Below are 47,752 nucleotides of genomic sequence, written 5' to 3'. Positions count from 1 at the left end.
AGAGGAATTGCCACAAGATACGATAAGCTAAAACGTAACTATCAAAGCGCTGTTGCTTTAGCTTGTATATTTATATGGTTGCCTCTTTAGCTCAATTTATCGGCTGTAAATGTCAACACACCCTAATGATTTTTGTTCGTGATAGAAAAAAAGCAGGCCACGGCCTGCTTTTTTAAAATGGATAATTCATTCATACTATTAACGACGTTGGTTATAAATCTGCTGCGCTGCAGGTAGATTTTTACGCATCGCTTCAATACGTTGTGAGTTTGATGGATGCGTTGATAAGAATGATGAACCTCCCGCACCTTCAAGCTTATTCATTTTTTCCCAAAGCGTAATCGCCGCTTGTGGGTTATAACCTGCACGTGCCATTAACATTAAGCCACCTTGGTCTGCACGGCTTTCCAAAGAACGTGAATAAGGCAGACCTATACCAATTTGACTACCCAACTGCGCGGCCGCAGTACCCAATTGACCGACATTATTACCTGCCGCACTTAAACCAATATTCAATGCAAGATCAGTTAAGGCTTGCGCTCCCAATTTACTTTTTGCATGCTCTTCAAGAGCATGGACCATTTCATGTCCCATAACTGCTGCAATTTCTGCATCGGTTAAATTCAGTTTATTGACGATACCTGTATAAAATACAACTTTACCGCCTGGAGCGACAAAGGCATTGACTTGGTCTGATTTCATGACTGCCAATTGCCATTGGAACGCTTGACCCGTTTGGTTCATTTGGTCTGCAAATGGGCGAAGTTTGAGGAATACTGAATTAATTCGTTTATACGTACTTGATGAAGTATCTAACTGATTTTTAGAACGCGCATCCGCCACCATTTTGTTATAACTTTGTGTTGCTTGCGCGTTCAATGTAGCAGTATCCGCTCCTGCCATATCTGCCACTGTCGCACAGCCCGAAATCGTCATTACACCGGCCATACACAGGCTCGTTAGAATTATTTTTTTCATTAAGGATACTCCAGACCATTAAAATATAAGTGAATTTATGGATATTATATTCTTATGGTTTGGAGCTTAAAACGAAGTTATAGCGACTTATAATAGTATTTATGTAATTTTTTTAAGCTGAAAATTGAAGAACCAACCAATAGACTAAACAAACCACATTCAAGCCTAAATAAACTTGCATTAATGGCTTGATTTTTTCTTCTAACTGTACATTTTTTCGCTTAAAAAATAGGACAGCATTTTGTATCAAAACTATAGGTACAAGAATACAGGCAATAATCACCGACAATCCAATCAGGGCTTGATAAATCAATTGTGGATCTTGAGTTTGAGCACGAATGATCATCATGGCAATAGTGGGTGCTCCCCCCATCGCAAATAATAAAGAATAAAAAATGGTCGTCGAAATATTCTTTTGCATCCTGCACTTCTCTTCCTAATTCAAATTGCATTTTAGCAACTCACCACAAAGTGTATAGCGTACTAAAATGCAACTTTAGTCTTGAAAACAGCCGATATTAACGACGTACACTCGATGGTGTCGCATTTTTATAATATTGCTGTGCTTCTGGCATCATTTTTTGCATAGCAGCAATACGGTCATTATTGCTTGGGTGTGTAGACATAAATTTGCTCAGTGCGTCGTTGCCACTGTTATCATTCGCATTCATTTTTTTCCACAATGAAATCGCCGCTTCTGGATTGTATCCAGCCTTTGCCATCATCACTAGGCCACCTTTGTCTGCGCGGCTTTCCAAATTACGTGAATACGGCAAGCCCACACCGAACTGACTCCCCAAGTCAAGCAAGGTTGCACCATAGCCACCTGCTGCATTACCTACGTATTGTGAACCGATACTCACCGCAAGATTGGTTAGTGCTGAAGCGCCAATTTTATTTTTTGCATGTTCCTCTAAGGCATGCACCATTTCGTGGCCCATGATTGCCGCGACTTCATCATCCGTGAGTTTGAGTGTTTCGACGATTCCTGTATAGAAAACAACTTTGCCACCGGGTGCGACATAGGCGTTAATTTCTTTAGACTTGATCACGGCAACTTTCCAATCAAAAACCTGACCCGTTTGATTCATCTGATCTGCAAATGGTTTCATTTTCCAGAAAACACGGTTTACTTTTTGATAAGTCGCAGACTTGGTATCGAGCACTTGTTTGGTCTGTGCGTCTTTCAGCATTGCGTTATAAGACTGTGTTGCCTGTAAGTTCAAAGATGCAGAATCAGCACCGGCCAAATCGGCAATTGTTGTACAACCTGATAAAGAAGCTGCTACGGCAAAGCATGCCAAAGATTTTTTATAATTCATCATGATCTCTAGTTATTTATAAAGAGTGTCAAATATATACAAAAAATTGACTGACTCAATATTTTTATGCTTATTTTTTTCAAAATCTTTATTTTTCCATTATTTAAATTTAATCAACTTTTTTGAAGTTGTATTCTTCGTTATATAAAAAAGCCCCGCTTTCGCGAGGCTTTTACATCTTAATTCAACAACATTATGCGTCGAATGGATGACGTAATACGATTGTTTCATCTCGGTCTGGACCAGTTGAAATGATGTCGATTGGACATTCAATCAATTGCTCTAAACGTTTCACGTAGTTAATTGCATTTTGTGGCAATTGATCTAGTGATTTCGCACCGAAAGTAGACTCAGACCAACCTGGCATAGTTTCGTAGATCGGTTTTAAAGTTTCAAATGCAAGCGCATCAGAAGAACCTACACAACCTGAATCAGCTGCTTCGTAACCTACACAGATTTTCACTTCTTCTAAACCATCAAGAACATCAAGTTTAGTTAAGCAAATACCTGAAAGTGAGTTCACTTCTACAGAACGGCGTAGAATTTCAGCATCAAACCAACCACAACGACGTTGACGGCCAGTAGACGCACCAAACTCAGAACCTACAGTACCCAAATGTTTACCGATTGCATCACCAACATCGTTCGCAGCATCATAAACAAGTTCAGTTGGGAACGGACCAGCACCTACACGAGTTGTGTACGCTTTAGTAATACCCAATACATAGTCAAGGTGTAATGGACCAAGACCTGAACCTGAGCTTACACCACCAGCAGTTGTATTTGAAGAAGTAACATACGGATATGTACCGTGGTCAACGTCAAGAAGTGAACCTTGCGCGCCTTCAAACATGATTTTCTTACCTGCTTTACGGTAAGCATGAAGTTCGCCAGTAACGTCCATCACCATAGGTTCGATGACTTTACGCCATTCGTCACATAGAGCGATTACATCTTCAACTTTAACGGCTTCAACACCGAAGAATTGAGTCAATTGGAAGTTATGGTATTCAAGAAGCTCTTCAAGTTGAGCTTTAAGATGAGCACCACCACGAACCAAGTCAGCAACACGGATTGCACGACGAGCCACTTTGTCTTCGTATGCAGGACCGATACCACGACCTGTTGTACCAATTTTCGCATTGCCACGTTTTTTCTCACGTGCTTGGTCAAGGGCGATATGGTGTGGAAGGATCAATGGACAGTTTGGAGAAATACGTAGACGTTCACGTACAGGCACGCCTTCTTTTTCTAAAACTTCCATTTCATGGATTAAAGCTTCAGGTGATAAAACAACACCATTACCAATTAAGCACAATACGTTGTCACGTAAAATACCAGATGGAATGAGGTGTAATACAGTTTTCTTACCACCAACCACAAGTGTATGACCTGCGTTGTGTCCGCCTTGATAGCGAACTACCGCAGCCGCTTGATCTGTGAGCAGGTCGACGATCTTACCTTTACCTTCGTCGCCCCATTGGGTACCAAGTACCACAACATTCTTGCCCATAATAGCCTCATTGCATCATGCTGTTAAAATTGGAAAAAACGTGCGTGCCCGCAGGCACATCCGCGATTAAATTTGTTTGATTGTCCACTCGCCATTTGCATTCACCAACTGGTGCGTTGCATACGGAGCCGAGCTTAAATCATCATTACCTAACAATTGAACCACACTGAACCCTTCGGTACGTGCTGCTTCAATTGCCTTTAATAAATCTGCTTCGATGCCTTTTGGAGCAACCAAAACTTGATTTTTCTGAACTTGACCAGCAGTTAATGCATATAAGTCACAAGAGAAACCTGTTGCTGGACGCGCACGGCCGAAGTGTTCACCAATACCGTCATAACGGCCACCTTGAGCCAATGGCGCAGCACGGTTTGGTGCATATACGGCATACATTAAACCAGTGTGATAGTGATATGAACGAAGTTCAACCACATCTATACCAATGTGTAAGTCTGGCCAACGGGCTTGGATTGCCGCTTGAGTCAATTTCACTGCATCAAAAGCCAGTTTAAATGCTTCATTTGCCAATACATCAGCCGTTAAATTGGCTTGCAATGCATCTAAGTCACTTGCAAAACGACCTAATGTATAGAAGTCAGCACCATTTGGAATGCTTTGTGTGAATTCAGCAAGTTCAGGTAGCGCTTTACGTTGATACAAGTCAGATAACTGACGTTCAACCGCTTTACTCAAGCCAGCTTGTTTCACCATGCTGCGGAATAAACCGACATGCCCTAAATCAAGATGGATACCATCTGCATGACCTGCTTTAGCAAGCAAGTTGATCATGACATCAATCAGTTCAACGTCAGCATCAATGCTGTCTGAACCAAATAATTCTGCACCTAACTGTAAAGGTGCACGTGTGGTATTAAAACCCTGTGGCTTAGTATGTAGTACTGTACCAGCGTAGCAATAACGAGCTACACCTTCGACAGGATGTACATGCGCATCAATACGAGCCACTTGTGGTGTCATATCGGCACGCACACCAAGCAAACGACCTGAAAGTTGATCGATCACTTTAAAAGTGGCTAAGTCTAAATCTTGATTCGATTCTGAAAGAGAAGATAGAGATTCGATGTATTCAATGAATGGCGTGTACACTAACTGATAACCTCGAGATGCGAGGAAATCTAATGCTTCACGACGCAAAGATTCAATCACTTGCGCCTGTTCTGGCAGTACATCAGCTACACCATCAGGTAATAACCATGTCTCTGAAATGGGCATGTTGTAAACCTAAATTCTTGTCAGCGCGGAACAAATCCGCATAAAAAAATCGGGAGCACACCCGATTTCTCCTAGTTTAGCACGATAGTTTTACGCTTGCACACGACTTTTTCATAAAAGATGCTTCAGCATTCATTACTTCATCAACAGCTTTAATTTTTACAACTAAATCCATGTTTATGCTTATATTTTAAAATTCTGTGAACGTTATTTTTTTAACCATTTGATAAAAAAATAATAAGCATCCTACTTTCTATAGATGAAGTTTTAAACAAAGTTATAAATATGATCAGGCTCAATAACTTAATTTAAGACTCGAACATCAATCCAAAGGAAGTGCTGTAGTTTGTTTAACGGCCTGTAACGGTATCTCTGTTTTTACATTTTGCACACTGGCGATCTGCGTTAAATGATGAATCTGAAACTTCCGATAGGCTTCTAAATCTGCCACGACGATACGTAAGAAAAAGTCACAATCCCCTGCCATGAGTTGACATTCAACCACCTCAGGCATCGTTTGAATGGCTGCAACGAAATCATTCACGGTTTTTGCATCTTGACCTTTTAGCCAAATCCGAGCAAACACAGTTAAACTTAAATTCAATTTTGACTGGTTCAGTAAGGCGACATATTTCTCAATATAGCCTTCATCTTCTAGTTGCTTGACCCGTCTCAAACACGGTGAAGGAGATAAACCAACAAGTTGGGCCAATTCATTATTTTGTAGTTTTCCATTTTGCTGTAATGCTTGCAAAATGCGTTTATCTATCTGATCCATCAATAAAGGCACTAAATTTCACAATAATCTTTATTTTAGCAATTTCATTGCACAATAAAAGCAATCTTTCACAAAATAGCTGCCAAATGCTGCTCAGATATCCATAAAATATTGCTTTCGATCTCGCTTCATGGAAAACGTCATGTTGATGTTTAGACAAAGTACACTCAATCATACCCATTCAGAGCATTCTATTGAGTTTAAACGAGGTCTAAAAACATCTATTCCAATGCTGCTGGGCATTATTCCTTTTGCATTAGTTCTGGGTGCTCAGGCAACACATAAAGGCTTTTCTAGTTTAGAAGTTCCGCTTTTGACTGGTCTTAACTTTGCAGGTGGTTCTGAATTTGCCATTTTGGAAGTTTGGACCAATCCCCCTAATATTCTCATGCTGATGTTTATTACGTTTTTAGTGAATAGTCGGCACCTATTAATGGGGGCGAGCCTTGTCCCGTATTTACGACATCTACCGAATCGCACGGTTTATACCGCTTTATTTTTTATGTGCGATGAAAGTTGGGCCGTAGGTTTGGCCGATGCGCAAAAAAAATCTAATGCTTTGGGAATTCAGCGCGCCTTTAGTTTAATGTTCTATGCAGGCTTATGCTGTGCTCTATATTTGATGTGGGTCGGCTTTACCACTTTAGGAGCAATGATCGGACCGATACTTGGCGATATTAGTCGACTTGGTTTTGATATGGCCTTCCCTGCTGTATTTCTTGTTTTACTACGTGGCATGTGGAAAGGCTTTAAAGCGGCGCGTCCATGGCTGGTCAGTTTGATTGCCGCATCTCTGGCTTATTTGTATCTCCCTGCGGGCTGGTATGTTCCGATTGGCGCAGTTACGGGTATTGCTTCTGCATTTTTCCTAATTGGAGATGATGTTGATCCACTCTAGCACCCTGATCGCGATTCTATTTATTGCCTTAACCACTTACCTGACCCGTATCTTGGGTTATGTGTTACTGAAAAACCGTAGCCTCACCAACAAACAACGTCAAATTATGGAAGTTGTTCCCGGCTGTGTGTTGATCTCAGTGATCGCGCCTTATTTTGTTAAAGATAATCCTGCTGATTTGATCGTGATGGCCATTACCCTATTTGCAGCATCACGTTTTTCATTATTGCCTACCGTTGTGATTAGCATGCTTTCAGCAGCCGTGTTAAGACAAATTTTGATTTAGTCCCATACGATCATATGTTGAAAAACGCGTGAACTAAGATTTGAACCCAATGACAATAAATATTGAGAATCATCTTATTGGATAAAAAAATACCCATACCTTGAGATTACATGCTTCATGCAGATATCGGGCTATGGGCAGTCTTCTTTATCTTTCGATTAGCTTTGATCGGTTTTGACCACTTTTGCCAAAAGGTTCACCAACTCTGCATTTTGCAATTCAACTTGCTGTAATTTGTGAGTGGTTTGATCTAATACTTCTTGCTGGATATGCATTTTCTTTGCAAGGTCTTGCATAATTTCCAAGGTCTTTTTCAGGTTGGCTTCTAGATGCACCACTTTTTCTTCAAGTGGCAAGGTTTCATGCGCGGTAGATTGCGATACGTCACGATTAAACTGTAGCCAAATTAAAAATATAACCGCCAGCGCCAATAATAAAATAAATCCCCAAAGTAACATCAACATCATGCTCAATACTCTTTATATATTTCTTTGACTTTCATCTTAAACAATAAATCGGCTGTGCTTGAATATTTTTTAAAGTTTTTCAATATTTTCGAGATACATCAACGACATTACGCATGATTTTTCATCTAATTTTAAAAAATAAAAAAACACCTACAAGCTAGTGGATGTTTTCTATATTGGATAAGTTTGAATTTTTATAGAGAATGAAAACTTTCACATAAATCGAGTAAGCGGTTCGCATAGCCCCATTCATTGTCATACCATGCGAAAACTTTTGCTTGTTTTCCTACCACCATGGTTTGATTCAAATCGACAATCAATGAATAAGGTGAATGATTAAAATCACTTGAGACCAAAGGTTCATCGGTTACTGACATAATTTCATGATAATCAAAACGTGCAGCTTTGCTTAACACTGTATTTAACTCATGCTTGGTGATAACTGATTGAGACACAAAACTTAAATCGATTGCAGCAACATTGATAGTCGGCACACGAATCGAATAGCCATCAATTCGATCTTCCATTTTCGGCATGACCCGTTTCAACGCACCCAGAGCTGAAGACGTCGTTGGAATAATATTTTGACCCGAAGCTCGTGCACGACGTAAGTCACGATGTGCATGATCCAATACAGACTGATCCGCAGTCACAGCATGAATTTCTGTCATCAGTGCGGTGTCTATACCAAAGGCATCATCAATGATTTTGACTAAGGGCACCAAAGCCTGCGTGGTACAAGACACACTCGAAATAATTTGATCCGTCGCTTTGACTTCATGATGATTAACACCATAGACAATCGCAGCATCAACACTGTCAAACGGCGCCGCACCAATTATCACACGTTTGGCACCTGCACCAATATGCTGTGTGGCTGCCTCTCTTGATCGAAATAAACCTGTGCATTCGAGTACCACATCGACATTCAGTCGTTGCCACGGCAAAAGACTCGGCTGTGGCTCATTCAACACTTGCACTTTGAGATGTACTTGGGCACAAGAGATGTCTAGAAAAATAGCGCCATCTTGTTCAAGAATTTCGACTTGGCCTGCAAAACGACCATGCGTGGTGTCGTATTTAAACAAATGCACCATGGTTTCCACATCAGCGACATCATTTATGGCAACAATTTCATAATGAAATTCTTTTGGATTTTCAAACCATGCGCGTAATACATTGCGTCCGATTCGACCAAATCCATTAATTGCCACTCTCTGCATGACCAATCCTTCGTTTTGAAACAAAAATAAAGCATCTATATGTTAATGGATTTCAACATGAAAACGTTATCATTTATTCGTTTAATGCTTATTGGGCTATATTTTTATAAAGCGTTAGCGCCTGTTTAGATCTAAATATTAGCTTCACTGAAAATGTACAGCACCAAGATCAAGTCCAAACACTATGATTAAATTGGATATAAACATTCAATTTTCCCAATGAACTGAAAAATATAAATGCAAAGCACCTTCACGTAGAGCATTTATCAACGTGCTGAATTTGAACATTGAAAACTTTCCAAGACATATAAATAAAACGCCGAAAACAGTGCTCACTAGATTAATCAATAAATACTTTCAGCGTTCCAAAGGTTTAAAAATCTAAAAATATAGGTGCTAAATTTAAAACATATAAAAAGTCATAGAGATAGCCGAAAATCATTGGTCACTACACCTTTTTCCGTTATAATTTAGCGTTTTTAAATTTTATGTCAGCATCTCAAGCCAGCTTTAAAATTTTGTAAGACTTGCTTGATATGCTATTACCAAATCGAAATTAGGAGAGACTTGGTTGTGAGTACTCGTTTTATGACATCAGCTGAAATTCGCGAAGCTTTTTTAAGCTACTTTGAATCGCAAGGGCATACACGTGTCGCGTCGAGTTCTCTGGTACCTGCCAACGACCCAACACTATTGTTCACAAATGCTGGTATGAACCAGTTTAAAGACTGCTTCCTTGGTCTTGAAAAACGTGACTACGTTCGTGCAACTTCTTCACAAAAATGTGTCCGTGCCGGCGGTAAACACAACGACTTAGACAACGTTGGTTATACAGCACGTCACCACACGTTCTTTGAAATGTTGGGTAACTTCTCATTTGGTGACTACTTCAAACGTGATGCCATCACATTTGCTTGGGATTTCTTAACCAACGAAAAATGGTTAGGTCTGCCAAAAGATAAACTTTATGCCACTGTTTACCATACAGATGACGAAGCATTTGATATCTGGAACAAAGAAATTGGTCTAGACGCTTCACGCATTATCCGTATTGGTGACAACAAAGGCGAAAAATACGCTTCAGATAACTTCTGGGCAATGGGCGATACAGGTCCTTGCGGTCCATGTTCTGAAATCTTCTTTGACCATGGTGACCACATTTGGGGCGGCTTACCGGGCACTCCTGAAGAAGATGGCGATCGTTTCATCGAAATTTGGAACAACGTATTCATGCAGTTCAACCGTACTGCTGATGGTGTTCTGCATGCCCTTCCTGCACCTTCTGTAGATACAGGTATGGGCCTTGAGCGTATTTCTGCAGTTTTACAGCATGTAAACTCAAACTACGAAATTGACCTATTCCAAAACCTACTTAAAGCTGCTGCTGAAATCATTGGTTTAGATACCACTGAACTTGAAGCAAAAGCACAAGCAGAAAACAAACCAGTTGAATACCCTGCTTCACTTAAAGTTGTGGCTGACCATGCACGTTCTTGCTGCTTCTTGATTGCAGACGGTGTTAACCCGTCTAACGAAGGCCGTGGCTATGTACTTCGCCGTATTATCCGTCGTGCAGTACGTCATGGTAACAAATTGGGTGCAACAGGTTCATTCTTCCATAAAATGTTGCAGCCGCTGATCGACGTGATGGGCGCTGCTTATCCTGAGCTTGCTGCACAGCAAGCACGTATCGAAGCACAGCTTTTGAAAGAAGAAGAACAATTCGCAAAAACTTTAGAGCAAGGTTTGAAATTGCTTGAAGGCGAATTGGCTCAACTTAAAGGTTCAGTGATTCCAGGCGAAACTGTATTTAAACTTTACGATACTTACGGCTTCCCGACTGACTTAACAGCAGACATTGCACGTGAACGTGATTTAACGATTGATGAAGCTGGTTTCGAAGTCGAAATGGCAGCTCAACGTCAACGTGCGCGTGATGCTGGTAAATTTGCTGTCGACTACAACTCAATTGTCAAAGTTGAAGGCGAGACTCAATTTGACGGCTATGACGCAACTCAAGGCCAAGGTCAAATTGTTGCAATCTACAAAGACGGCGAACAAGTTGATGAAGTTTTTGAAGGTGACGAAGCACTAATCGTTCTAAACCAAACTCCGTTCTATGCAGAAAGTGGCGGTCAAGTTGGCGATACAGGTATCTTCAAAAACGAAACTGGTATTTTTGAAGTTCAAGACACCAAAAAATCAGGCGGCGCATTTGTACACCAAGGCATCGTGACCATGGGTAACTTAAAAGCGGCTCAAGCGGTTGAAGCGATTGTTAAAGCAGATATCCGTGCAGCAACATCGCGCAACCACTCTGCGACTCACCTGTTGCATGCAGCGCTGCGCCAAGTTTTGGGTACGCACGTACAGCAAAAAGGCTCATTGGTTGCCAGCGAACTTTTACGTTTTGACTTTGCCAATGATCAGCCTGTTTCATTTGAACAGCTTCAAGAAATTGAACGCATTGTCAATGCCGAAGTGATTGCCAACACTGCTGTTTCAACTGAACTTTTAGACATCGATGCTGCTAAAGAAAAAGGCGCGATGATGTTGTTCGGTGAGAAATACGGTGACGAAGTACGTGTACTTTCAATGGGTACAACCAAAGATGAGAAAAACTTCTCTATCGAACTTTGTGGTGGTATTCACGTAAAACGCACAGGCGACATCGGCCTATTCAAGATCACTTCTGAAGGCGGTGTTGCTGCAGGCGTACGCCGTATTGAAGCCGTTACAGGCACTAAAGCTGTTGAAGCTGCGCAAAAAGCTGATCGTGACATTCATGCAATTAATGACTTGCTGAAAGCGCAAAAAGATCAAACTTTAGAAAAAGTTGAAGCTTTATCTCACACTGCGTCTAGCCTGCAAAAACAAATTGAACAATTGAACCAAAAATTAGCAAGCTTCCAAGCAGCTGAGTTATTAAGTCAAGTTCAAGAGATTGCTGGCCGCAAAACATTAATCACTACCGTTCAAGGTGTAGATGCGAAATCACTTCGCAACTTGCACGATGGTGTGCAATCTAAGTTAGACAATGCTGTGATCGTGATCGCAGCGGTTGATGCCGACAAAGTGAGCCTGATTGCTTCGGTTGCTAAAGAATACACTGCTGCTGTAAAAGCAGGTGACATCATCAAACACCTTGGTCAAGAGCTTGGTGGTAAAGGTGGTGGTAAACCTGATATGGCTCAAGGTGGTGCGCCTTATAGCGACAAACTTGAAGCAGTAATGACTGACCTCGTTGCATGGTTAACTGCAAAATAAGACCAAAAGTCCTATAGCTCAAAGTGACTCACCTCCTTTGAGCAAATCAACAGGTTTAAGCAGTGTGTTTTTTAATGCTGGATCCTGCTTAAACACTGTTGATGCGCGAAAGCGCAAACTCAATCATCATGTTGAAACCAATATTCAACCTCTGGCTAAATGATGAAAATGGAGTCTAAAAGGCTGGGTTCATGTGAATCCCCTGCAGACACAAAGTATCTATTTGAACTCCTCCTACCTTGGAGTTCATGAGCTACGTGGTATATTAAAATCGCGCTCAAGTGCGGTCTTAAAATATGTGTAAGTGCTTTAAGTCTTTAGACTTATTTACTTGGTAAGGATAGTTATGGCATTAATCGTTCAAAAATATGGCGGTACCTCAATGGGTACTCCAGAGCGCATTTTAAATGTTGCTCGTCGTGTAAAGCGTTGGCATGATCACGGTCACAAAGTTGTGGTTGTTGTATCTGCAATGAGTGGCGAAACCAATCGTCTACTTGCTTTAGCGAAAGCCATTACCGAAACACCTGATCCACGCGAATTAGACCAAATGGTGTCTACGGGTGAACAGGTAACGATTTCTATGTTAGCAATGGCACTTAACTCTATTGGTGTTGAAGCTAAATCACTTACAGGTCGTCAAGTTGGTATTAAAACCGACAGCGCATTTACCAAGGCGCGTATTGAAGCGATTGATACAGATGTATTGACTTCAAACCTTGACGCTGGACGTGTCATTGTTGTGGCAGGTTTCCAAGGCTTTGATGCTGAAGGTAACACAACGACTCTAGGTCGTGGTGGTTCTGACACTTCAGGTGTTGCATTGGCTGCTGCACTTAAAGCTGACGAATGTCAGATTTACACAGACGTTGATGGTGTTTACACCACTGACCCTCGTGTCGCTCCAAAAGCGAAAAAAGTTGATCGTATTTCTTTTGAAGAAATGCTTGAAATGGCATCACTTGGTTCTAAAGTCCTTCAAATTCGCTCTGTAGAATTTGCCGGTAAATACCAAGTGCCTTTACGCGTATTATCAAGTTTTGATAATGACGATGATGGCGCATTCGACGAAAACTTTAAACAAAACGTCGGGACACTAATCACCACTGAAGCGGAAGACAACATGGAACAACCAATCATCTCAGGTATCGCGTTCAACCGTGATGAAGCTAAATTAACTATTCTTGGTGTACCGGATAAACCGGGTATTGCTTCAAACATCCTTTCACCAATTGGTGATGCCAATGTTGAAGTGGATATGATTATCCAAAACGTTGAAGAAGACGGCACAACTGATTTCACATTTACAGTTAACCGCGGTGAATTACCAAAAGCGAAAGCCATTCTTGAAGCGACTGCACAAGAAATTGGTGCACGTGAAGTTGCAACTCGCGCAGACATCGTTAAAGTATCGATTGTTGGTGTTGGTATGCGCTCACACGCAGGTGTTGCAAGCAAAATGTTTACTGCTCTTGCAAAAGAAGGCATTAACATTTTGATGATCTCGACTTCTGAAATCAAAATTTCAGTGATTATCGATGAGAAATACTTAGAGCTTGCTGTACGTGCTCTACACACTGCATTCGGCCTAGACCGTGAAACAGGTGAATCAAGCGCACGCGCTTAATTAACCTTGCTGTGTGTCAAAATTTGTCATTGTTAGACAGATTTTGAAAAACATCGTAAAAATTCAGAGCCACTATAGTTTTTTTTATAGTGGCTCTGTTATATTAAACCTGAGGATTTTAAAATTTACTCAGTTTGCGACTGTCACAAAGATTGTTTCAGATGCACTGCTAAATTTTTTTGCTTTTACAAGTTATGAATTTTACATAACAGATCATTTGCAGGTTTTGCATTTTGCAAGGAGAGAAACATGCTGATTCTGACTCGTCGTGTCGGAGAAACATTAATGATTGGAGACCAAGTTAGCGTGACTGTACTTGGTGTTAAAGGTAATCAGGTTCGTATTGGCGTGAATGCTCCAAAAGAAGTATCTGTTCATCGTGAAGAAATTTACCAACGAATTCAACATGAACGCGCAATGCACGAACATCTCCAAAACATTGATCAAGAATATCAGCCATCTTTTGAAGAAACTGATTATTCACAAAACAACTATAATCGCTAAGATTTAAGTTGTTAAATGATAAAGCGGCTCATTAGGCCGCTTTAAATTTATCTAGAACATGCGTTTACTATATAAGTTCAACTGAGCTTAATTACTGCCCTTCTAGAACTTTACGTACGGGGCCAAAACTGCGGCGATGTTCATCAATCACCCCATACTGTGCAATCGCTTCGAAGTGCGCTTTGGTTGGATAGCCCTTGTGTTTCGCAAAACCATACTGTGGATATTTTGCATCCAGTTCAACCATTTCGTGGTCTCGAGTCACTTTTGCCAAAATACTCGCAGCCGAAATCTCTGGATGAATCGCATCACCGCCCACGATTGCATCACAGCTCATTGCTAAACCGGTTGGGACTTTATTACCATCGACCAACACGTGTTCTGGCTGTACATTGAGTTTTTCCACTGCACGACGCATTGCAAGTAATGATGCTTGCAAAATATTGATCTCATCAATTTCTTGTGCAGAACTTTCAGCAATCGCCCAAGCCAAGGCTTTTTCTTGAATCTCAATAAATAACTTTTCACGTTTTTTTTCAGTGAGTTTTTTAGAATCGTTTAAACCTTCAATCGGGTTATTTGGATCTAAAATGACAGCTGCCGCAACAACCGAACCCACCAATGGACCGCGACCCGCTTCATCTGCACCAGCAATTTTCATATATCTCTCACTCAAAATAAAATACGACCCTTAATTTGGATTTACTGATACTCAGCAAAACCATTGTCAGGGTCGTATAAAATGTTCTAAATCTTAGTTTTTAAATGTTTCAATCACGCAAGCATTTAAAGTATTTGTCACGATTTTAGCCGCAAGATTTGCTTGTGAAGTTTTATCCATTGCTGCTACAACCAAATCCGTTGCAGTCACGCTAGTTGTCGCTTTCTCGCCTACACATGAACACACTTCAGTTTGTAGTTCAGATTTTTGAGTTTCTGTTAATAATTTTGAACCTGTTTTCCAGTAGCTGTTGTTATTAAGCTCAGTCACGCATTTCGCTTGAACACCCACTTTAACCGCCATCATTGCCAAGCTGTTTGCTGAAGTTGTACCTGTAGAACTTGTACCTGTTGTACCAGTCGCAGCACATGCAGAAAGAACAAGCGCTAATGGCGCTAGAACAGCAACTAATTTTTTCACGAATATTTCCTTTGTTCTGTTAATTAACGCGCATATTGTGCCCCAAATCACACACCATCCGATATGACTATTTAAAATAAATTCGGTAATTGTGTAGTTAATCATCAAAGCCTGTGTTGCATATTCACAACACAGTGTCCCGATTTTAAACGACGCATATTTTTGTGGTCTGTATTAGAATCTGCATAAGATTGAACGCTTAAATAATCAACATGAGCAATAACACACAATACTACACTCGAACAGCTCAGGTCTTACATTGGCTGATGGCGATCATATTCATCGTGGCATGGTTAATTGGCTTTTATAGTGGCAATTTTCTGAGTTATGACGTCGATGGCAGCTTTAAAGGACAAGTCATTACCCTCCATAAAAATATTGCGACTACGATTATTTTTTGGTGGTGATACGAATCTTTTGGCGCTATACCCACCCCACACCTGAATTACCTGACAGTATGTCATCCGGCATGAAAACCTTGGCACATTTGGGTCATTTAGCACTGTATTTTGTACTACTGGCTTTACCGATTACAGGTTGCTTATTTAGCTGGAATGCAGGTCACCCTGCTCCCGTATTGTATTTGTTTGAAATACCACGCTTGGTACAAGATAATCCTGAATTATTAGCCATCGTGAAACCATTACATATTTGGATTTCTTGGGCAGCAGGATTGCTCTTAGTGGGTCATATTTTGGCAGCATTGAAACATCATTTTATTGATAAAGACCATGTGCTCAAAAGCATGACACGACAACCAAAACCCTAATAAAGACAAAAAAAAGTCACATCATGTGGCTTTTTTTAAGCATTATCTTTTAATTCAGCACTTGCTGAGCACAGCCGCGCATACTATTCAAAACCGCTTTAGAAATCAGTTTATTCTTTTCAGTTTCATTCACTGCAGCAGTCATCAGATCTTTCGCACCGATATCATCCATAGCATGCTCACTCACGCACTGACAAATCGCAGCTTGATTGTCTTTTTTCTGTTGAGCACTCATAAACAACGCAGCACCTTTCCAAATTTTAGAAGTATTTAATTCTTGCGAGCATTGATATTCAATCACAGGCTTTAGCATACGCTGACTTAAACTTGATTTATCTGCACTAGCAGCGGATGAAATCAATACTGCGGCTAAAAATGTAATCGATGAGGCAAATATAGAGCGATTTGAATGAGATAAAAGCATGATTTAAACATAAAAAAGGCAGTGAATATTCACTGCCTGAGATTATACGCTGATTATTAATTCAACGCTTCAATCTTTTTAATCCAAGCTTGTTTTTCAGCATCTGAAATAAATGATGCTTCAAAAGAGTTGATTGCCAGTTGCTTTAACTCTGCATTGCTTAAATCAAGTGCTTTGGTGATCGCAATGAAGTTATCATTCATATAACCACCAAAGTACGATGGATCATCTGAATTGACGGTCACATGCACACCTTGTTGCAATAGACGGCGAATATTATGCTCAGCCATATTATTGACCACACAGAGCTTTAAATTGCTTAGCGGGCAAACGGTTAATGGCATTTTTTCTGCAATTAAACGTTGCATCAAAGCAGGATCTTCTTCTGAACGTACACCATGGTCAACACGATTTACTTTCAGCAAATCCAAGGCTTCCCATACGTATTCTGCTGGACCTTCTTCCCCTGCATGCGCAACGATAAGAAAACCTGCTTCACGGGCTTTAGCAAAAACACGTTCGAATTTTGATGGTGGATGACCCACTTCACTCGAATCTAAACCGACACCAATAATTTGATCTTTATATGGTAAAGCTTGTTCTAATGTTGCAAATGCTGCATCTTCAGATAAATGACGCAAGAAGCACATAATCAGATGTGAGCTAATGCCCAGTTTTGCTTTGGCATCATCACAAGCGCGTTGTAAGCCATTCAAGACAGTTTCAAAAGCAACCCCACGGTCTGTATGAGTTTGTGGGTCGAAGAACATTTCGGTATGAACCACATGATCTTCTGCACATTTTTCAAAGTATGCCCATGCTAAATCATAAAAATCTTGCTCATGAATCAGTACATTTGCACCTGCATAATAAATGTCTAAAAAAGACTGTAAATTATGAAAGTTATACGCTTCTTTTAATTCTTCGACTGATTGATAAGGGATTGCAATATTGTTGCGTTGGGCAATTGCAAACATGAGTTCAGGCTCAAATGTCCCTTCAATATGCACATGTAGCTCTGCTTTTGGCAAAGCGCGAATCAGCTCAAGTTGATCCATCTCTTATCCTCATAAAAATAAAAAAGGGTGCAAACTGAGTTTACACCCTTTCGCTATTTGACAGTATTAACCGCCAAATGCAGCAAATTTCAATGCCCAAAGTACAGCAATAATCCAAACCATATACGGTACAGTTTTCGCTTTACCTGTCAGCAATTTAACCAATGCATAGCTAATGAAGCCCATTGCAATACCGTCTGCAATTGAATACGTAAACGGCATAAATACAATTGTTAAGAATGCTGGGACTGCTTCAGTAATATCATCCCACTCAATATGAACGATACCTTGAATCATCAATACTCCAACAAACAACAATGCTGGCGCAGTTGCAAAACTTGGTACTGACTGAGCAAGTGGTGCTAAGAACAATGCCAAAATAAACAATACAGCAACTACAACTGCAGTTAAACCTGTACGACCACCGGCAGCAACACCTGCTGATGATTCAATATAAGGCGTAGTCGAAGACGTACCCAATGCCGCACCCGCAACAATTGCAGATGAGTCTGCAAATAATGCTTTCTTCAAACGTGGTAATTTACCATCTTTTAATAAGCCTGCACGGTGTGATACACCGACCAATGTACCTGTAGAGTCAAATAAATCGACCAAGAAGAATACAAAGATCACGCCAATCAAACTTGCGGTGAATAGACCTTCGAAGTTCATTTGCATGAATGTTGGAGCGATTGAAGGAATAGCACCTACAACACCTTTAAATTCGTTGAAGCCCAGCAGGGTTGAAATTGCAGTAATCACCAAAATACTGATGATGATTGCACCACGTACTTTAAAGTGATGCATAACCACAACCATCAAGAAGCCAAGTAAAGCCAACAAGACAGACGGCTGTTTTAAATCACCCAGACTAACCAATGTTGCAGGGTTATCAACAATAATGCCGGCATTTTTCAAAGAAACCAGCGCAAGGAATAAACCAATACCGCCGCCGATCGCCAGTTTAAGCGACATTGGAATCGCATTGACAATCGCTTCACGGATTTTGAACATGCTGATAGCGATAAAAACAAGGCCAGAGACAAAAACAGCTGCTAAAGCAGTTTGCCATTCCACGCCCATACCCAAACATACAGAATAGGTAAAGTAAGCGTTTAAGCCCATACCGGGTGCTAAGGCAATTGGATAGTTAGCAACAAGCCCCATCACCAAACAGCCAATGGCTGCTGCTAGACAGGTTGCGACAAAAACAGCGCCATGATCCATACCCGTTTCGGACAAAATCATTGGATTGACAATAATGATGTAACACATTGTCAAGAAAGTAGTTACACCTGCAATGACTTCTGTTTTGAAACTGGTTTTGTTTTCGCTCAGTTTAAACAGACGTTCAAGCATGTTCTCGGAAGATGGATTAGGAGTCGTCATGACCTAGCCCCTATGAAGTAAACTTTATGCATATAAGCATTCCACAAAATTAATCATGTCATGTATTCATCATTAATTTTGTGTATGCCTAAGCAACGAATATGCCAATTCGGCAGATTGTAGGCTTTAAAAAATCCTATTTTCAACAACATACAACACGGTACAAATGTTGAAATTTGCAAACAAAAAAGCTGCATAAACCTATGCAGCTCCTCTATTTATGTCATTTAATTCGTATTTAATATCAATAAATACTGATCAAATTAATTTCGGCAAATTATAACACATTGATTTTTTAATGTTTCCACATTTTCATCGCTTTTCAATTTAGTAAATTTAAGACATTGTTTTCTTTATAAAGTTTCAAATTATTATATATAAAAATAAAATATCAATATTTAAACGAACACTTCAAGACCATGCTTGAGCTCAATGCAAAAGCAGCAAGATTGATTTTTTTTAGCGCATATAAGGTGATGCGCTCAAATCATCATTGAACACCTGATTAATTTCTTGCTGTCGCTTTAACTCTGCATTCTTATAAACACTAAACCCTAAAAACACAATGCTGAGTATAAAAATTGGTATCAGTATTTTTTTCATAACAAAATTTTATTCATGTTTAAATATTTAGCTATAATAACAAAAAACTTAAACAAAAAAGTGATGTATTTCACAATTTTATATCTTATTAAGTCATTTAATAAGCTATTTGTTCGATCAATGTTAACTTTGTAATATATTTTAGACTGATAGACAAGATAATAACTGAATGTTTTTTCGAAGCCTTTTCCGCAAAAAGCCTCAAATCATAGATCATTTCACCTGCGAAATTTAAAGCACGATCAATTTCACAGACCCACCATTACATCTCGAATGAAGAAGATAAAAAAAGCCGCTGAGTTCTAAGCAGCGGCTATTCATATTCTTTTCGGTCTAAGTTTTTCAATTTCGAAATTAAGCGGCTTGTTGTTCGTCTCGCTTAAAGACCAATTCGCCCTTTAAGCTACTCTCTGCATCGAAATAATAACCATCGGTATTGAACGACTTGATATCTTCAATACGTTCAATTTTATTTTCCAACAAATAACGCGCCATTAGGCCACGTGCTTTTTTGGCATAGAAGCTGATGACTTTATATTTGCCGTTCTTTTGATCCAGAAAAACAGGTTTGATGATTTCGGCTTTAATTTTTGATTCTTTGACCGACTTATAGTATTCATCTGAAGCGATGTTGACCAAAAGTTCAGAGCCGGCTTTTTCCAAATCGTCATTGATGAGATTGGTGATTGTATTATCCCAAAACTCGTACAAGTTATGTCCACGTGGGTTTTGCAACTTGATCCCCATCTCTAAACGATATGGCATCATTAAATCCAGTGGACGCAATAAACCGTAGAGACCCGAGAGCATACGCAAATGGGTTTGTGCGTATTGAAGGTCTGTGTTTGCAAGTTGATAAGCATCTAAACCCGTATACACATCACCTTTAAAGGCAAAGATTGCTTGACGTGCATTGGCAAAATCAAAATCAGGCTGCCAATCTCGGAAGCGCTCAACATTTAAAGTCGCAATTTTCTCACTGACACTCATCAAGCTTGAAATTTCACTTGCCGACAATTTACGTGCGACTGAGATCAATTCTTCAGAATGATCTAATAGCCGTGGTTGAGTGAATTTTTCAGTCGGTAAAGCGGTTTCGTAATCTAAAGTTTTTGCTGGAGAAATTAAAGCGAGCATAAACATCCTGATTAATTTTTAATTAAACAAACTATAACAGTAGAGTATTTTCAAATCCAATCTGTGTTTTAGATAATATTAATCTGTAAACTATAGACTCTCCCGCTTTCACATTTTAGTCATTATGTCAGAACAACTGTTCATTCAAGGGCCGATGGGTCAACTTGAAATTTTTGTTGATTATCCACAGGGTGAAGTGAAAGGATTCGCGGTAGTTACACACCCTCACCCATTGCAAGGTGGTACACCACAGCACAAAGTCCCTGTGCTTTTAGCGCAAATGTTCTTAGAACGTGGCTATGTTGTTTATCGCCCAAGTTTCCGTGGTTCTGGCCAAAGTGCAGGAATACATGACGAAGGCAATGGTGAAACTAAAGACACTATGCAAGTCATTGAATTTGCTCGTAACCAACATCCGAACCTGCCATTTTATGCAGGCGGTTTTAGTTTTGGTGCAAATGTCATGACTAAATGCTATGCCCTATTGCCAGTAGAATTGCAGCCTGTACAAACTATTTTATGTGGCCTACCAACCACAACAGTTGCAGGTGTGCGTCACTATGTGACTCCGCATATTAAAGGTGATATTTTATTTATTCATGGTGAAGAAGATAATGTCACACTGTTATCTGACTTGATTCAGTGGGCCAAACCACAGCGCCATTTAATCACGGTTTTACCAGGTGCAAACCACTTCTTTACAGGTTATCTAAAACAGCTTCGTATCGCGATTTCACGCTTTTTAGTATAAAAAATACAAAAAAATGAGTCAGCTTAACTGGCTCATTTTTTTTGCCTAGCGAACGCTCTATTCCCCCAATATTCCAGATAAACTGAACTACTCGCTTTTCGATTTATCCATTTTTTTGCATTAGTGATCATAATTCGTTCAACATGTAATGACCTAATCCGACGCTCGTTTAATTTTGATTACGTCTCAATTTTTTATCTAAAAACCAATAATTTACTTGTTTAAATAATCAACTACAGAAATAATACCGAGAAAAATTAAGATAAAATTTAGAGGGAAAAATGAAATATATTGTTGCTGTGATTTTAAGTCTAGGCATTGCAGCTTTGGTCTATTATTTTAATTCAACCCCATCCACAACGACAAATTTGCCAGCATCTACGGTTGCTGCGAACGATGGTCCCAAAGCCTATTTGACTGCGTCATACAAGATGAATGTCGATGGTCGTGATTTTAGCTTAAAGATGGTCTATGACTTTCCCAACAGCCAAGTGTGTGAAGCCCAACTCAACAGCACTGACACCATGAATATGATTTCAACCTTTAAGCAACGCTGTTCGAGTGACTCGGTGTGTAAAGAAGCTGAAATTTCGTCTTGTTCATCTTTTACCGATCAAAAATATAAAGATATGCTCGATAAAAACTATCATGACACCCATTATATTTATCTTAGCGATAGCAAATTGACTGATCAACGTGGTGTGATTGTGTTTTGGGGACTCAATGAACAAGAGTCAGAAAAAATGTGTGACTATGTGAAAAAGAGCAATCGAACCATTAATCCAATCAATATTGAATGTCTATAACCTTGTTCAATACATTCTGTTAAAAACAAAAAAGCAGCGCTATGCTGCTTTTTTATGGATGATTTTTAATTCAATTTTTCAGATCATTTTGTCATTTGTTTCCATTGAAACTCACTATATGACTCTTCTTCTTTTAAACTGTTTTCGACTGCTTGAGCCAATTGGTTCAATAAACTTTGCTCAGTAATACGATCTAACCAATCTTGGTCTTCATCTGGATAAGAGGTAATTTCACAGACTAAACGACCTGATTCATCCTGCCCCTGACATGTCACTGAAAGCGGCAATTCATGCTGATCGACACTGACTGCAATCTGATCACCACTTTGCGATAACGTTTGAAAGCCATAACGCTCTAATTTATTTGCCAATAATTCAGCAACCTGAGTTTGCGTATCAGCACTGCTTTCAACTCGATTTGACTCGCTATGCGCGGTGAATTGTAGTTTTCTCATGTATCTATCCAAAGACATTCTTGTTGTATGGTTTTAGCATAAGCAATTAAAACCAAACAGCCAAGCATTTGCTTGGCTGTTGTTGAATAAATATACAAATTTAGTGAATTATTTATTCACTTACCACAATCGTTAAACCGGCTTGAGTCGCTAGCTCTGTAAATGTCGGGAAGCTGGTCGCAACAGTTTCTGTACCCACGATATTAATTTCACCCGAAGTACGTAAACCTGCCATTGAGAAGCTCATTGCAATACGGTGGTCATGATGTGATTCGATTTGACCACCTGTGAAGATTGCACCCCACTCACCCGCTTTGCCTTGACCTTCAATGATAATGCCGTCCTCGGTTGGCGTACAATCGATACCCATAATTTTTAGGCCATCTGCCATCACTTGAATACGATCCGACTCTTTCACTCGAAGTTCAGCTGCACCAGTCAAAATGGTTTGACCCTCTGCACATGCAGCAGCAATAAATAACGCTGGGAATTCATCAATCGCTAATGGCACTTGATCTTCTGGCATATGAATGCCTTTGAGTGTACGTGAACCACGAATACGAATATCTGCAATCGGCTCACCACCAGCGATACGCTCATTTTCAACAGTCAGGTCAGCACCCATCTGTTTTAAAATTTCGATCACACCTGTACGTGTTGGATTAATGCCAACCGCTTCGAGTGTGACATCTGAACCTTCAGTAATCGCTGCACCCACCATAAAGAATGCTGCAGATGAAATGTCAGAGGGTACTTGAATGTCTGTACCGACTAACTTGCCGCCACCTTGAAGTGAAATGCGGTTGCCTTCTGTTTTCACGTCATAACCAAATGCACGAAGCATACGCTCTGAATGGTCACGTGTTGGTTCCGGCTCAGTGACAACAGTTTCACCTTCCGCCCAAAGACCAGCCAACAAAATACCGGATTTTACTTGTGCAGATGCCATTGGTAAGTCGTAATGAATACCTTTCAGGTTTTGACTTCCGGAAATAGACACGGGCGGCGTACCACGCTCACCTGTAGTTTGAATTTGCGCACCCATTTCACGTAATGGTTTGGCAATACGTTCCATTGGACGTTTTGATAATGACGCATCACCCGTCATCACCGAATCAAACTTCTGTGCCGACAACATGCCTGAAAGCAAACGCATTGAAGTGCCTGAGTTACCCATATACAAAGCGCCTGCAGGTGCTTTTAAACCATGCATGCCTACACCATGAATGGTGACTTCGCCATTTTTAGGGCCTTCAATACTCACTCCCATATCACGGAATGCTTGGAGGGTTGCCAAGGCATCTTCACCTTCAAGGAAACCCGTGACATGCGTTGTGCCTTCTGCAATAGCACCAAACATGATAGAGCGATGTGACACAGATTTATCACCTGGCACAGTAAATTTACCTTGGAATTGCTTTGGACCCGGTAAAATTTTGAATTGCTGTGTCGTCACTTTATTTTTCTCCATCAGTGGTTTCTTTGCGAGCATGTGATTGAAATGTTGACGTGCCGCTTGTGCATGCCCCAACAGTCCCATCAACGCTTGTGAGTTTTCATCTTCAATCAGTTTACGAAGAATAGCCAATTGTTTTTCAAAGCCATCTACCGCATTTAAAATTGCCTTTTTATTGGCAAAAAAGATGTCATGCCACATATGTGGGTCGCTTGCAGCAATGCGTGAGAAATCACGAAAACCGCCAGCGGCATAACGGAAAATATCTAGATTATCTTCTCGGTTCGCAAGTTGCTCAACCAAGTTAAATGCCATCAAATGCGGAAGATGACTGGTATGGGCCAACACTTCATCGTGTTTTTCCACATCCATGCAAATCACTTCCGCTTTGGCAGCTTGCCACAATTGAATCAGTTTCTCTACAGCCCAATCTGCACTGCTAGGTAAAGGTGTCAAAATCACTTTGTGATTGGCAAATAAATCCACTTTACCAGCATGCACACCTGTCAGTTCAGCCCCCGCAATCGGATGCCCCGGTACAAAACCAGCAGGTAATTGCTCACCATAGACCGCTTTCGCTGCATCAACGACATTGCCTTTGGTACTCCCAACATCGGTAATAATCGTCTGTTCGGATAGATAAGGTTTGATCACCTCAAGGACTTTTTGTGTCGCACGAACAGGTAAAGCCAAGACAACGAGATCTGCACCTTTGACCGCTTCAGCAGGATCGCTATAACCCTGCTGAATAAGTCCTAAAGCTTTTGCATCTTCTAAAGTTTTTTGTGAACGCGTAGACGCCACAATTTCCTTAGCCAATCCTTCAGCAATCATGACACGAGCTAGGCTTGAGCCAATTAGCCCAAGCCCAATAAAAGCAACTTTTTCAAATAGTGGTACAGACATGACTTAAGCTTTAGCCTCTAAGCCCAAAACTTTAGCCAATGCCGCTAAGAATTTAGCATTTTCAGCTTCAGTCCCAATTGATACACGTAAATGCTCGGGGATACCAACTGGACGAACAATCACACCTTCTTTTAATAAAGCATTGAAAGTCTGTGCAGGATCTGCTTTTACATTAACTAAAATGAAGTTGGCACGTGAAGGCACATACGCTAAACCTAAAGCATCAAAGCCTGACTCAAGTTGAGCCATACCCGCTTTGTTCACTACGCGTGATTTTTCAATAAACTCTTCATCTTTAAGTGCAGCAACTGCAGCCACCATCGCAAGATGGTTCACGTTAAATGGTTGACGAATACGATTAAGGAAATCCGTCACTTCAACTGAAGCCAAAGCAAAACCAACACGTAGCGCAGCCAAGCCATAGCATTTTGACATGGTACGGCTAACGATTAAGTTTGCGTATTGATCTAAGAATTTCAAGCTGTTGAAGTTTTCTGGGAAATATTCCACATAAGCTTCATCTAAAACCACGATCACATTTGCAGGTACTTTTTGCATGAACGCTTCAAATTCAGCTTCTTCAAACCATGTACCTGTTGGATTATTTGGGTTCGCAATAAAAATCAATTTAGTATTGTCTTTAATTGCCGCAGCCATTGCATCTAGGTCATGTGAAAAACCTTTTGCAGGCACTTCAATCGCTTCAGCATTAATGGCTTGTGTCACCAGACCATACACAGCAAATGCGTGTTGGCTATACACCACAGAGTCTTGCTCTGAAACAAAAGCACGAGCGAAAATTTCTAGAAGATCGTTTGAACCATTACCCAACGTAATGCGGTCATGTGCAATACCAAATTGTTTTTCAACTTGGTCTTTCAAAATAAAACCGCCACCATCCGGATATCGACCAATTTCTGCAAGTTCAGCAGCAACCGCTTCTTTCACTTTGTCAGAACAACCCAATGGGTTTTCATTTGATGCGAGTTTTACGATATCTGTAATACCCAACTCACGCTCAAGTTCACTAATTGGTTTACCTGGTTGGTAAGGCTTTAGCTTTGCAATGCCTTCATTGGCTGGGACAAACGTCATTTTACACTTCCAGTTTTTTCAAATGATGAAGGTGATCAACTCCTGATGGAATTGATCACAGTTGTGATCTTAAAGAACAGCAATCGGATATGAACCCAATACACGAATTTCTTTAACCAATGGACGAATTTCTTCAATCGCCGCTTTCACGTTTTCTTGCTCAACATGACCTTCCAAGTCCACAAAGAATACATAAGCCCATTTTTCTGGTAATGCAGGACGTGTTTCGATACTTGTTAAGCTAATATTATGCTTGGCAAACGGTGCAAGAATTTCAAGTAATGCCCCTGCACGGTCATGCGCAGAAATCAACAATGAAGTTTTATCATTGCCCGATTGCGGTACTTTCTCACGACCAATCACCAAGAAACGAGTAGTATTTTCAGGATTGTCTTCAATATTGCTATGCAAAATTTCAAGGTTGTAAATGTTCGCAGCGACTTCAGAAGCAATTGCTGCTGAGTGCCATTCATTGCGAATACGGCGTGCAGCTTCTGCATTTGAACTGAGTGCAACACGTTCTACACCTGGATAATGAGCATCTAACCAACCACGGCATTGCGCCAAAGTTTGTTGATGAGCATAAATTTGTTTAATGCTGTCTTTACGTGTGTTTTCAGACACTAAGAATTGGTGATGAATACGCAGCTCCACTTCACCAATAACATTCAGATGTGAAGATTTGAAGCAATCTAGGGTATGGTTCACTACACCTTCAGATGAGTTCTCTACAGGCACAAGACCATAGTGCGCACTGCCTGCTTCTACTTCGCGGAATACTTCATCAATCGTTGGAAGAGGGCGAACAACAGCGTCTTGACCGAAATGTTTTAAAACAGCCGAATGCGTATAAGTTCCGACTGGACCTAAAAACGCAATACTTTGCGGCGCTTCCAGGGCTAAACAAGCCGACATGATCTCACGGAATAAACGTGCCATTGTCACATCAGACAATGGGCCTTCGTTACGATCCATAACTTTACGTAAAACTTGCGCTTCACGTTCAGGACGATAAAACAATGGATTCTCTTCTGCAGCAAATTTTGCTTTTGCCACAGCTTCTGCTAGTTTCGCACGACGATTGATAAGTTGTTGAATCTGCATATCAACAGAGTCGATATCTTCACGAATTTGAGCTAAGTCCAGAGAAGTCGGAGTGTTTTGATCATCGTTGATCATTGTTATGTCGCCCTTCAAAAAAATTTTGCAAACAGTATAACAATAGTTAGCTTTCAAATGTTGCGCAATACGACTTTGATGGTTTCAGCCTTAAAAACATACAGTTGATTAAAGCTTCATCAGCTTAACTTAAGAGCCAAAACAGCCAAACTGATAGGTAAAGCCATAATTAAGGAAAATCTTACCTTTTGACGGCTTTATTGATCATTCATCTTGAGCAGCACAATAAATAGACCTTCTCTTTTCCTCCAAATTTGCCTCAGATCCATCTCCTTGTATAAGCCCATCAATCAATTTGTTTCATTGGTCATTTCAGTTTTAAATTTTGCTCTCAATACTTGAAGCAAAATAAAAATTTCAAAACTTGGTTTTCATGGCATAGAAATAATTTGAAACTTAAAGATGATCTATATAAACACTTGGTCATTGATCGTTTTTTCAGTGACTTAATAGGCACTTTCATCTAGTGTTTACAGTCATTGACGCATTTATTACAAAAGACACAGGTAATTTTTTTCATTGCTTTGTAGTCTAAATATCAGAAAAAAAATAACAGACCCATAGGTACAAGTATGCACAAGAAAATTGCAGTGTTAGTGACCTACGATTTTGAAGATATTGAGTACCTTGAGCCTGTGGAGGCTTTTCGAGCCGCTCGGCACAGCATTATCAATATCGAAGATCAGGTTGGAAAAATTGTTTACGGCATGAAACGCCGTTCCCAGATCACCATTGACCAAAGTATCGACGATGCCTCTGTGCACGATTTTGATGCCTTGTTTATCCCCGGCGGTTATTCACCCGAGAAACTCGCTTTAGATGACCGTTTTATCTATTTTGTTCGTAATTTTGCAGATAGCCAAAAGCCGATTTTGAGCAGTTGCCATGGTCCACAGTTGTTATTAGAAGCTGGTGTCATACAAGGTCGTCATTTCGCCCAATCTGAAACGCTGAAATCCGCTTTATTAAACGCAGGTGTGGTGGTGTCGGATCAATCGGTCGTGAATGATAATAACTTGTATATATCGTCTCGCAGTACTTTAGATACGCCTGAATTTATTGAAGTCTGTCTACAAGTTTTGGGGCAACCTTCATTGTCATAGGTCTATTCACTCAAACTCAACCGCATAATCTAATTCACATAAGCAAATCTATAGAAATACATCGTCTCTATAGAAATACATTGTCAAAAAAAATAGCGAAGTATTCACTTCGCTATTTTAATTTCAGCCTGATAAATTGTTTATCGACCTAAAATACTTCGTGCTACGATTTCTTTCATAATTTCATTGGTGCCACCGTAGATTTGCTGAATACGTGCATCGACAAAGAAACGTGAAATTGGATATTCGGTCATATAACCATAGCCACCAAATAATTGGAGTAAATTATGGGCCACTTTCATTTGCATATCGGTAGAGAAACTCTTTAACGCTGCTGCAGTTTCAACATCAAGCTTGCCTTGCATATAAAGCTCAACATTTTGATTATAAAACGCCGCTGTAGCCAATTCGTCGATCTTAGCCTGCGCCAATACAAAACGAGTATTTTGGAACTGTCCAATCGCCTGCCCGAACGCTTGACGCTCTTTGACATACTGCGTTGCCACATCAATGGAACCACGAATCGCACCAATTGCAGTCGAAGCGATCGCAGTACGTTCACGCGGTAACTCTTGCATCAAGTAAGCAAAGCCTTGTCCAGCTTGACCCAAAAGTTGCTCTTTCGGTACTTTGACATTGTCATAAAACAACTCTGACGTATCTTGCGCATGCAGACCAATTTTATCCAGGTTAGTACCTTTCTTAAATCCATCCAAATGTGTATCGACTAAAAGTAATGACACGCCTTTGGCACGTGCTTGTGGGTCAGTTTTCGCCGCTAATACCACAAGATCTGCATGTTGACCATTTGAGATAAAGGTTTTCGAACCGTTGAGAAGGTAATGATCACCCTGCAAAATTGCACTACTGCGCATAGACTGTAAGTCCGAACCTGCACCCGGCTCTGTCATACCAATGGCACCGACCACTTCACCCGTGACCATTTTCGGTAACCAATGTTGTTTTTGTTCTTCTGAACCAATGTGCAAAATATATGGTGCTGCAATTTCAGAATGGCATGAAATACCTGTCGATAATGCACTAAAACCTGCGCGCGCAGATTCTTCAACTAGCATCAGTGAATAATGCGTTGGGACGCCATAGCCGCCATATTCTTCAGGCACATCGACACATAAAAAGCCATTTTCACCCAAGGCATTCCATACTGAACGCGGCATAATACCTTCACGTTCCCATTGCTCATAATGTGGTGCGACATGCTCTGCCATAAAACGGCGAAAGTTATCTCGAAATAATTCTAAGTCTGCATCATAAGCCAGCATGTGTTTCTTCCTTGGTTGAGTTTGTTGTTTTGTTGAACTCCATCCTATTGCAGTTTAGAACAGCCGTCATGCCTAAAAACTAAAGCGTTCAAATTTGGCTTTGGCCTTGCATAAAAAAAGGAAGCCGAAGCTTCCTTTTTAAACACATCTTTTACATCACAGCATCTGCCTTAAGCATGATGTGCATTACCTTCTTCTTGCATCTGACGGTCAATTTCTTCAGGATTTGCTAAAGCAAAATCCAGTTTTTCTTTGTCTAATTGACCCACCCATTTTGCAACCACAATCGTTGCCAATGAGTTACCGACAAGGTTCGTTAATGCACGTGCTTCTGACATGAAACGGTCAATACCAAGAATCAATGCCAAACCAGCAACAGGAATATGCCCCACAGCAGAAAGTGTTGCAGCCATAACAATAAAGCCTGAACCCGTCACACCCGCAGCACCCTTAGATGAAATCAGTAGAACCAATAACAAAGTGATCTGATGCGAAATATCAAGCGGCGTATTGGTCGCTTGTGCAATAAAGATCGCCGCCATAGTCAGGTAAATAGACGTACCATCTAGGTTAAATGAATAGCCTGTTGGAATAACCAGACCCACTACAGATTTTTCTGCACCTGCAAGTTCGAGTTTTTTCAACATACGTGGCAGTACAGATTCTGAAGATGACGTACCTAGTACGATCAAGAGTTCTTCGCGAATCATACGAATCATTTTGAGGATACTGAAACCGCAAATACGTGCAATTGAGCCAAGTACAAGGAAAATAAACAGTAAACAGGTAATATAGAAGCAGATGATCAACTGACCCAATTGCGCCAAACTACCGATACCATATTTACCAATGGTATAAGCCATCGCACCGAAGGCACCAATTGGCGCAAGCTTCATGATCATGTTTACAATGTTAAAGAATACATGTGCAATTTGATCAATAAACTTCAATACAGGCTTACCTGCATCACCAAGTTTATGCAATGCAAAACCAAATAATAAGGCAAATAATAGAACTTGAAGAATCTCACCCTCAGCAAACGCACCAACAACGGTGTTTGGGATGATATTCATAAAGAAATCTTGGGTAGATTGTGCTGCACCAGATTCAACATATTTAGAAATACCTGAAGTATCTAAAGATGCTGGATCTACGTTCATGCCTACACCTGGTTTTGCAATATTAATTACTGCAAGACCAATGATGAGTGCGATGGTCGAAACAATTTCGAAGTATAGTAAAGCGACACCACCTGTTTTACCTACAGATTTCATGCTTTCCATACCTGCAATACCACTCACCACGGTACAGAAGATCACAGGTGCAATAATCATTTTAATCAGCTTGATGAAACCTTGTCCTAGTGGATAGAACAATTCACCCCAGCCTTTTACGTATTGCTCGGTACCATTGATAATTTGTGTGCCACTTGGTGAGAAATGCCCCACCAATACACCCGCAATAATGGCAACGATCACTTGAAAATATAGTGACTTATAAATTGGTTTTTTAGCCATGACATTACTTCACGATATATTTCTGCTTCAAAGAAATATTCAGTTTTTGTCTATTTTCAAAAAATAAACAGCCCAAAACCCCTTTGTCTTCGACAAAAGAGCACCAAAGGTATTTGACTTAGCCAAATACAGAAAAACGAAATATGTATGGTGATTAAATAATCACATCAGGACCTGATATAAAATCAGCGCATTGATCAGGAGATGAAACACATACTAAAGTAGGTTAAATTTTACCTGTTTTTTAAAGGCTTGTTCTGCCACAAATGTTAATTTCGGTTAAATAATAGACCGAGTTTATTAGACGATAGTCTAAAGACATCCTTTTTTAAACCTGTTATCAGGCTGAAAAATACCAACTATAGAAGTAAACTATCCTTAAGTCCTAATTTTAAGCCCAGTATTTGCATGAACAATAAACGAAATATTTACAAAGATTTTGAACATCCTTTTGCGCAATTTGTCCGTATCGTGGGTAAAGGTAAAAATGGCGCACGTTCTCTCACTTATGATGAAGCCTACCAAGCGTTCAGCATGATCTTAAAAGATGAGGTTTTAGACGTTCAATTGGGCGCTTTCTTGATGTTATTGCGTGTAAAAGAAGAATCTGTCGATGAACTGACAGGCTTTGTCCAAGCCACACGTGATCAGCTCAAGTTTAAAAAGCTTGATGTCGATTTAGATTGGTCATCTTATGCAGGTAAACGCAAACATTATCCTTGGTTTTTATTGGCCGCATTAACGCTGGCAAAACACGGCTACAATGTCGTGATGCATGGTGCTTCAGGTCATACCATTAACCGCCTTTATACAGAACAAGTATTAGAGTATTTGGGTTTTCCTATTTGCCAAAATGATACAGATGTGGAACAGCAGCTCAATCAGCGTCATTTTGCTTATATTCCGCTCGACGTCATTTCGCCAATACTCAGTGATCTAATTTCACTGCGCAATGTGATGGGTTTGCGTTCCCCAATTCACACCCTTGCCCGCCTAATAAATCCGTTTAATGCCAAAGCCACCATGCAAGCGATTTTCCACCCAGCCTATCGTGGATCACATCAACGTGCGGCATTCCAATTGGGTTATCAAAATAGTGCTGTCATTAAGGGTGAAGGTGGTGAATTCGAACGTAACCCCGATGCAAAAACCTTAATTTGTGGCATCAAGGATGGTGAAATGTATGAACATGAATTGCCTAAACTGACGGACAACCGCAGTCCCGTCGAAGAAGAACTCGATTTGGCCGTCTTTAAAGCCGTTTGGGACGGTCACCAGACACATCAATATGGTGACATCGCGGTCACCGAAACCATGGGAATCGCACTGTATACCATGGGTGCCGTCGCAAGTTTTGATGAAGCGATGCAAACTGCCAAAACCATGTGGGCAAATCGTCACGCTTAAATAAGCAGATATGAAGCAACAAATTTAGGCATGCATCAGCCAATAAAAAAGCCAGCATTAAGCTGGCTTTTTCAATCAGAAAGAAAACGGATTAAACGAAACGAATCGGCTTGAACTCAGGTTCTTCCACATGCGAGTCGCAATGCTCATCTTCTTCTTTGGTCCCACGGTCGATATAACCACTACGCTCATCTTCTGGCAAATGTTTAATTTCCCATGCATACACCGCTTGCATACAAATTTGACGTTGTTCTTGAGTCAGCGCTACGCCATTTGGCCATTTACCAATTTCAATTGCCGTTTTTAATCGACCAACAATTTCAGGATCGAGTACGGCAAGCATCTGTTCAATATTCATAATTAATCCTGCTTTAATGAGTCAAAATCTTGGTTCCAGCCTAGCTTGGTACGACATGCCATATAGAAGTCATAACCAGGTGGATGTAATAAGTTGAGCTTAAACGGATGTTTGCGGATATGTAAACTATCGCCTACACCCAATGATACACTGTGTTGACCATCGGCACTGACCATTGGTAGAACACGATTTTCACGAATCAAAATTTTAATTTCGCTTTGTCCGCCGACGACAATCGGCCGTGACGACAAAGTATGTGGATGCATTGGCACTAAGGCAATCGCATCCATACTTGGGTGGACAATCGGACCACCACCAGATAATGCATAAGCTGTAGAGCCGGTTGGTGTCGAAACAATTAAACCGTCACTGTGTTGGCGGTATACATATTGCCCATCAATATTCAGTTCAAAGTCGATCATGTGTACCGATTTACCCGAGTGCAGCACAATATCATTTAAAGCTACAGCATCATAAATCGACTCGCCTTTCGAGCGAATTTCCATTTCCAGCAAGAAACGTCGATCCAACTGAAACTCGCCTTTGAGCACTTGATCTAACTTAAAAATCACTTCAGTCGGTTTGATATCAGTCAGGAAGCCTAAACGACCGCGGTTCACACCAATCACAGGGGTATTATATTTCACCAAAGCACGTGCAGCATGAAGTAATGAACCATCACCTCCGACAACGATCACCAAATCGACGACTTCACCCAATAAGTTACGGCTGACCGTCTGAGTATTATTGTAGGGAACCAGCTGCGCTGTTTGCGTATCAAATACAGGATGTAATCCCAAACTTAAAATATGATCGTGGATCAAACATAGGGTTTCGATCACTGATGATTTGTCTGGACGACCAATCAACCCAATGTTTCGAAATGATTTATGTGAAATTTGCACCTGCGCTTTTGCTCCGCTTCGCCTCATTGGTATCATATCACTAACAGAAATGATTTAAAAAAACTTTAAAGTTTCGACTTTAGTGAAGTAGCTTCCAATATTTTGCATACATATAACAGTTTAAATATTGCAAAATACTGAAAAGCTTCGCATGATTAGCAAAATTTCTCAGGGTCTTATCACTATTTATGAAGTCTGAACGTGGCATAGGCATAATTGCACTGATTTTTTCGCTGTTGATTATCGGCGGATTTCTCGTGTTCAGCATTTATCTTATTCGTCTAGATAATATTGTACGGGATAAATTCGAAGGTCAACGTTGGGACATTCCAGCCAAGGTATTTGCTCGTCCTTTAGAAATTTATACTAATGCGCCTGTGAGCCAAGCAGACCTCAACCAAGAACTGAAACTTTTGGGTTATAACGCTCAAGATAGCTATGCGAAAACAGGGAGTTACGTTACTTCTGGCAATGTAACCTATATCCATACGCGTGGTTTTGACTTTGGTGATAGTGTCGACCCTGAACAAGTCCTTAAAGTGACTTTTGGTGAAGATCAAATCACTGAAGTGAGTGCAACCAAGCCTTCAAGCAGTGGTATTGCCCGCTTAGAGCCGATGTTAATTGGTGGTATTTATCCTCAGCACAATGAAGACCGTGTGCTGATTAAACTTGATAAAGTGCCTAAGCCTTTAATCCAAGCTTTAATTGCTACCGAAGACCGTAATTTCTATCAGCATCATGGTATTTCGATTCGTGGTACAGCACGTGCCATTGTGAGTAATGTCACAGGTGGTAAACGTCAAGGTGGTTCGACCCTCACTCAGCAATTGGTGAAAAATTTTTATTTATCGCCTGAGAGAACCATTAAGCGTAAGGCCAACGAAGCCTTAATGGCGATGCTGATTGAACTTCACTATGACAAAGATGAAATTCTTGAAGCTTATTTAAACGAAGTGAACTTAGGGCAAAACGGTAACTATTCCATCAATGGTTATGGTTTAGCTTCACAATTCTATTTTGGTTTACCGCTGCGTGAACTAAATATTGCTCAGCAGGCGTATTTAGTCGGTTTGGTTCAAGGTCCGACCCTATATAATCCGTGGAAAAACCCTGAAGGTGCGATTAAACGCCGTAATATTGTGTTAAACAATATGGTAGTGATGGGCTATTTAACTCAGGAACAATATGAAACTGAGTCAGCGCGTCCATTAAATGTCATTACTAAACCAACATTGGGCCCTTCTCGCTTCCCTGACTATATGGATATCGTGCGTCGTCAATTGCGTACCGAATACCAAGAAAGCGATTTGACCAATCAAGGTCTGCGTATTTTCACCGCGATGGACCCGATTGCTCAAACTCGTGTACAAACTGCATTTAAAGAATCTGTGGCACGTTTAAGTAATGCCAATCCAGCACGCTTGAAAGAATTACAAGGCGCGGTACTGGTGTCTCATCCTGAAAATGGTGAATTGGTTTCAGCAGTCGGTTCAACGCAGGACTTTACTGGCTTTAACCGTACAATGGATGCTAAACGTCAAGTCGGTTCATTGCTAAAACCTGTGATTTACCTCAGTGCGATAGAATCAAACCGTTATAACTGGGCGAGTCAAATCGAAGACAGTCCGATCAGCATTCAAAGTGATGGCAAAGCTTGGACACCAAAAAACTATAGTGGTGGCGCACATGGTGTCGTACCAATGGTCGATGCCCTATCAAACTCGTATAACCTCTCTGCGGTACGCTTAGGTCAAGAGTTCGGCATGTCCACGTTTATTAACCATCTGAAAAAGTTTGGTGTGACTTCAAATATTCCAAACTACCCTTCGATTTACCTCGGCGCTATCGATATGTCACCGATGGAAGTGATGAGTGTGTATGGCAACTTTGCAACCGGTGGCTTCAAATATCCAGTGAAAGCTATTCGTTCAGTGGTCGATGCCAATGGTCGTTTATTAGATCGTTATAGCTTAACGGTACAACCGACTATTGCACCTGATGCAGCCTTTATCTTGAACTACGGTTTACAACAAGTGATGAGTTCAGGGACAGGCCGTTCTGCTTATGCATCATTACCGGCTTCACTTAAACTTGCAGGTAAATCAGGGACAACCAATGATACGCGTGACTCATGGTTTGCAGGTTATTCAGGTAATTACTTAAGTGTGGTTTGGTTAGGTTTAGACAACAACAAAGTTACAGGCTTAACTGGTTCGTCAGGAGCACTTCCTGTTTGGACCAATGTCATGAAGCAGTTACGTCAAAAACCAGTTAATTTACGTCAACCAGACAGCGTACAGTGGCATTGGTTAGACCGTTATTCAGGTAATTTATCTGCGCAGCATTGTACAGGTGCGATGTATATTCCTCTGTCGCGTAACTCTATTCCAAATCAGGCTACGGCATGTGGTTCGACACAATATGAAGTAGAACCTTACACAGTTGATACTGAAGAGACGCAGCCAACTCAGGAACAAAATGATAGTTTAGGTGACTACATTCGTGAAAGTGATGTCGATAATGATCAGGGTTCATCTGATCAACCTCGCATCATCTCAAGTGGAGAGTATACAAATTAAATTGCAAAACATTAAAGTTTTAAAAACGTTCAGTATTCTGAGCGTTTTGACGATCATTTTGGCTGGTTGCCAAACCATAGTCGAACCTGAGCAAAAGCCGCCTGCTCCACCTGAAAAAAAGGCAGATATCCATGACTCTTCTGGGGTCATTATTACGCCATATGACCATCCAGAAATTAAACGTCAACGCATCGTTATTCCTGAGCAGAAAACCCAAATTCAAAAGTTTGATGATGGTCGTGACTTACCTGCATTCAAAAAATTGATGCAAACTACGCAAACCGCTTATGCCAATGGAAAATGGAATGAAGCTGAAAGTGCTGCAACTCAAGCACAGCGTTTGGCACCACAATCTGCGGAAACTTTTTTATATTTGGCAATGATCGCCAATCGAAAAAATCAACCTGCGAATGCAGAATCGTTGGCACTGCGTGGATTAAGCTATGCTCAAACCAAGCCGATGAAACAACAGCTTTGGAATGTTGTTTTAAAAGCCGGTCAAATGCAAAAGAAAAGCAGCACCATTCAAAAAGCACAACAAGCAATTAAAGCTCTTTAAGCACCCCGTAAAAAAGCTTGATCTTAATTGAGATCAGGCTTTTTTATTTAAAACATACTAAAAGTAAGTTTATTTCCAATAATTACTTTTAGTCTAAAATATCGACTTTCAAATACAAATTTAATTCAATGCACGTATTTTTAACTGATGTTACGCACCTAAAAGTAATTTCGCATATTAAAAATGAATTTTAAGTCTATTCAACGGTGTCTTACATCTAGGGTTTGAATAAAGGGATTAGCCTTCGGCAGGAGGTACACTTATGAAACAATGTTTCTCATTAGGCAAAATGAGAAGCGTGCTTCGCAATGAAACCATCTTGCGGTGCAATGCACCTCACCGACAAAACTCGTTCACTAGCGTCAAATTAATCAAAGTATCGCAAAACCATTTTTGATTAGAAGGAGTCTTGTCTCAAAAACTTGCGGATGACCTTACCGTGTATCATTCTTTTATCTGAAGCAAACTGTGCGTCTGATGTTACTGCGTAACATCAGTTTTTAATTTAAAAATTGCGAATACCAGCCACCCCATAAGCATGATGCTGCTGTGAAATAGACAATAATTCAGGACGCATGCCACCTAAAGCAAAAACAGGGATTTCTATGCCTCGTGCAATCTCAGAAAAATGCGCCCACCCCATACCTTGCGCCTCTGGATGACTTTGTGTCGCCAGAACTGGGCTCATAAAAATAGCATTACAGCCAATTTTTTGCGCATGCAGCGCAGAAACTTGATCATGACAAGCTGCGATATAGCGCTTCCCAAGCTGTAAATCACCTTTATTTTTTTTCAGCAATTGGTGCTGCTTAAGATGTAAAGCCGAAATATGTGCTTGCACCTCTGTAGAGAGTAATGACCATAGATCTTCATTAATTATCAGTTGTTTTAAAATCACGGTAGGTAATTGATTTAATGCCTCTGCATTTTCTGCGCTGGCATCGACTCGCCAATAATACAACAGCGTCTCTTTAAGCGTTTCAAGTGTTGGTAAATCGGCGGTGATTTTGATCTGTTGCTGCCAATATAAACGCTGCAAAATAGCTTGATTGGCCTTTGGAAAATTCAAACTCATGAGTTGTTGACGCGAATACCAGGCCCATGGCTTTTGGATTTCATTCAGCAACGCATGCGGGACGGTGGCATGAAATAAATGTAATTTCACAATAACATCATCGTATTCATGTTGAATAAAATCAAAAGCATGCCAGTCATGTAAACCAATTCCAACTTCTTCAAAAATTTCACGACGACACGCTTGTTCAGGACTTTCACCCTGCTCTACTTTACCGCCCGGAAACTCATGTTTATTGCCCTGATGTTGTTTTGCTTCACGCCAACCCACCAGTACTTTGTCTTGATGCAATAAAATCGCAATAGCGACATCGATTTGCGGTTTCGACATAGTTCCCTGCTCTCTTCTCTATTCCAATTGATATCCAAGTGTAAGCAAATTTATCTTTTTTATAAAATCCTAAAATTACCGTTGACAGGCCTATTCGATAATGATTATCATTTAAACCATTCAGAAATACACCACGGAGTCGACGGAATGAACGCACCATTTAGCCTTTTTACTCGTAGCAATGAAGCACACCACTCACTGCCTATGCTACATTCAAACAACCTTTTTGCCTTAGGACGTGAAATTCGCATTATCCATGCAGGTGAAGAATATCGACTACGTTTAACACGAAATAATCGCCTTATTTTGACCAAATAATTTCTGATAAAAATAATAATTATCAGCGCAATAAAAATAATCGTGGACACAAGCAGTAAGCCATCCGCTTACTGCTTTTTAAGTTTTGTACTTAGTTAAATTAAGCTTTATAGCTACTCAAACTTAATTTAAATCGCAACACTCATCTTCCTCTCACAACACTCTTTCGCTCAAATTCAATAGAGCAAATCGTGTTTTTAGCGGATTGGAAAAGTGAGTTGTACCTTTAAGCCGCCCAGTTCAGAGGCATCCACACTGAATTGACCTTGATGTAACTGTACAATTTTTTGTGCAATTGAAATGCCTAAACCTGAACCTTGTGTCTTTGTTCCTAATACGCGGTAAAACCGTTCGCCAATGCGTTGCAATTCTGCGGCTGTCAGTCCTGCACCTTGATTTTCAATCGTCCAAGCCGCCTGCTGTGCTGTTACCGTTAAATCAATCTTGACCTGTCCTTGCTCAGGACTATAGCGGATGGCGTTATCGACTAAGTTTCGCAGACAGCTAAACATCAATTCGGCATTCATAGCAAACCGTACAGTGTGACTCTGTAGCTTCAATTCGATCTGCTTTTCTTCAATAAACGGCTGTAAAGCATCAATGACTTGTAAACTCAGCTGTTCTAAGTCGTCCTGTTTTTTATCTAATTGCTCCGATTGCGTCGGGTCGAGCCGCGCCAAAATCAGTAGATTTTCTAAAACTCTTGTCCCTCGATTAACATCGTGCTGTATGCTCAATAAATCCTGCTGAATGTCAGGATATTTCCGTTTTAATACCTGAAGTCGCATTTGAATCGCAGACAATGGTGAGCGTAATTCATGTGAGGCATCTGAGGTAAAACGCTGTTCCGCCTCTAAGGCTTGATCTAATCGGCTTAATAAAAAATTCAGCTGTGTTTGGATCGGCTCTAGTTCTTGTAATACAGGTTCAGGTAAGACAATGGCTTGTAAGTCATCTACATTTTTTTCAGCGATTTGTTTTGAAAATAGCTGTAAAACTTTCAATTGACGTTTAATCAAAATATGCAGTAATAGCCATTGGATCAACCAAACTATCAACAGAATCCCTGCATAGCCTAATACACTCTGCAGCGTTTCTCTGAGCCGTGTTTTCATCGGTTGAATGATTTGTACGGTTAATCCATCGTCCTGAAGTGCATAGCTACGCCAAAGCGCGCCGTCTCTCCATTGATAATGCAACCCTTGTTTTAAATTGAGCTGATGTTCAAATGCTGTGTGTTGTTCCGACGTGGTTAAGACTTGCGACCCTTGCATGAGTTGATATTGCATATCAAACTCTTCACTCAGCTCATCTATTTGTTCGTCTTGCTTCAGCGTGAGATCAGTAGCAGTGAGCATGTCAGCCACTTCGTCCATCAGGGCATCATGTACACTCATGATGTGATAAAGACCAAATCCCAACATCAGACACAGGGAGATTGCTCCCGCCCAAATTGCACTGAGCAGTGAGGTTTTAATCAGTTGCGACTGTAAGGAAATGCTTTTTTTATCACTCATAGACTTAACTTTGTTGTGGAAGATTCATGCGATAACCCAAACCTCTTAAGGTTTTGATGTAATCACTGCCAATCTTCTTACGCAATTGGTAAATAAAAACTTCGATCGCATTACTTTCAACTTCATCCCCCCAAGCATAGAGTGATTCTTCGAGTTGGCTACGCGTCATAATATGCTCAGGATTTAACATCATCTTATGCAAGATTTGATATTCACGCGATGTCAGCGTAATCAATTCCGCATTTTTACGCAGCGTTTTGGCTTGTACATCTAAACTTAAATCCCCGAAAGTCAGAGAATTATCACGCTGTTGATGATGCAAGCGTAATTGGGCACGTACCCTTGCTGACAACTCTTCCAAGCTAAAGGGTTTTACCAAATAATCATGAGCACCCAGATCTAAACCTTCAACACGATCTGCAATACTGTCCCGAGCAGTAATGAATAAAACTGGTGTAAGCGGATGCAACTGTACGATACGTTTTAAAATTTCATCACCAGTTACTTTTGGTAAGCCACGATCTAAAAGTATGCAATCATATTGATGTTGTTCTAAAGCCAAAATAGCGTGATCGCCGCGATCAACCCAATCGACACTGTAGCCATCCATTTCAAGCCATGTTTTTATACTGTCTGCTTGGGAAGCATCATCTTCTGCCAATAAAATTCGCATCTTACCTACCCTATTTCTATGGTTCCGACTTCAGTGTATCGAACTTTTGCTCATATCTACTCATATCATAAAAAAACCACAGCAAGCCGTGGTTTTTTTATGGAGCAGCACTGAAATGAATAACAGGCTAAATTAAAATTTTACTTGATCGACATCCACTTCAACACGTTTTGTTGGTTTGTAATCAATGTCGATTCCTCCAATGAGCATTACCGGTGTTTTAGCTGAAATCGCTTTGCCTTGCCAAAGTTCATCATCAATATCCACTGTAATGCTGCCTGTGCTATCGCGGAACTGATATTTTTCATCGCCCATCGATTTCACAACATAACCTTTCAATTGAACTTTACTATCATCTTTTAAGCCTAAGGCATGTTTCACAGATGTGGTTTTCATCGGTGCAACTGCTGTTTGATTAACGGCTGTATTCGCGACTGCAACCGATGCCACACCTGCAAATGCTAAACCACATACCAATTGAGTGAATGTTTTCATCTTCGGTCTCTCTTACTGTGTCTATTTCGATAGCGCTATTTAAACAAAGCAAGATGAGTCGAATCTTAAGCTGCAAAGACGTTTTTATTTACTTTGATTGAACCATTAGTTGAGCGGTACGACACGCAGTACTTCTTCTAAAGTCGTCACCCCTGCAAGTACTTTACGTGCACCTGCAATTCGTAATGGCTCAACATGTTCTTTACGTGCCTGTGTACGTAATTGGGTTAAATCTGCATTGGCACCAATCAATTGTTTGGTTTCAATACTGAGTGGCATAAATTCATAAATCCCCACACGGCCTTTATAACCCGTTTGACGACATTCATCACAGCCCACCGCCTCGTAGACAAAATCAGGCATTTGTATCGCATATTCAAAGGTCAAATGTTTCCACTCTTGTTCATTGATAAAAGTCTCACGCTTACAATGTGGACAGAGTTGACGAACCAAACGTTGTGCCAAAACCCCTAAAATGGTCGCTGCCGTTAAAAAAGGCTGAATCCCCAGATCATGTAATCGCGTCAAACTCGATGCTGCATCATTGGTATGTAAAGTTGAAAGCACCAAATGACCTGTTAATGCAGCTTGGATTGCCATATTTGCCGTATCATGATCTCGGATCTCCCCGACCATGATAATGTCAGGGTCTTGACGCATTAAAGCCCGTACACCATCAGCAAAGCCCAGATCAATCCCTGTATTCACCTGCATTTGGTTAAAGCTTGGCTCTAACATCTCAATCGGGTCTTCAATCGTACAGACATTCACTTCTTCAGTTGCCAATTGTTTGAGCGATGAATAAAGCGTGGTGGTTTTACCCGAACCCGTCGGACCAGTCACTAAAATAATACCGTGACTATGACTGGTTAAGGCCTTCCAATCATCTAACAGACGCCCTTCAAAACCGAGCTGTTGGAAACTACGTACCAAGACTTCAGGGTCAAAAATACGCATAACCAACTTTTCACCAAAGGCCGTTGGCAACGTCGATAAACGCAGCTCTGTTTCTTGGCCTTTGGGTGTACGGGTTTTTAAACGTCCATCTTGCGGCTTACGTTTTTCAGCTACATTCATCCGACCTAAGATCTTAATTCGTGAAACCACGGCTGTCAGGGTATTTGCAGGCATGTTGTAGATGGTATGTAATACCCCATCGATACGAAAACGCACCTTTCCTGTATCTTTACGCGGCTCGAGGTGAATATCACTTGCACCTTGTTCGAAGGCAAACTGTAAGACCCAATCCACAAGCTTCACAATATGCTGATCATTGGCATCTGGATTTTGTGTATCACCTAATTGTAATAGTGCTTCAACGCCTTTATTTTCACGGTCATAACTCGATGATTTTTGCGAATTACTGACTGCGCGACTCACTTGGTAATATTCAACCAAGTAGCGCTGTAGTTGATCTGGACTGAGTAATACACGTTGAATCTTGCGTGGTAATACCGTTCTTTCTAAGTTGGCAATCCATTCATTTTTATAAGGTTGATCCGTTGCAATCAGTACATGCTCATTTTGCAATTCCACCGCTAAAATGCGATTTCGTACTGCAAATTCCTGAGACATAATGGCTGTCAAAGCAGGCACATCAGCTTTTAGAGGATCGATAATATAAAACGGTACTCCAGACTTTTCTGCCAACCATTGGCAAAGTCTATTCAATGTTAAGGTAGACTGCGGATGACTCTGATCGACTAAATTAAAATTGGCAATCCATTGTAGAGGATGCCATTTCAACTGCTCACGCTGACGGTGCGTGGTTTGTATCAGTATTTTGTCCCGTTCAGTAATACGTCCATCTTTTTGTAATTGGTCTAAACACCAAGAAGTGTCAATTTCAAAATTAAAAGTCATTGTTCTATGTTCCCCAAACATAAAACTACTATAGCAAAAAATTCTAAAGGCACGCTTGTGTCATTTGTGTTTTGCACATAGGTTTTCTGAAAGCATACTATTTTTTTATTAATGAAATCATTCATAAATTTAAGCTATAATAGAGTTGCCTATAAGGGCTTTATAATTACGATATAAGAAGATTTATGATGAAAATAAAAATATTAGCAATTTGTACCATGACTATTCTTAGCTTAACTGCCTGCGGCGGTGGCGGTGGAAACTCAACCTCTAATAATGACTCCAGCGAAAATCCACCAGTACCAAATGCTGCTTTCCAACAGTGGTCAACTTTTGAACTCGACAGTGAAAGTGATGTGCTGTCATACGAAAGTGATACTGCAACTATCGATAATGGTAAACTATATACTTCAGAAAGTAGCGATTCATTTATGGTCACAGCGAATGGCTTGTATGATGAAGGATCTCTACACAGTTCGTATGGCTATCTGAATGGCAATATATCCATTGCAAATAATGTGTGGACGCTAAGTCCTCATTCCTCTATTAATTCATCAGGTCTAAAAATTACGACAACAATGAAGTCCTTCAATCTTGAAGGTGAAATCCTAGCATCTCAAGTTGATGCCTATAATTATTGGATCATAAAAAATAATATTACTGATTCAAGCAACTATATTTCTAACGATGCTCTCAAATACTTAACAGCTATTTCAAATATTAAGTTTCCCGCTGGTTCTCGCTGTTTACAATTAAATAAAGTATCAAATAGTGAACAGTATTTAGATTTAACAGATTCCTCAGATAGTGATAGTCAAAGTTTTTTAGCTGACTGGTGGGCTGATCTTAGTACAGATATTACTGCGAAAAAATACATCATGAAAGATACTGTAGCCTATACCGTAGCTGATGATGAGAGTGAATATGGTGTAGCTCAATATAAAAATCGTTTTTATGACGCTTACCTATCTCCTAAAGGAGTGGAATACAATATGCAGGATTTAATTAAGGTTATTGATAATTGGATAAATACTTCAACTAATCCTACTCAAAAAACTCAATTTTTAGAGTTTAAACAATTAGCTGAGAACTCTTGCAGCATGTATAACGATGTTGCTCTTAACGCGATCAAACAAAGTTTTGCGGCAAATAAATAATTTACACATTTAATAAAAAAGGAGCTAAAAGCTCCTTTTTTTATTGAGATATATCAATAATCAGAATTTGTAGATCACAGACCTGAAATTTTACATTCAATCCACCAAATAACATGCCATACACACGTTCATCATCATGCTGATAAGCAGGACGTGGATCTAAACTCAATACTTGTTCCAGTTCTGCTGTTAATTGTTCGGTTAAATTGCCATTATTCAAAAATACCTGTTTTTGTTGCTCAGCGTGCTCTGACCAAATTACAGATTTTCTTTCTGGCTCATCCTGCGCATAACCACTTTGCGCATCCATCACTGCATCAGAATATTGAATATATGGTTTGATATCTAAAATTGGTGTTCCATCTAACAAATCACTGCCGACAACATAGACACGTACCGATTTTCCGACTTTTTTCACCGCTTTGAGCTGCACAACCGACAAGCCCATAGGTGACGGTCGGTACATACTTCGTGTCGCAAATACCCCGATTTTTTGATTACCACCTAAACGCGGAGGACGAACTTGCGGACGAAATTTTGTCGAATCTGCATTTTTATTTTCATGAAACTGCCAAATCAGCCAAAGATGACTAAAATCATCAATCCCTTCGAAAGCCAATAAATCGTTATAAGGTTCTAGCATTTCAATATAAGATTCAACTTGCACCAAATTCGGCTGACGTGGAATACCAAATTTTTCTCGGTAGGGAGATTTCATATACCCGATAATTGGCATTTTAAGCTCAGACATAATCACTTTTTCTGATAAGTTCAATTAAATATATTCAGTTTATCGAGAATGATTTTAGATTAGAATAGTAAGCTGTTCTAATTTGATAATTTTATTGAGACCTTTAATGGCTGCTTTTAACGTCGAAAAGATTACTCACGTCCACCATTGGAATGACACTTTATTCTCTTTTAAAACCACTCGCGATACTGCGTTACGTTTTAAAAACGGTCAATTTGTGATGATCGGCCTTGAAGTAAATGGTAAGCCTTTAATGCGCGCTTATTCTATTGCAAGCGCAAACTATGAAGAAGAATTAGAGTTTTTCTCTATTAAAGTTCCAGATGGTCCTTTAACGTCTATTTTACAAAAAGTAAAAGTTGGCGATGAAATTTTAGTATCTAAAAAACCTACAGGTACGTTGGTTCTAGATGACTTAAACCCTGGTAAAAACTTATACCTACTTTCTTCAGGTACAGGTCTTGCACCGTTCCTTTCTGTAATTCGTGACCCTGAAACTTACGAACGTTTTGAAAAAATCATCGTTGTACATGGTACACGTTTCATTTCGGAATTGGCTTATCAAGATTTAATCTTAGATGAAATTCCTAACCACGAATTCTTTGGTGAATTAGGCGCGAAAGAAAAATTGGTTTACTACCCTACGGTAACTCGTGAAGAATTCCATACTCAGGGCCGTGTAACTACTGCCATTGAATCTGGTCAACTTTTCGAAAAAATTGGTCTTCCACGTTTCAACCCTGAAACTGACCGCGCAATGCTTTGCGGTTCACCTGCATTCCTAGACGACGTTGCTGCCCTGCTTGACCAGCACGGCCTGAAAGAATCTCCTAAGATGGGCGTTCTAGGCGACTACGTGATCGAACGTGCATTCGTTGAAAAATAATTAGCTGTAAATTAAAAAGCGCATGTCATCATGCGCTTTTTTTTTATCTATATGCCACTAATGACTGATACAGCTATTTTTCTTCTTTTACCTTCAATTCATCAATAATTTTTGCTCTCCACTCTAAACCTTTCTCAGTAGCATCAGGTAATTCATTCGATAAATTAATTTCCACACTGTCATCTGGATATATATGTACAGCTAAATATTTTTTATCTTTTAAATTTTCATTCGTCAATGTGGGGACATTGGTTGCAATATGCTTTTTAGAGCTATTACCTTCTCCCCATTTAATATATTGAGCTCCTGTTATCACTGCTGATCTTTTCGTTCCACTACCTAGCCCTCCACCTAGCTCCTCTCCATTTAATTCAACAATATAAGGAATATAACTTGCATCATAACCATAAGATGTTGTCGTCAACACATAAGTTTTTGTTGAATGAGTATTACACCCTATTAAACTCATTGCTGAAAGCATAATAAACATTAAATTCGTTTTTAAAACTTTCATCATTATCCTTTAAAAAATATTGGGTTTTAATTTATTTAATTAAAAATAATAATCAAAGAAAATTAAAAATATTATCCATTAGAAACGAACAACCAAAAGGAAAATTTATCCTATTTATCACCAGCAAACTGCCAATATACATTCGCATCCATTCCAAAATGCCCCGTATGGCATCTACTTATTCAATCAGATACCAAATCGTTAGACCCCAAGGGTTGTCTTTAATCTCAGGCATATCTTCTCCTTGATTAAAATGACGTTTTTCCATGTTATTCGCAGGACTATACCATTCACCTGTTTTAGGGCAAATTTGTCCTGTTTCGCTTCTTAGCGTTTTTGCACATGGGTTACTTATATCATTTTCGGAAGGTACAAATTCTCGGGCAAATTTAACCAAATCTTTTGGATAAATCATATGTGTTATTTCGCTATCATCTAAATCTAGCAAATAAACGTAAGCAGCAGCTTCTATAGCTCAATAGCCAAAATAACCTCCATTTTCCATTTTATGTAAGTCATACCATGGAGCACTTTCAAATGCGGGATACCATAATTTCAAATATTCCTGTATATCCTGAATACTCTCTTTTTTAGTATCTCTATATTTACTAAAAATTAATGGGCGATATGGATTATCAAAAAACCATTGATCCACATCATATCTATCCATCAACTCAAATGATAAAAAGTCCTCATACAGCGTATCTAATTGTTCTGTTTGCTCATGGTAAATTTTGTCTTGCATCGCTGCAATACGTGGTAATAAGTCTCTTCTATGTAATAGATAACACAATCCTATCAACTGCAGACATCTTTCGTACTCATCTATAGCGGTAAAATAAAATGGCGCCCAATCATTATCTTTTTCTGCAGCTCTTAATGCGATTGTATATTTTTCATAAGCAATTATTACATCTTCAAAAATTAATCTTAAATCTAAAATCTCATATCCTGACGTCAATAATAGCGAAAATAAATTATATGAGTACTCAGCATGAGTGCTCATTGCTAACTTCTTTTTTTCTTCAAGTATATCGCCACTTCCCCCTACATTATTAAACCAATAATCAATAGATTTCTTTCATAAGTCATTTTTCACTCAGCTCCAAGTTATAAATTCCAGCAATTAGATTGAATCTCAATGCTAGTCTTTTGCCTCGATTGCGATATCGCTCAGCAAGAATTTTGAAGGTT

45 protein-coding genes and 3 pseudogenes are annotated in these 47,752 nt (G+C 40.0%); 16 read left to right on the top strand and 32 right to left on the bottom strand.

All coding sequences use genetic code 11. From position 1 onward, the window contains the following. Positions 1-90 (top strand): annotated as a pseudogene (locus FTU36_RS12085) (IS5/IS1182 family transposase); the annotation flags it as partial. A 108-nt stretch (positions 91-198) separates the two neighbouring features. Here FTU36_RS12085 and FTU36_RS12080 read toward each other — a convergent pair. The 6 genes from FTU36_RS12080 to FTU36_RS12055 form a co-directional block, all read right to left on the bottom strand. After that, positions 199-978: a M48 family metallopeptidase gene (locus FTU36_RS12080; protein ID WP_111885895.1), complete on the bottom strand. Its 780-nt coding sequence runs from the start codon at positions 976-978 to the stop codon at positions 199-201. Positions 979-1,090: 112 nt separating this feature from the next. Further along, positions 1,091-1,399 carry a hypothetical protein gene (locus FTU36_RS12075; protein ID WP_180059773.1) on the bottom strand — a complete coding sequence of 103 codons (309 nt, stop codon included), beginning with the start codon at positions 1,397-1,399 and terminating at the stop codon, positions 1,091-1,093. Positions 1,400-1,496: 97 nt separating this feature from the next. Next, entirely contained in the window at positions 1,497-2,300 is an 804-nt protein-coding gene (locus FTU36_RS12070; RefSeq protein ID WP_180103165.1) for a M48 family metallopeptidase, read from the bottom strand. 193 nt (positions 2,301-2,493) lie between these two features. After that, the gene (locus FTU36_RS12065) at positions 2,494-3,813 is read right to left on the bottom strand and encodes an adenylosuccinate synthase (RefSeq protein WP_078189071.1); all 1,320 of its coding nucleotides are present in this window, start codon (positions 3,811-3,813) and stop codon (positions 2,494-2,496) included. A gap of 66 nt (positions 3,814-3,879) precedes the next feature. Continuing rightward, entirely contained in the window at positions 3,880-5,046 is a 1,167-nt protein-coding gene (locus FTU36_RS12060) for an ATP phosphoribosyltransferase regulatory subunit (protein WP_180042080.1), read from the bottom strand. Between the two features lie 322 nt (positions 5,047-5,368). Further along, entirely contained in the window at positions 5,369-5,824 is a 456-nt protein-coding gene (locus FTU36_RS12055) for an Lrp/AsnC family transcriptional regulator (RefSeq protein WP_078189073.1), read from the bottom strand. 142 nt (positions 5,825-5,966) lie between these two features. On the opposite strand from FTU36_RS12055, the gene FTU36_RS12050 reads away from it, so the two are divergent. Together FTU36_RS12050 and FTU36_RS12045 are read left to right on the top strand one after the other, a co-directional pair. After that, positions 5,967-6,722, top strand: coding sequence for an AzlC family ABC transporter permease (locus FTU36_RS12050; RefSeq protein ID WP_180118061.1), 756 nt, complete (start codon positions 5,967-5,969; stop codon positions 6,720-6,722). Beyond that, on the top strand, positions 6,709-7,008 hold the full coding sequence (locus FTU36_RS12045; protein WP_180003989.1) for an AzlD family protein: 300 nt from the start codon (positions 6,709-6,711) through the stop codon (positions 7,006-7,008). Before FTU36_RS12050 ends, FTU36_RS12045 begins: the two co-directional genes overlap by 14 nt. A 158-nt stretch (positions 7,009-7,166) precedes the next feature. On the opposite strand, the gene FTU36_RS12040 is transcribed toward FTU36_RS12045, so the two are convergent. Then, the gene (locus tag FTU36_RS12040) at positions 7,167-7,469 is read right to left on the bottom strand and encodes a hypothetical protein (protein ID WP_078189224.1); all 303 of its coding nucleotides are present in this window, start codon (positions 7,467-7,469) and stop codon (positions 7,167-7,169) included. A 200-nt stretch (positions 7,470-7,669) separates the two neighbouring features. Continuing rightward, positions 7,670-8,698, bottom strand: coding sequence for a type I glyceraldehyde-3-phosphate dehydrogenase (locus FTU36_RS12035; RefSeq protein ID WP_180118059.1), 1,029 nt, complete (start codon positions 8,696-8,698; stop codon positions 7,670-7,672). A 573-nt stretch (positions 8,699-9,271) separates the two neighbouring features. On the opposite strand from FTU36_RS12035, the gene alaS reads away from it, so the two are divergent. The 3 genes from alaS to csrA all read left to right on the top strand — a co-directional run bounded on the left by alaS (position 9,272) and on the right by csrA (position 14,096). Further along, positions 9,272-11,965, top strand: a complete 2,694-nt coding sequence (gene alaS / locus FTU36_RS12030) for an alanine--tRNA ligase (RefSeq protein ID WP_180118057.1) — start codon at positions 9,272-9,274, stop codon at positions 11,963-11,965. 346 nt (positions 11,966-12,311) lie between these two features. Continuing rightward, on the top strand, positions 12,312-13,592 hold the full coding sequence (locus FTU36_RS12025; protein WP_078189079.1) for an aspartate kinase: 1,281 nt from the start codon (positions 12,312-12,314) through the stop codon (positions 13,590-13,592). A gap of 249 nt (positions 13,593-13,841) precedes the next feature. Then, positions 13,842-14,096 carry a carbon storage regulator CsrA gene (gene csrA, locus FTU36_RS12020; RefSeq protein WP_078189080.1) on the top strand — a complete coding sequence of 85 codons (255 nt, stop codon included), beginning with the start codon at positions 13,842-13,844 and terminating at the stop codon, positions 14,094-14,096. 91 nt (positions 14,097-14,187) lie between these two features. Here csrA and rnhB read toward each other — a convergent pair whose 3' ends face one another. Then, positions 14,188-14,757, bottom strand: a complete 570-nt coding sequence (gene rnhB / locus FTU36_RS12015; RefSeq protein ID WP_168379347.1) for a ribonuclease HII — start codon at positions 14,755-14,757, stop codon at positions 14,188-14,190. A 93-nt stretch (positions 14,758-14,850) separates the two neighbouring features. Then, positions 14,851-15,237, bottom strand: coding sequence for a hypothetical protein (locus FTU36_RS12010; protein ID WP_168379346.1), 387 nt, complete (start codon positions 15,235-15,237; stop codon positions 14,851-14,853). 212 nt (positions 15,238-15,449) lie between these two features. On the opposite strand from FTU36_RS12010, the pseudogene FTU36_RS12005 reads away from it, so the two are divergent. Then, positions 15,450-16,006 (top strand): annotated as a pseudogene (locus tag FTU36_RS12005) (cytochrome b). Between the two features lie 49 nt (positions 16,007-16,055). Here the strand turns inward: FTU36_RS12005 and FTU36_RS12000 are convergent. The 4 genes from FTU36_RS12000 to yaaA all read right to left on the bottom strand — a co-directional run bounded on the left by FTU36_RS12000 (position 16,056) and on the right by yaaA (position 20,617). After that, complete coding sequence (locus FTU36_RS12000) at positions 16,056-16,430, bottom strand: hypothetical protein (RefSeq protein WP_180027218.1); 375 nt, start codon at positions 16,428-16,430, stop codon at positions 16,056-16,058. A gap of 56 nt (positions 16,431-16,486) precedes the next feature. Further along, on the bottom strand, positions 16,487-17,488 hold the full coding sequence (locus FTU36_RS11995) for an adenosine deaminase (protein ID WP_180020853.1): 1,002 nt from the start codon (positions 17,486-17,488) through the stop codon (positions 16,487-16,489). A gap of 66 nt (positions 17,489-17,554) precedes the next feature. After that, positions 17,555-18,877, bottom strand: a complete 1,323-nt coding sequence (locus FTU36_RS11990; protein ID WP_180118055.1) for an NCS2 family permease — start codon at positions 18,875-18,877, stop codon at positions 17,555-17,557. Between the two features lie 957 nt (positions 18,878-19,834). Beyond that, positions 19,835-20,617 (bottom strand): peroxide stress protein YaaA, encoded by a 783-nt coding sequence (gene yaaA, locus FTU36_RS11985; RefSeq protein ID WP_180074071.1) that lies wholly within the window; start codon positions 20,615-20,617, stop codon positions 19,835-19,837. A gap of 124 nt (positions 20,618-20,741) precedes the next feature. On the opposite strand from yaaA, the gene FTU36_RS11980 reads away from it, so the two are divergent. Then, entirely contained in the window at positions 20,742-21,368 is a 627-nt protein-coding gene (locus tag FTU36_RS11980; RefSeq protein WP_180074072.1) for an alpha/beta hydrolase, read from the top strand. Positions 21,369-21,649: 281 nt separating this feature from the next. Then, on the top strand, positions 21,650-22,174 hold the full coding sequence (locus FTU36_RS11975; protein ID WP_180020849.1) for a hypothetical protein: 525 nt from the start codon (positions 21,650-21,652) through the stop codon (positions 22,172-22,174). Positions 22,175-22,257: 83 nt separating this feature from the next. Here the strand turns inward: FTU36_RS11975 and FTU36_RS11970 are convergent, their stop codons facing one another. The 4 genes from FTU36_RS11970 to pheA form a co-directional block, all read right to left on the bottom strand. Continuing rightward, complete coding sequence (locus FTU36_RS11970; protein ID WP_078189090.1) at positions 22,258-22,629, bottom strand: hypothetical protein; 372 nt, start codon at positions 22,627-22,629, stop codon at positions 22,258-22,260. A 112-nt stretch (positions 22,630-22,741) separates the two neighbouring features. Then, positions 22,742-24,991 (bottom strand): bifunctional prephenate dehydrogenase/3-phosphoshikimate 1-carboxyvinyltransferase, encoded by a 2,250-nt coding sequence (locus tag FTU36_RS11965; RefSeq protein WP_180118053.1) that lies wholly within the window; start codon positions 24,989-24,991, stop codon positions 22,742-22,744. Positions 24,992-24,994: 3 nt separating this feature from the next. Next, complete coding sequence (hisC, locus tag FTU36_RS11960; protein WP_180118051.1) at positions 24,995-26,086, bottom strand: histidinol-phosphate transaminase; 1,092 nt, start codon at positions 26,084-26,086, stop codon at positions 24,995-24,997. Positions 26,087-26,155: 69 nt separating this feature from the next. After that, complete coding sequence (gene pheA, locus FTU36_RS11955; protein ID WP_078194414.1) at positions 26,156-27,265, bottom strand: prephenate dehydratase; 1,110 nt, start codon at positions 27,263-27,265, stop codon at positions 26,156-26,158. 572 nt (positions 27,266-27,837) lie between these two features. Between pheA and FTU36_RS11950 the strand changes: the two genes are divergently transcribed. Further along, complete coding sequence (locus FTU36_RS11950; protein WP_180041486.1) at positions 27,838-28,368, top strand: DJ-1/PfpI family protein; 531 nt, start codon at positions 27,838-27,840, stop codon at positions 28,366-28,368. Positions 28,369-28,508: 140 nt separating this feature from the next. Here FTU36_RS11950 and FTU36_RS11945 read toward each other — a convergent pair whose 3' ends face one another. Together FTU36_RS11945 and FTU36_RS11940 are read right to left on the bottom strand one after the other, a co-directional pair. After that, positions 28,509-29,651, bottom strand: a complete 1,143-nt coding sequence (locus tag FTU36_RS11945; RefSeq protein WP_078189096.1) for an acyl-CoA dehydrogenase family protein — start codon at positions 29,649-29,651, stop codon at positions 28,509-28,511. Between the two features lie 170 nt (positions 29,652-29,821). Next, positions 29,822-31,168 (bottom strand): dicarboxylate/amino acid:cation symporter, encoded by a 1,347-nt coding sequence (locus FTU36_RS11940; RefSeq protein ID WP_180009487.1) that lies wholly within the window; start codon positions 31,166-31,168, stop codon positions 29,822-29,824. A gap of 408 nt (positions 31,169-31,576) precedes the next feature. On the opposite strand from FTU36_RS11940, the gene FTU36_RS11935 reads away from it, so the two are divergent. Continuing rightward, a complete protein-coding gene (locus FTU36_RS11935) occupies positions 31,577-32,575 on the top strand; it encodes a glycosyl transferase family protein (RefSeq protein WP_180118049.1) in 999 nt (332 codons plus the stop codon). A gap of 91 nt (positions 32,576-32,666) precedes the next feature. Here the strand turns inward: FTU36_RS11935 and FTU36_RS11930 are convergent, their stop codons facing one another. Together FTU36_RS11930 and FTU36_RS11925 are read right to left on the bottom strand one after the other, a co-directional pair. Then, entirely contained in the window at positions 32,667-32,933 is a 267-nt protein-coding gene (locus FTU36_RS11930; protein ID WP_078189099.1) for a YeaC family protein, read from the bottom strand. Between the two features lie 2 nt (positions 32,934-32,935). After that, the gene (locus FTU36_RS11925) at positions 32,936-33,874 is read right to left on the bottom strand and encodes an NAD(+) kinase (RefSeq protein ID WP_078189100.1); all 939 of its coding nucleotides are present in this window, start codon (positions 33,872-33,874) and stop codon (positions 32,936-32,938) included. 152 nt (positions 33,875-34,026) lie between these two features. On the opposite strand from FTU36_RS11925, the gene mrcB reads away from it, so the two are divergent. Together mrcB and FTU36_RS11915 are read left to right on the top strand one after the other, a co-directional pair. Then, complete coding sequence (mrcB, locus tag FTU36_RS11920) at positions 34,027-36,420, top strand: penicillin-binding protein 1B (protein ID WP_180041488.1); 2,394 nt, start codon at positions 34,027-34,029, stop codon at positions 36,418-36,420. Next, complete coding sequence (locus tag FTU36_RS11915) at positions 36,362-36,979, top strand: tetratricopeptide repeat protein (RefSeq protein ID WP_257220948.1); 618 nt, start codon at positions 36,362-36,364, stop codon at positions 36,977-36,979. Before mrcB ends, FTU36_RS11915 begins: the two co-directional genes overlap by 59 nt. 505 nt (positions 36,980-37,484) lie before the next feature. Here the strand turns inward: FTU36_RS11915 and FTU36_RS11910 are convergent. Further along, positions 37,485-38,384 carry an NUDIX domain-containing protein gene (locus tag FTU36_RS11910; protein WP_180118047.1) on the bottom strand — a complete coding sequence of 300 codons (900 nt, stop codon included), beginning with the start codon at positions 38,382-38,384 and terminating at the stop codon, positions 37,485-37,487. 147 nt (positions 38,385-38,531) lie between these two features. Here FTU36_RS11910 and hemP point away from each other — a divergent pair, with 147 nt between their 5' ends. Further along, positions 38,532-38,702, top strand: a complete 171-nt coding sequence (gene hemP / locus FTU36_RS11905) for a hemin uptake protein HemP (RefSeq protein ID WP_180118045.1) — start codon at positions 38,532-38,534, stop codon at positions 38,700-38,702. A gap of 197 nt (positions 38,703-38,899) precedes the next feature. On the opposite strand, the gene FTU36_RS11900 is transcribed toward hemP, so the two are convergent. From FTU36_RS11900 to FTU36_RS11885, 4 genes are all read right to left on the bottom strand, one after another. After that, entirely contained in the window at positions 38,900-40,219 is a 1,320-nt protein-coding gene (locus FTU36_RS11900; protein WP_180118043.1) for a HAMP domain-containing sensor histidine kinase, read from the bottom strand. A gap of 4 nt (positions 40,220-40,223) precedes the next feature. Continuing rightward, positions 40,224-40,892, bottom strand: a complete 669-nt coding sequence (locus FTU36_RS11895; protein WP_180009491.1) for a response regulator transcription factor — start codon at positions 40,890-40,892, stop codon at positions 40,224-40,226. 132 nt (positions 40,893-41,024) lie between these two features. After that, complete coding sequence (locus FTU36_RS11890; protein WP_180118041.1) at positions 41,025-41,387, bottom strand: NirD/YgiW/YdeI family stress tolerance protein; 363 nt, start codon at positions 41,385-41,387, stop codon at positions 41,025-41,027. Between the two features lie 105 nt (positions 41,388-41,492). Then, positions 41,493-43,250: a GspE/PulE family protein gene (locus FTU36_RS11885; RefSeq protein WP_180118039.1), complete on the bottom strand. Its 1,758-nt coding sequence runs from the start codon at positions 43,248-43,250 to the stop codon at positions 41,493-41,495. A 185-nt stretch (positions 43,251-43,435) separates the two neighbouring features. Here FTU36_RS11885 and FTU36_RS11880 point away from each other — a divergent pair, with 185 nt between their 5' ends. Further along, positions 43,436-44,407: a hypothetical protein gene (locus FTU36_RS11880; protein WP_180113963.1), complete on the top strand. Its 972-nt coding sequence runs from the start codon at positions 43,436-43,438 to the stop codon at positions 44,405-44,407. Positions 44,408-44,447: 40 nt separating this feature from the next. Here FTU36_RS11880 and tsaA read toward each other — a convergent pair whose 3' ends face one another. Beyond that, positions 44,448-45,158 (bottom strand): tRNA (N6-threonylcarbamoyladenosine(37)-N6)-methyltransferase TrmO, encoded by a 711-nt coding sequence (gene tsaA, locus FTU36_RS11875; RefSeq protein WP_180118037.1) that lies wholly within the window; start codon positions 45,156-45,158, stop codon positions 44,448-44,450. A gap of 106 nt (positions 45,159-45,264) precedes the next feature. Here tsaA and FTU36_RS11870 point away from each other — a divergent pair, with 106 nt between their 5' ends. Then, positions 45,265-46,044: a ferredoxin--NADP reductase gene (locus tag FTU36_RS11870; RefSeq protein ID WP_078189109.1), complete on the top strand. Its 780-nt coding sequence runs from the start codon at positions 45,265-45,267 to the stop codon at positions 46,042-46,044. 73 nt (positions 46,045-46,117) lie between these two features. On the opposite strand, the gene FTU36_RS11865 is transcribed toward FTU36_RS11870, so the two are convergent. The 4 genes and pseudogenes from FTU36_RS11865 to FTU36_RS11850 form a co-directional block, all read right to left on the bottom strand. Then, positions 46,118-46,558, bottom strand: a complete 441-nt coding sequence (locus FTU36_RS11865; protein WP_180027310.1) for a hypothetical protein — start codon at positions 46,556-46,558, stop codon at positions 46,118-46,120. A 178-nt stretch (positions 46,559-46,736) separates the two neighbouring features. Beyond that, a complete protein-coding gene (locus FTU36_RS11860) occupies positions 46,737-47,006 on the bottom strand; it encodes a hypothetical protein (RefSeq protein WP_180118035.1) in 270 nt (89 codons plus the stop codon). A 27-nt stretch (positions 47,007-47,033) separates the two neighbouring features. Beyond that, positions 47,034-47,564, bottom strand: coding sequence for a PoNe immunity protein domain-containing protein (locus FTU36_RS11855; RefSeq protein ID WP_180118033.1), 531 nt, complete (start codon positions 47,562-47,564; stop codon positions 47,034-47,036). A gap of 82 nt (positions 47,565-47,646) precedes the next feature. Beyond that, positions 47,647-47,752, bottom strand: a pseudogene (locus tag FTU36_RS11850) (IS5/IS1182 family transposase); the annotation flags it as partial.

It is taken from the genome of Acinetobacter sp. YH12096 (genome assembly GCF_013419215.1).
GTDB lineage: Bacteria > Pseudomonadota > Gammaproteobacteria > Pseudomonadales > Moraxellaceae > Acinetobacter > Acinetobacter amyesii.
This window is presented reverse-complemented; position numbering and strand designations above follow the sequence as displayed.

Coding starts and splice junctions, on each gene's coding strand:
- FTU36_RS11855 (WP_180118033.1), bottom strand. CDS start 47,564: ATGAGCACTCATGCTGAGTACTCATATAATTTATTTTCGCTATTATTG.
- FTU36_RS11870 (WP_078189109.1), top strand. CDS start 45,265: ATGGCTGCTTTTAACGTCGAAAAGATTACTCACGTCCACCATTGGAAT.
- csrA (WP_078189080.1), top strand. CDS start 13,842: ATGCTGATTCTGACTCGTCGTGTCGGAGAAACATTAATGATTGGAGAC.
- FTU36_RS11910 (WP_180118047.1), bottom strand. CDS start 38,384: ATGTCGAAACCGCAAATCGATGTCGCTATTGCGATTTTATTGCATCAA.
- FTU36_RS12055 (WP_078189073.1), bottom strand. CDS start 5,824: ATGGATCAGATAGATAAACGCATTTTGCAAGCATTACAGCAAAATGGA.
- pheA (WP_078194414.1), bottom strand. CDS start 27,265: ATGATCAACGATGATCAAAACACTCCGACTTCTCTGGACTTAGCTCAA.
- FTU36_RS11925 (WP_078189100.1), bottom strand. CDS start 33,874: ATGATACCAATGAGGCGAAGCGGAGCAAAAGCGCAGGTGCAAATTTCA.
- rnhB (WP_168379347.1), bottom strand. CDS start 14,757: ATGAAAATTGCTGGTGCAGATGAAGCGGGTCGCGGTCCATTGGTGGGT.
- yaaA (WP_180074071.1), bottom strand. CDS start 20,617: ATGCTCGCTTTAATTTCTCCAGCAAAAACTTTAGATTACGAAACCGCT.
- FTU36_RS11930 (WP_078189099.1), bottom strand. CDS start 32,933: ATGAATATTGAACAGATGCTTGCCGTACTCGATCCTGAAATTGTTGGT.
- FTU36_RS12060 (WP_180042080.1), bottom strand. CDS start 5,046: ATGCCCATTTCAGAGACATGGTTATTACCTGATGGTGTAGCTGATGTA.
- FTU36_RS11995 (WP_180020853.1), bottom strand. CDS start 17,488: ATGGATCAACTTGAGCTGATTCGCGCTTTGCCAAAAGCAGAGCTACAT.
- FTU36_RS12080 (WP_111885895.1), bottom strand. CDS start 978: ATGAAAAAAATAATTCTAACGAGCCTGTGTATGGCCGGTGTAATGACG.
- FTU36_RS11915 (WP_257220948.1), top strand. CDS start 36,362: ATGATCAGGGTTCATCTGATCAACCTCGCATCATCTCAAGTGGAGAGT.
- FTU36_RS11880 (WP_180113963.1), top strand. CDS start 43,436: ATGATGAAAATAAAAATATTAGCAATTTGTACCATGACTATTCTTAGC.
- FTU36_RS11885 (WP_180118039.1), bottom strand. CDS start 43,250: ATGACTTTTAATTTTGAAATTGACACTTCTTGGTGTTTAGACCAATTA.
- FTU36_RS12075 (WP_180059773.1), bottom strand. CDS start 1,399: ATGCAAAAGAATATTTCGACGACCATTTTTTATTCTTTATTATTTGCG.
- FTU36_RS12000 (WP_180027218.1), bottom strand. CDS start 16,430: ATGCTTTTATCTCATTCAAATCGCTCTATATTTGCCTCATCGATTACA.
- hisC (WP_180118051.1), bottom strand. CDS start 26,086: ATGACGTTTGTCCCAGCCAATGAAGGCATTGCAAAGCTAAAGCCTTAC.
- FTU36_RS11935 (WP_180118049.1), top strand. CDS start 31,577: ATGAACAATAAACGAAATATTTACAAAGATTTTGAACATCCTTTTGCG.
- FTU36_RS12035 (WP_180118059.1), bottom strand. CDS start 8,698: ATGCAGAGAGTGGCAATTAATGGATTTGGTCGAATCGGACGCAATGTA.
- FTU36_RS11895 (WP_180009491.1), bottom strand. CDS start 40,892: ATGCGAATTTTATTGGCAGAAGATGATGCTTCCCAAGCAGACAGTATA.
- FTU36_RS12065 (WP_078189071.1), bottom strand. CDS start 3,813: ATGGGCAAGAATGTTGTGGTACTTGGTACCCAATGGGGCGACGAAGGT.
- hemP (WP_180118045.1), top strand. CDS start 38,532: ATGAACGCACCATTTAGCCTTTTTACTCGTAGCAATGAAGCACACCAC.
- FTU36_RS11990 (WP_180118055.1), bottom strand. CDS start 18,877: ATGACGACTCCTAATCCATCTTCCGAGAACATGCTTGAACGTCTGTTT.
- FTU36_RS11970 (WP_078189090.1), bottom strand. CDS start 22,629: ATGAGAAAACTACAATTCACCGCGCATAGCGAGTCAAATCGAGTTGAA.
- FTU36_RS11900 (WP_180118043.1), bottom strand. CDS start 40,219: ATGAGTGATAAAAAAAGCATTTCCTTACAGTCGCAACTGATTAAAACC.
- FTU36_RS11945 (WP_078189096.1), bottom strand. CDS start 29,651: ATGCTGGCTTATGATGCAGACTTAGAATTATTTCGAGATAACTTTCGC.
- FTU36_RS11940 (WP_180009487.1), bottom strand. CDS start 31,168: ATGGCTAAAAAACCAATTTATAAGTCACTATATTTTCAAGTGATCGTT.
- FTU36_RS12070 (WP_180103165.1), bottom strand. CDS start 2,300: ATGAATTATAAAAAATCTTTGGCATGCTTTGCCGTAGCAGCTTCTTTA.
- FTU36_RS12050 (WP_180118061.1), top strand. CDS start 5,967: ATGTTGATGTTTAGACAAAGTACACTCAATCATACCCATTCAGAGCAT.
- FTU36_RS11980 (WP_180074072.1), top strand. CDS start 20,742: ATGTCAGAACAACTGTTCATTCAAGGGCCGATGGGTCAACTTGAAATT.
- FTU36_RS11865 (WP_180027310.1), bottom strand. CDS start 46,558: ATGAAAGTTTTAAAAACGAATTTAATGTTTATTATGCTTTCAGCAATG.
- FTU36_RS12025 (WP_078189079.1), top strand. CDS start 12,312: ATGGCATTAATCGTTCAAAAATATGGCGGTACCTCAATGGGTACTCCA.
- tsaA (WP_180118037.1), bottom strand. CDS start 45,158: ATGTCTGAGCTTAAAATGCCAATTATCGGGTATATGAAATCTCCCTAC.
- FTU36_RS11890 (WP_180118041.1), bottom strand. CDS start 41,387: ATGAAAACATTCACTCAATTGGTATGTGGTTTAGCATTTGCAGGTGTG.
- FTU36_RS11965 (WP_180118053.1), bottom strand. CDS start 24,991: ATGTCTGTACCACTATTTGAAAAAGTTGCTTTTATTGGGCTTGGGCTA.
- mrcB (WP_180041488.1), top strand. CDS start 34,027: ATGAAGTCTGAACGTGGCATAGGCATAATTGCACTGATTTTTTCGCTG.
- FTU36_RS11950 (WP_180041486.1), top strand. CDS start 27,838: ATGCACAAGAAAATTGCAGTGTTAGTGACCTACGATTTTGAAGATATT.
- FTU36_RS11975 (WP_180020849.1), top strand. CDS start 21,650: ATGAAATATATTGTTGCTGTGATTTTAAGTCTAGGCATTGCAGCTTTG.